Origin of the sequence: Pseudoalteromonas sp. SR41-8, assembly GCF_014163915.1 — a bacterium.
GTDB lineage: Bacteria > Pseudomonadota > Gammaproteobacteria > Enterobacterales > Alteromonadaceae > Pseudoalteromonas > Pseudoalteromonas rhizosphaerae.
Map to the genome: position 1 here is coordinate 1 of NZ_JACJEE010000022.1, position 57,671 is coordinate 57,671.

Genomic DNA, 57,671 nt, shown 5'->3' on the forward strand with positions numbered 1-57,671 from the left:
CTCGCTAAGCGTTGCTGTCTGCCGTCTCAGTGGGGTCGCATTATAGGGCGCGGCGAATTTTACGCAAGCGTTTTTTAAAGAAAACTTGAAATAAAGTGCTGTTCGTTCAATTTACGCGCTAAACAGCTCAAAAGTGCTAGTTTAGTATACAGCACAGATCCTAGCTGGCCATTTTATAGGCTCTACTGCTACACTATTTACCTCTTACTATTGAACTTATTCTTAATTTATTAGGTGTTTTATGGCAATCCGTTCTTATAAAGGAATTACTCCTCGTTTTAACCAGTCTGTTTATATAGATGAGTCGGCTGTTTTAGTTGGTGATATCACATTAGGTGAAGATAGTAGTGTATGGCCATTAGTAGCAGCACGAGGGGACGTTAACTATATACGCATTGGTGAACGTACTAACGTGCAAGACGGCAGCGTGTTACATCTAACACGTGCCAGTAAAAGTAACCCAGATGGTTATCCATTAATTATTGGTGATGATGTTACCGTTGGTCACAAGGTTATGTTGCACGGCTGTTGTTTGGGGAATCGTATTTTAGTCGGCATGGGCGCGATTGTAATGGATAATGCCATTGTTGAAGATGATGTGATAATTGGTGGCGGTTCATTAGTCCCACCAAACAAGCGCTTGGAATCGGGCTTTCTCTATGTGGGTAGTCCAGTAAAGCAGGCGCGCCCTTTAACCGAGCAAGAGCTGAGTTTTTTAAAAATATCAGCAACTAATTATGTTGAGCTTAAAGATGAGTATCTAGCTGAGGATTAACTCAGCACTGAAACAATGATTTGTCCTGCCGAGTTATATTCTTCATTCTCGATTAGTTGCTCGGCTATATCTTCATAGTCAAAACGCGCCTGTTCAAAATATAACTTTGCAGCTTGTTGGTCTGCCAATGCTAGCGTGTGTGTGTCAATGACACATTCAACCATTAAGCCACTTACTTGAGCAAAAAACGTTAACAGCTGGGATTGTACGTTAAATTCAAATCGGTCGATAAATTGGATTGCTTGATTCATGCAAGCTCTCCGGTTTTTAATGCCCGAACAACAGGGAGTATTTCAGGCATATTATTGCGCCACACAAAATAGGCTTGTGCAGCTTGCCCTACTAGCATGCCACTTCCATCAAGTACGTTAATATTAGCCTTATAGCCCTGGGCCCATTGCATAAACAGCGTATTTTGCTGTGAATAAAACATATCATAAACATGTTCACAGCCATCAAGGTGTTTTTTATCAAGCGCAGGCAATTCACCAAGCATACTGCTAGATGTAGAGTTTACAATTAGCGAGTAATCACTTACTGGCAAATCATCAAAACCATAGCCAGTTACATTACCGTATTGGGCAAATAATTCAGCTAGTTCCTTAGCTTTTGCTGCCGTACGATTGACTATAATGATTTCACTCGGCTGTTGTGCCAATAACGGTAAAACCACGCCACGTGCAGCGCCTCCGGCACCTATAAGTAAGACCCGTTTATCTTTAATGGTAACCTGATTCGCAAGCAGATCGTTCACAAAACCAATGCCATCGGTGTTGTCACCTAGCAAGCGCCCATCATCTAATAACTTAATAGTATTTACTGCTCCGACAATGGTTGCCAATTCAGTTCGCTCATCAACTAGCGCAAATGCTTGCTCTTTAAATGGCACTGTAACATTAGCTCCTTTACCGCCTGTGGCAAAAAAATCGGCCACGGCTTTTTTAAAACCATCAATCGGTGCTAATATTGCGCTGTATTCGATTTGTTCGCCCAATGAGGTTGCAAATTGCTGATGTATCGCAGGGGATTTTGAGTGTTTAATAGGATTTCCAAAAACTGCATATTTGTCCATATTTGAGCAACCTCTTTGTGCAGTAACATTACCTCGTAACTTACTGCTAATTAATGATGATAAAACTATGATTAAACGATTCTTTTCAAAATCGAAACCACCAGAACAACAGCAAGCACCAACGCCAGAAAAAACACCTTATCAACTGATGGGTGGAGAAGCTGGTGCTTTAGCACTTGCGAATCGATTCTACGACATTATGGCCAGCGATGAATACGCTAAACCGTTATATGATATGCATCCTCAACCATTGGACCGTATTCGCCAAGTGTTTTTTGAGTTTTTATCAGGGTGGTTAGGCGGCCCAGACTTGTTTGTTGAAAAGCATGGTCACCCTATGCTGCGTAAACGCCATATGCCTTTTCCAATTGATCAAGATTTACGAGATCAATGGATGTATTGCATGAATAAAGCGTTAGACGCGGAAATTGATAATCCCTTATTACGAGAAGGATTACGTAAATCTTTGGCACAACTTGCCAGTCATATGATTAATCAGCACTAGCACTTCTCTTTAACTGCACGTTATTTGCGCTAAGTCAAAACGGCCTTTTTTTAAATATAGATAATACGTGATCAAATATTTAGAAAAAGCGTCGTGCGTGTGAAATCAATCCAACATAAAATTTATGCCCTATTGGCCCTAACAGGCATTATTGTGTTAATTGCCAGTATTCTTAGTAGCTCAAGCCAACAACGAACGCTTGCGCAAGACACTGTTGCAGAAAATATTAAGCTTCTTGCTGATAACTACTTTGACTCTATCAATACTTTGATGATCACAGGCACCATGGCAAATAGAGAGCTATTAAGCCAAAAACTACGCAAGCACCCAAATATTGAAGATGCGCATATTATTCGCTCCCCAATTGTTAATAAACTTTATGGGCCGGGCAATAAAAATCAAGCGCCGAGCAACGATATCGAACGCGAGGCTTTAAAAGGCAAGGAAACATTGCTAATTGATCAGCAAAATAATAGCCGCAGTATGACTTTTCTACGCCCTATGTTTGCCAGTAGCGATTATAAAGGCACTAATTGCCTTGGCTGTCATCAAGCACAAGAAGGTGATGTACTCGGCGTAGTTAAAATTAGTTACTCATTAGCTGATATTGATAATGCGGTGACTTACAACACCCTAGTAAATACCGCATTACTCTCTATTATTTTTATTATTGCCTTTGTATTACTGGGCATTATGTTTAGACAAATTTTTATTGTACGCCTTAAAAAGCTAGGTCATGCTATGCATTTAGCTACAACCAACAAAGATTTAAGCCTGCGAATTGACGATAGCGCTGAAGATGAACTGGGTTGGCTCGCCACCAGCTTTAATAAGATGATCGCTACCTTTAAAGATAATATTGCTCAAGTATCTCATTCATCAAAAGTATTGATCCACTCAGCAGAAAAAATTTATACCTCAGCGGATACTACTGAGCGCGCTATTTTAGAGCAAAAGAAAAATACAGACTCCGTGGCAGCTGCTATAAACGAACTAGAGAGCTCCTCTAATGAAGTAAAAAACACCACTCACTTTGCCTCTGAAAAATCAGAAAACAGTAATGAACTTGCACAACAAAGTATGCATGTTGCTGAACAAACAGAACTCAGTATTAATCAATTGGCAGACGATGTTCGCCAAGCTGCAGCGCAAGTAAGTCAACTACAAGTACAAACACTTGAGGTAGGAAAAGTACTCGAAGTGATTAGCAGTATTGCTGAACAGACCAATTTGTTAGCTCTTAATGCTGCGATTGAAGCCGCACGTGCAGGTGAAGCTGGGCGGGGCTTTGCTGTGGTGGCTGATGAAGTACGTACATTGGCAACTCGTACTCATGCATCCACCGATGAAATTCGTCGCACAATCGACAAACTGCAATCCGAAGCGGCGCAAACGGTTAAAACCATGGGTGAATCGTGTGAGGAGGCTGATGCTAGAGCGCAACAAGTAAAAAATGTTGCTCAAGCTTTAAAAGATATTTCTATGCAGATGAATGAAATAAATCAACTTAATATTCAAATAGCCGACGCGACAGAACAACAAAACTTAGCCGCAGAGGAAATAAATAGGAGTGTTATTGGTATTAGTGATAACGCTGAGCGGTCATTAGTGGATGCTAACGATAACCAAAAAGTAAGTGAGGAGCTGTTAAATCTAGCGCGTTCACTGGATGAGCAAGTAAGAAGCTTTAAATTGATGTAATACTTAAAGTTGCCAGTCAATAAACCAGATATTGACTGGCAGCCTGCTTACTATGCTAGCCCTAACCAGTCTCTTGGTTTTAAAAAGTCAGCGTATAGCTTATTTTCAGCACTGCCTTCTTCGGGTGTATAGTTATATTCCCAACGCGCTAGCGGCGGCATCGACATTAATATTGATTCTGTACGTCCGCCACTTTGCAAGCCAAATAAAGTGCCACGATCCCACACTAAGTTAAACTCAACATAACGGCCACGACGATAAAGTTGGAAGTCTCGTTGCTGCTCAGTAAATGGGGTTGCTTTTCTACGTTCAATAATAGGTAAATAAGCCCCTAAAAAGCCATTGCCTACTGCTTGCATAAAGGCAAAGCTTTGCTCAAACCCGGCTTCATTCAAATCATCAAAGAATAAACCGCCGACACCGCGCGTTTCATCGCGATGTTTTAGGTAAAAATACTCGTCACACCATTTTTTATATTTAGGGTAAACCTCATCTCCAAACGGCGCACATAAATCATGCGCGACTTGATGCCAATGTTGAACATCTTCAAGCTCAGGATAAAATGGCGTTAAGTCAAAACCACCACCAAACCACCAAATAGGCTCCTCACCTTGCTTTTCTGCAATGAAAAAGCGTACGTTAGCGTGGCTCGTTGGAATATGTGGATTGTTTGGGTGGATCACTAGCGAGACACCACAGGCATGGAAGCTACGACCAGCAAGTTCTGGACGATGCGCAGTTGCCGATGCCGGCATCGAAGCACCAAACACATGCGAGTAGTTCACCCCACCTTGCTCGATCACATTGCCACCACGAATAACACGAGTTCGCCCACCACCGCCTTCTTCGCGCTGCCAACTGTCTTCTACAAACTTGGCTTGGCCATCAGCTTGCTCTAAACCTTGGCAAATTGTGTCTTGCAAGGCCATCAGGTAGGTTTTTACTTGTTCGAGTAAATTGCTGTGCATGGTTATCCTCTAAATACTTTGCCGGTCATTACATCTTTAATAGTGCTAGGCTGCGTGTTACCACCAAGTGGTTCATCTACATAAAATGCCACCAGCTCGCCAAACTCACTTTTAGCCATTGCAATACTAGTGACCGTATCATGTCCTGATAAGTTAGCACTAGTAGACACAAGAGGTTTGCCTAATTCTTGGCATAAGCGCTTTACTGTTGGGTGATTAGTTACACGCACAGCAATACTATCAAATTGTCCTGTTAACCATTTAGGCGTACCTTTAGCCGCTGGCATAACCCAAGTAATTGCGCCGGGCCAGCTGGAAAAAATATCAGCGCGTTTATCCATCGGAATTTTTGCATCATCAACATACTTTAATAATTGCCCATAATTATCGGCAATTAAAATTAAGCCTTTTTCAAATGGCCGCTGCTTTATTGCAAGTAAGCGCTCCACAGCTTGCTGATTATCGGGGTCACAGCCTAAGCCATAAACAGCTTCGGTTGGGTAAACAATAACCCCGCCTTGCGACACAGCAGCAAGGGCAGTTAAAGGAACTGAGGTAGTATCAGTCACTGAAAATCTCCAAATACAATAAAATTAAAGCCGGTAATTATTCGCTCACCGTGAATTTATGCGAGCAACTTTTCTGAGGGCATTGTAGCACAACACTATTGGTCATTTGCTTTTGCATCATTACTGGCCATTGGCACGCGGGGCAGATATGGCTAACTGGTTTGTGATTGAGTGTGTATTTACAACTTGGATAGCTATTACATGAATAAAATGTTTTACCAAATTTATTACTACGCGCCACTAACTGGCCTTTTTTACACTTAGGGCAAGCAGGTAAAACTTCTTCATTTGGCTCAGGCTCATCATGAGCAATATAGTGACACTCAGGATAACCCGTACAGCCAATAAACATACCATAGCGGCCATTCTTCACTACTAGCGGATTACCACACTCTGGACAAGGGCTATCATCAAGTACTTTGATTTGTTGAGTATCATGTTGAGCAAGCGAGCGAATAAAATCACATTCGGGATAACTCGCACAACCAAGGAAAGGACCTGATTTACTGTTGCGGATCACAAGCTCTGAACCGCATTTAGGGCACACTTCGTATTCTTTTTCTAAGGCATGTTGATTTGCAGAAAAAAGCGATTGGTCGATTTTACTCATGTGTTCCCTAAGCAGCTGACTAATTTTCGCCTAATATACCCAAACTAATTAAAGATACAAGCGCAGCACTTGCTTAATGTAGTACCTCTGCCGGCTCATCAAAAATAAGTTCTTCCATTTGTGCATAAGCTTGCTCTGAGCCTGGCACATTAAACAACACCATAAGTACCACCCATTTTAAATCATCAAGTGATATATAAGATTTATCTAATGCGAACAAACGATCCATAACCATTTCACGCGTTGCGCTGTTGATCACTCCGACTTGTTCTACAAACATTAAAAAGCCCCGACACTCTACGCTCAGCATGTGGCATTCACTATCGGTGAAAATACGTATCGCATGTTGTGGGAGGCGGTTTAAATAAGGGAATTCATCACTGTGCTGCAAGTCAGCAAGCTGCTCAAGCCAATCAAGTGCTTTGTATATTTCGGGCTTATTAAAGCCGGCACGTAATAATTCGTCAGTGAGTTCATTATGCTCAACAAAGACTTCGGCTTCGCTGTGAATGTAGTTTTCAAACAGATACATGAGGATATCGAACATGTTACTTTCCTCCACACTAAGCTTATCGAACTCTAATATAGCCATCTAATACACGCTCTACTCTATCTTCCAATTCAAGATCAAGTAAACGTGCTTGCACTTTATCTATTGGCCACTGGCTACGCTGAGCAATTAAATCAACAGCTGTTACTTCAAAACCAACACTGTTTAGTATTTCGCAGGCAGGTTCATCAACCGTTGCTTCTTCTATAGTATATAGACTGTTTTCGCAGAAAAAGCTCACTTCGTCTAGAATATCACTGACATTTTCCACCAGCTTTGCACCTTGTTTAATTAAAAAGTGACTGGCTTCAGAGAGTGGATTTTTAATTGAACCAGGCACTGCAAAAACTTCTTTGTTTTGCTCCAGCGCATACCGCACGGTGATAAGCGAACCGCTTTTTATTTCAGCCTCGACAATCAACACACCTAATGACAAACCAGATATTATACGATTACGTCTTGGGAAGTTATTAGCATTAGCGGCTGTACCGGGTAAAAACTCGCTCACCAACATCCCCCGTTCGGATACTTGATCGGTGAGTAACTTATGCCGTTTAGGATAATAAACATCCACTCCAGTACCAAGCACTGCAATGGTTTTACCATTGCCCGCCAGCGCTCCTTTGTGGGCAGCACCATCAATACCAAGCGCCATTCCGGAAGTTACCGTTAATCCTGCCAAAGTGAGTTGATGAGCAAATTCAGCGGCGATCTCTAAACCGATTGGCGTGGCATTGCGGCTTCCAACAATAGCGATTTGCGGGCTGGTCAATAACTCTAAATTGCCTCGGCAAAATAGCAATAAAGGCGCGCTAGCAATTTCTTTTAATAATGGTGGATAGTGAGGATCGAAGTAATCAATTGCGGTTATCTGTGAGTTAACAATTATCTGTTGATAATAGTCAACTTGCTGCCAATCGGTTGCCAGTAAATTAGTGGCGACCTGCGGGCTTAAACCATGACCGGTAAGCTGCTCATGAGTCAGCTCAAACAAATCATCTAATGGCAGTTTTTGTGCCAATGCCAATAAGGTTTTAACACCTAAGCCTTTACATAAATAAAAGGCAAGCCAATGGGTTAGCTTGCCTGATGAATCTTTCATGCTCCCTCCTTAGAGCACTCAAACCTGAATTAATTTATAACTGCAAAATCACCGACTCGGATTGGGTGCTGGTTTTTTACGATTAAGGCATAACTAACGTTTTTATAAACTTTAAACACCATTAGCTGACCGACCTGTTCTTTTGGCATATGCCACACAGTCGTGTCGGCATCTGCCTCTACGCCAAAAAATTCGTTGGCGTTTGTTACTAACTTTTCAAGGCTATTTGAATCTTCTTTGTAGCGTGGGCCATTACGACCATCAAAAACAGTCGGTGATTGACGCTCAATATCTAAAATGTGGCCTTCTTTAATTTGCTGCTCTGACCCTAAGTTTAGCACTACAATATCCATTGTGCTGAATTCTCGTAATCCACTCACTGATGCGATGATTTCACCTTGCACTGGCTGCTCAGGACGGTGAATATTAAAATACGCAGGTAATAGCTGACCTTCTATCGCAGGCATTAAAAAATCACCCGCTTTGATCTCTCTCTTTACCTGTTCAATTTTAACTGAAGCAGGTACACCATTGGCAATATCACCTTTTCTAAATACACGACCCACCGCCACTAATTGTGCTTTATTAGCCAACACTTCGTTTGTTTGCGGATCAACATATGCTTCGCCCTTGCGGTAAATAGCGTATGACTCGTGTAATTTCAGCTCACCTTTAACATAAACTATATGGCCTTCGGTATTCATTTTAGTGTTGACATTGGCTCCTAAAATATAAGGTTTATCGGCAATGTCATCAGCATTTAGTGCTTGCTCATAGATTAGGTAAGGACGCAGCAGCTCAAGAGGTAAAGTAGGGATCGCATTTTTACCTTTTTGTACAATTCGACCATGTGGAGAAAGCTTTTTATAACCCTGATTAATCACCAAACGTGGATTACCGTGCTCATCATAGATTAAAGACAGTGCATCCCCTGGGTAAATTAGGTGTGGATTATTAATTTGTGGATTCATTTGCCAAAGTTCCGGCCACTGCCAAGGCTCTTGCAAATAAACCCCTGAAATATCCCAAAGTGTATCGCCCTTTTTCACAACGTATTGTTTAGGCGCATCTTTTTTTATAGTTAATACATCTGCTAACGATGGGAAAGTAGCACTTAATGCCAACATTGCCGCGAGTAATGGGTATTTCATTGAGCTTCCTTGTGGTGTTTTTTCATTATTATCAACCAAAACCTGTTAAAGGTGAACGCGAATGGCTAAAATAAGAGCATACAATACCCTAAATTAAGCACAAGTGAAAAAGGTTACTATGGCTAGGTTAGAAGTTTTAAGATTTCCAGATGAGCGTTTACGTACAATAGCAAAAGAAGTGGTGCAAGTTGACGACCAAATTCGCCAAATTGTAAAAGACATGCTGGAAACTATGTATGATGAAAACGGCATTGGATTAGCTGCGACTCAAGTCGATATTCATCAACGTATTGTGGTCATTGACGTATCAGAAGAACGTGATAAACCGTTAGTATTGATCAACCCGACAATCACTAAACAAGATGGCACCACGGTAAGTGAAGAAGGCTGTTTATCTGTGCCACACTCTTATGCAAAAGTTGACCGCGCAGAAACTGTAACAGTGACCGCATTAAACGAAAATGGCGAAGAGTTTAGTTTAGATGCTGATGAGCTATTAGCAATTTGCATCCAGCATGAGCTTGACCATTTACAGGGTAAACTATTTATCGATTACTTATCACCGTTAAAGCGCCAACGTATTCGTAAAAAACTTGAAAAAGAAGCTAAGTTAGCAGCGCAATAATACCTTAGTAATAATTAGGAAGTTCAGTGACACAACCATTACGCATTATTTTTGCCGGTACGCCAGACTTTGCTGCGCGCCATTTACAAGCTCTTATCGACTCAGAGCATCAAATTGTTGGCGTGTATAGCCAACCCGACCGTCCAGCAGGGCGCGGTAAAAAACTCAAAGCCAGTGAAGTGAAAGAACTCGCACTGGCCAATGAGTTAGCAGTGTTTCAACCTGCCTCATTAAAAAGTGACGACGCTCTGGCTGAACTAAGCAGCTTAAATGCTGACCTTATGATCGTGGTCGCTTATGGATTACTGTTACCAAAAGCAATTTTAGAGGCGCCACGGCTTGGTTGTTTAAATGTACACGGCTCAATTTTACCGCGCTGGCGTGGTGCCGCGCCGATTCAACGCGCTATCTGGGCGGGCGATGAAGAGACTGGCGTCACCATAATGCAAATGGATGAAGGCCTAGATACCGGCGACATGCTGCATATTAGCCGCTGCCCTATTACCGCCACTGAAACAAGTGCAAGTTTATACGCTAAGCTTGCCGATTTAGGCCCAAGCGCACTAATAGACACCATTACTAAGTTAGCTAATGGCGAAATTACCCCGCAAGTACAAAATGACGAGCTTGCCAATTACGCTAAAAAGCTATCTAAAGACGAAGCAAATATTGATTGGTCGATGGACGCAGCGCAAATAGAGCGTAATATCCGCTCATTCAATCCATGGCCGGTCTGTTTTACCCAAATGGGTGAACACACTGTAAAAGTTTATCAAGCTAATGTTGTTGACCAGCAAGGCACGGCAGGCACGGTATTACAAAGCGATAAACACGGCATTGTGATTGCCTGTGGTACTAACGCACTTAATATCACTCAAGTACAACCACAAGGTAAAAAGCCAATGGCCATTACTGACTTTTTAAATGGTCGAGCAGACTGGGTAACTCCTGGCACACGAATAGGCGAACACAATGAGTAATGTCAGGGCGCTTGCCGCCGAAACTTTATATAACGTGGTTGATAAAGGCGCCTCATTAAATCAAGAGCTGCCTTTTGCCAGCCAAGGTTTACCACCTAAAGATAAAGCGTTATTACAGCAAATTTGTTACGGCGTACTGCGTTATTTACCAAGTTTAGAAAATTATTGTCAACATTTAGTTGAGCAGCCACTTAAAGGTAAGCGCCGTATATTCCAGTTTTTACTGTATGTGGGCATTTACCAACTACAACATATGCGGGTTCCACCGCATGCAGCCATTAGCGAAACGGTTAATGCATTAGAACAACTGCGCGCATTGGGTTTAAAAGGCTTGATCAACGCTATTTTACGCAGCTTTCAGCGCCAGCAAGTAGAGCTGGAAGAAAAAGCCAAGCAAATACCAGTGTGTTTATACAACCACCCAAACTGGTTTATCAAACAAGTAACTGAAGCTTACCCTGACTCTTGGCAAGCTCTACTAGAAGCGAACCAGCAGCAAGCACCAATGTGGTTGCGTGTTAACCAAGCGCAATATAGCACCGCTGAATATAGCGAAATGCTCACTGCTAATGACATTGAACATACACTCAATCCTGATTTCCCTGATGGTATTAAGCTGGATAAACCGCGCGATGTGTTTTCGTTGCCTGAATTCGACACCGGCGCATGTTCAGTACAAGATGCAGCAGCACAGCTTGCGGCACGCTTGTTAGATCCAAAAGCTGACGAGCATATTTTAGATGCCTGCGCAGCACCCGGTGGTAAAACCTGTCACATTCTAGAACTCGCAGATGCTGATGTACTGGCACTTGATAGCGATGCCACCCGCCTTGAACGTGTAAAGCAAAACCTTGAAAGAATTGGCTTAGGCGCTGATTTACAATGTGCCGATGCTTCGCAGCCACACAAATGGTGGGATGAGCAACAGTTTGACCGTATTCTATTAGACGTTCCTTGCTCTGCAACGGGTGTAATTCGTCGTCACCCAGATATCAAATGGCTACGTCGTGCATCAGATATCAATGATCTGGCGACACTCCAAGGCGATATTCTCAATAGCATTTGGCCATTATTGAAACCAGGTGGCACGCTAATTTATGCAACCTGCTCAGTATTACCACAAGAGAACCAACAGCAAGTCGCTAAATTTTTAGCAAATAATAACGATGTTGAACATATCCCGCTACATGATAACGATACCCCAAGCAACCCTGGGCTGCAGTTACTGCCTGGTGAGAGTGACGGATTTTATTATGCCAAGCTTATAAAAACACACTCATAAGAAGCTTTTAGTAAACCATGAAAATAATCATACTCGGTGCAGGACAAGTAGGCGGCACACTCGCTGAAAACCTGGTAGGTGAACAAAACGAAATCACGGTTGTTGATATTGATGGCAACCGATTACGTGAGTTACAAGATAAATACGATCTACAGGGTGTTACAGGTCATAGTGCCCACCCTGATGTATTACGCCGCGCCGGTGCGGAAGACGCCGATATGATCATCGCAGTAACCAGTTCAGATGAAGTGAACATGGTCGCTTGCCAAGTCGCGTATAGTATTTTTAATACGCCGACTAAAATTGCTCGGATCCGTTCTGAGCAATACTTAAAGTACCGCGAAAAGCTCTTTCAAAACGATGATTTACCTGTTGACCACTATATTGCTCCAGAGCAACTAGTGACTAAGTATATTCGTCGCTTGATTGATTATCCTGGTGCGTTACAAGTTTTAGAGTTTGGCGATGGCATGCTCTCGCTGGTTGCGGTAAAGGCTTACTACGGCGGATTGTTAGTCGGTTATGCATTGTCAGCATTAAAAGAGCATATTCCTAATGTTGAAACTCGTGTTGCCGCGATTTACCGCCAAGGTAAAGCAATCAAACCACTGGGTACTACAGTAATTGAAGCGGATGATGAAGTGTTCTTCCTCGCTGCCACCAAACATATTCGTGCAGTAATGAATGAACTACAGAAATTAGAGCGTTCATACAAAAAAATTATGATTGCTGGTGGCGGTAATATTGGTGCTGGGCTTGCTCGCTCTCTGGAAAAGAATCATAGCGTAAAATTGCTTGAACGAAATAAAGAACGTGCTGAGCAGTTATCAGAAATGCTTGATAATACAGTGGTGTTTTGTGGTGATGCGTCAGATCAGGAGTTGTTATCAGAAGAACACATCGAACAAGTTGATGTATTCATCGCGGTAACCAATGATGATGAAGCTAATATTATGTCAGCCATGCTCGCTAAACGCATGGGTGCGCAAAAAACCATGGTGCTTATTCAGCGCGGCGCATATGTTGATTTAGTGCAAGGTGGCGAAATTGATATTGCCATTTCACCACAGCAAGCCACGATTTCCGCCCTGCTTACCCATGTTCGCCGCGGTGATATTGTTAATGTGTATTCATTACGTAAAGGCGCAGCAGAAGCCATTGAGGCGGTGGCCCATGGCGACGAACATACCTCTAAAGTTGTCGGCCGTGCAATTGCTGATATTAAGCTGCCTGCAGGTACCACGATTGGCGCGATTGTCCGTAATGATGATGTACTCATTGCCCACGACGACACGATAATTCACTCAGGCGATCACGTCATTATGTTCTTGATCGATAAAAAGCATATCAACGTAGTTGAAAAACTGTTCCAAGTTAGCGCTATCTTTCTCTAAATTACTCCTCACCTTTCGACACAAAGCAACTGTATCGAAAGGTGAATTTCCACCTCCAATACATGCAAATGAAAATCAATCTCAAAAGCATTTACTTGCGTACCCAAATCCATTACTCTCACGCTGTTTGATAATCAAGCGTTTTCTCTTTCTGTGAGAAGTTAATTTCACATTTTTTAATATAAATGGATTTCTTCAAATGATACACCCAACTTTAAACACCCCTCTTTGTGTTACATATTGCAGTGTTATTGGTATTCTTGTGTGTGGACTCTCGGCTAATGCCAATGCCGAAGCTAAAAACGACATTGAAAAACTAACCATCGTGGGCCAGCAAGATAGCGGCTACAAAGTCAGTGCAATGAACTCAGCAACAGGGCTTGATCTCAGCCACTTGCAAACTCCGCAATCGGTTATCGCTATCACCAGTGAATTTATGGCCGATCAACAATTAAATAGCGCTATTGAAGCCATCACCAGCGTAACCGGCATCAACGCCAGAGAAGCCGACAACGGTAAATATTCAATTTCAGCCCGAGGGATTAGCGTTACCAGTATTTTATATGATGGTATAGCAACTACTTATGATACCCGATTTAATTACGGCGATAACTTAACAGATACTGCTATTTATGAGCGAATTGAAGTTGTCCGTGGTGCCACAGGGTTAATGCTGGGGGCAGGTAATCCATCAGCAGCAATTAACTTAATACGTAAGCGCCCTACTGTGCATAACCAAGTAAATATTTCTGCAACGGTTGGTTCTTGGCAAAACTATCGTGGTGTGGTTGATGCATCGGGTAGTTTAAATAGCAGTGAAACAGTGCGTGCGCGTGCCGTACTCGCCTATCAAGATCAGCAATCATATCAAGACAGGTTCAGCCAAGAAAAAACCACGTTATACGGTATTGTTGAAGCTGATTTAACCGATAACACGCTATTAACGGTGGCTATTGATAACCAAAAAACAACGCCTAAAGGCACGATGTCTGGCGGTTTACCTATTTTTTATAGCGATGGCAGCCGTACTAACTATGACCGAGAAACTTCAACAGCGCCAAATTGGTCATCTTCAACAACTGATGCCCTCAATAGCTTTATGAGTATTGAGCATTACTTCAATGCTAATTGGCAGCTAAGCGCGAGCTACATATATAGTAATAATGACCTACATTACGATGTTTTTTGGGCGACAGGTAACCCTGACTCACAAACGAATATAGGCATGATGCCCGGTTCAGTAAATTATATTGATGCCAAGCGGATTCAGCGCACCTACGAGATAGAGCTTACCGGTAGATTTAACTGGTTAGATCAAAGCCACCAAGTCATGTTTGGTTACAATAGCCAAGAGCAAGACTTTACAACCCCCTACTTCCCGGGGCAAGAAGAGGCAGAAATCATCGGCGATTTTACAGCCCCAAACTATGACTACCCAAAACCAACTTGGCAAGCTACACCCGCCTTTGGCTCTTATGGCACAACAGAGCAAAATGCTTTGTACTTTGCTTCACAACTTAATCTAACAAATTCACTCTCATTGGTTTTAGGAAGCCGATTAAATCAATGGCAAACAAATCAAGATAACTTTGGCAGCCAACATGATTATAAATTAGATAACGAGCTGACCAATTATTTAGGTGCTACTTATAGCTTGGCAGATAATTGGGCACTTTATGCTAACTACACCGATATATTTACCCCGCAAAGCCGCGTCGATAAAAATGGTAATTACCTTGACCCAATTCAAGGTCAAAATTATGAGCTAGGTATCAAGGCCTCATTATTGGACGAGCGTTTAGACATTGCACTATCGGGTTTTGAAATTCAGCAAGACAATGTGGGCGAATACACTGGCGAAACAATTCCAGACACTCTTCAGGCAATTTATCAACCAATTGATGGTACGGTCACCCAAGGGCTTGAGTTTGAACTTAATGGTGCATTTACTGATAGTTGGAATGGCTATTTTGGCTACACTTATAGCGAAGGTGAAACGCCCGAAGGTGACATCCTCAATACCACAAACCCAAAAAATCAATTTAAGTTATTTACCACTTATAAATTAGATCAACTGTTAACAGGGTTGAAAGTCGGTGGCGGTTATCGCTGGCAAAGTCGCAGCTATGATGAAGTAAAAAACCCAGTTCACGGTCAAGTTGAAGTAGAGCAATCAAGTTATGGCATCGCAAGCCTTATGAGTAGTTATCAAATTAACTCACAAATGTCTGTTAGCGTAAATATTGATAACTTATTTGATAAAACTTATTACAACCAAATTGGTTTTTATAACCAATATCGCTACGGCAGCCCGCGAAAATTCTCCCTGCAGTTTGACTACAGCTTATAACCATTCAAGTTAACCAAAAAAAGCAGCTTAACTAAGCTGCTTTTTTTTGTAGGAGTGTTATTTCTATCAGTTTATTGTACTTTGGCAAACTCTTCTTTCGATAGCTCACCGTTTTGATCTGTATCTAAGTCAGCAAAAATTTCAACTAACTGTGCATTCACAGAGGCTTCTTTTTGGCTAATCACGCCGTCTCCATCAGTATCAAATGTGTCAAAACTAACTGCTGCAAACGCAGTTGATGAAGCCGCTAAGGCAAAAATAGCAAGTGCTGTATTAATATGTTTCATAGTGTTATTCCTAATAATTTAAAAGAAAGAAATCCTTTTCAGAGATCCCTGTTTGTGGAAACTGAAATTACGCTTTTGAAAATTCTTCTTTTGATAACTCACCGTTTTGGTCAGTATCAAGCTCAGCAAACTTAGCTGAAATAGTCGCATCAGCAGATGCTTCTTGTTGGCTGATTACACCATTGCCATCAACATCAAGAGTATCGAAGTCAGTTGCTGCAAAAGCAGCTGATGATGATGCCAACGCGATAAGTGCTAAGGTTTTATTTAATGTGTTCATAATTATCTTCCTTCCAAAATTTAGTGTGCTTGCTTAATCAAATGCGCAGGTCCTTTGCAAAGATCCTTGTATGAAAATAAGCGATTACGCTTCAGAAAACTCAGCTTTTGAAAGCTCACCATTACCATCAGTATCTAACTCAGCAAACTGGCTCATTAATTTTGCATCAACTGCCGCTTCGCTTTGGCTGATCGTGCCGCTACCATCAACATCTAAGGTGTCAAAGTCAGTACCTGCAAATGCTGCTGATGAAGAAGCTAATGCGATAAGTGCTAATGTTTTATTTAATGTGTTCATAATAAATATTCCTTCAAAGTTTATGGTTGTGAACTTAAGTGATAATCACCGTTTCGTTCAAGACAACTAGAGTATTACAACTTCGGTGCCAACAATTTATTATCATTAAAAATCATGAAGTTACATTGTATTTTGATGTTTCCGTGGAATTTAGAAGGACTATTCTGTTGCAGTTTAGCAACAAAATTTATGCGTTAACCTATAAAACCATATAAATCAAATGGTTAATAGTTATAAAAATGACACAACTCGATAAACTATGCTGATAATAGTGTTTTTTTCAAAGATGAGTACCCTAACCGCAACTGAACAGCAACTTTAACTGATAAAAATTGAATTTTTTTCATAAATTAACAATCTGAATTGTAAGGGGAAATTAAATTTATTTTGGTAAGTAAAAAATAAAAACGCAGTTAGTTTATGAAAATTCGTGTTTTGTTGCCATTATGCGAAACAATAGCAACGATATTGCAGTTTTAACGCTCTGGGTATTCTTACAATTTAATTAAGCACCAACAATTTCAATCACAATATGTGTTTTCACCGAATTGGCGATAAAACATAACTCATGAGCCTGGTGATGCATTTCTTCTAATTGCTCTGCACTCGGTTGCTCATTTTCGGCAAACTTCACACATGGTTTTAAAGTTACTTGAGTCATCGACATACGCCCATCACTAGCGCGCTGCATCAAACCAACGGCATCATCTTGATAGCTATCAACTATAAACTTATTTTTTGCCGCAATAGATAAGAAAAATAACATATGGCAGCTCGACAATGACGCAATAAATGCCTCTTCGGGGTCGACACTTTCTGCCACAGAATATGGCAGTGGCACGATATGCGGTGAGGAGGATGCAGCAATAGTTGCCCCACCATCAAATTGCCACTGGTGAGCTCGGCTATATTTATTATCAATAAACAACTCTTCTGCTTGGCGAGACCAGACAACACTTGCTACATATTCAGACATTGAAACTCCCATTAAAAATTATTTTACGGTTAAAGCACCAACGAAAATGCACTCAACCACAACAACTGCACACCATAAGCTAATCGTTGATAAGTGCCTACACTGCCTTTTTGCTTAAATGCTTGCGTCAACAAAACTAAAAAGTAACAGGCAATACACACACACAAAATTGAAAAAAGCCGAAATGAAATACTGGTATATGAACTTACAGCAACAAAAATTGGCGCAATCAGCAAAGACAGCAGCATTACCAAGCCAGCCCAAGAATGTATTTGGCAACTCAAAGTAGGGTTTTTAGTATTAGGATCCGCATCCATGGGGAAGTAACCGGCAATCCAGGTACCCACACCATGAATCATGACAAGCCAACCGACCAACATAATTAATATAGCGGTATTTTCCAGCTGTACGACATACCAACCAAATAAACAAAATAGTAACCCAAGAGGATAGTTATTAATAAGCGGGGATAGTTTTTCCGTGGGACTGCCAGCAGCACCGAGCTCGCTGCAAAATTGCTTTGCATGACTATAGTTTGGATAACACCTACCAGCGATATACACCCCAGCAACAATCCATATACTCGCGCTTAGTGCTGAATATAAACTGATAATCTCTAACATTAGCAACTTCCATGTATAAATTAATACCACGATAATAAGCTGATGTATTTATGTTGTAAATAATGCACTTAACCGCACAGGAAGCACACAGGCATAAAAAAAGCAGCCCGGGGGTATTGGCTGCTTTTGAACGTAATCAATGTAAAAGTCCTTTTAAAATTCCTTGTAGGCGGAAGCTATAATTAGGCCTTTGCGAACTCAGTTTTTGAGAGCTCACCGTTACCGTCTGTATCAAGCTCTGCAAATTTACTCATAAGCTCAGCATCAACCGATGCTTCACTTTGGCTGATTGCGCCGTTGCCATCAACATCTAGCGTATCAAAATCGGTAGCAGCAAACGCCGCTGATGAAGATGCCAGTGCAATAAGTGCTAATGTTTTATTTAATGTGTTCATAATTAATATTCCTTCAATGTACTATCAAAGAATTTGTCTCAATACTGGTTTTCAATGCGAGTAAAGTCTTCCTTGTTATCCTTTATCATGGGTTCCCTGCCCACTTAGGTTGTCTTTGGCAGCTCAGGATAAACTCAGTATTAAATTATTAAGCTTTTGAAAACTCTTCTTTTGATAACTCACCGTTTTGGTCAGTATCACGCTCTGCAAATCTATTTAAAAGCTCAGCATCTTCTGCGGCTTCAACTTGACTGATCACACCATTTTCATCAACATCAAGGGTATCGAAGTCTAACGCCTCAAAAGCAAATGCTGCTGATGAAGAGGTTAATGCAATAAGTACTATCGCTTTATTTAGTATGTTCATTGGTTATCTCCTTTCACCTGAGATGATGAATAGTGTGTTACGAAGTCCTTTTCATTTTTCCCTGTCAAAAAGCGACATTAAGCTTTTGAAAACTCTGCTTTTGAAAGTTCGCCGTTACCGTCGGTATCAAGCTCTGCAAATTGGCTCATAAGCTCAGCATCAACTGAAGCTTCACTTTGGCTAATTGCGCCATTACCATCAACATCTAATGTGTCAAAGTCTGTTGCAGCAAATGCGGCTGAAGAAGATGCTAGAGCAATAAGTGCCAACGTTTTATTTAATGTGTTCATAATAAATATTCCTTCAATGTTTATGGTTTCGAACGATGTGCTAATCACATTTTCGTTCTGTACAACTAGACTATTACAACTTCGGTGCCACATTTAAAAAAACGTTTAAAATCAAATCATTAAAAATAAAATTTACTTTTGACTGGCTATTTACGGTGTTTTTTGTTGCTTTTTAGCAACACGTAAACCACCTATAAAATATAGTTTATAAAAATCAATTGATTAGGTTTAATAGAAAAGACACAGATCCGTACTTACAGTGTTCGTATTTATATTTTTATAGGCAAGAAGAGTGACAGGCGCTGAAATTAACCAGCTGAAAATTAGCAACTGAAATAAATAAAAAATCTATGTTGCTGATAATTAATAACAATAAAAATAAATTTAGAGTTCTTTAAGGTGGGTTACGGTATATCCGCTATTTTGTCGCAAAACAGCGAATATGCACAAATTTACACCAGTGGCTCAAGCACTGAAAGGTCGATAAAGTGGTCTTTCATGAAAGTTTTCATCTCGTCTTCACTTGCCGTTAGTTGAATACCAAACTGGGCGCTAGTGGCATGGCTTTTAACACTGCATATTTGTCCGCTAAACTCAGTAACACCTTTATTGTTTTTATCGAGCATAATATGACACTGAGTATTCTTTAATTCACTGAGATCAGCTTTACTTTTTACATCAAACATTACCCCAGTTACTGAGATATCTTTAATAACTCCTTGCATCTCGCGTTCGTCATTAAACTTTATTTTTGCAGCTAATAATGTGGGAATACGAGTTTGTGATCGCAAACTAAATAATTGCACTTCAGTTGGGAAATTTAAATAAATAAGCCGTGCCGGGTGCGACGACACAGACATAACCTGCTGACGAAATGCTATAACTTGCCCGCCACCGGTTTCAAGCACCGCTCTGACGATCACCACAACACCATCTTTTAAATATTCACCCGCGTTACTTAAGCGCTTGGCTGATGGATAATTTAAAATCACAAAACGCTCATGCAATAAACCAACAAATTCAGTTTTAATTCGCTTACTGGCTGTGGGTGTTAATATTTCGACATCAACAATGCTACCAGCACTAATGTAGGCAAGGTTTTCTAAGTTTAATTGTTGTCTTGTTTTTGCCATTTCCTTTCCAACTATAAATAACCTTGTACAAGTGCTCGCTTTTATACAAACTAACCACGCCAGAAGGTCGGTGTAAACAACACTAATAAGGTGAATATCTCTAATCGCCCGAACACCATCGCAATGGTTAATAGCCATTTAGCGCCATCACTAATAGCGCCATAATGCGACGCAACATCCCCCAAACCAGGGCCGAGGTTATTTAAGCAAGCTGCGGTGGCTGAGAACGCCGTTATGTTATCCATACCGGTCCCCATTAACGCTAACATAATAATGACAAATACCAACGCATAAGCAGAGAAAAATCCCCATACGGCTTCAACTACTTTATCTGGTAATGCCTTACGACCAAGTTTAATAGAGTAAATAGCACGAGGATGCACTAACCGATTAAGCTCACGTATTCCTTGCAGATAAAGTAAAAACACTCGGACTACTTTCATACCGCCGCCAGTGGAACCTGCACAACCACCAATAAAGCTCGAAAATATCAGTAAAATAGGCAAGAATAAGGGCCATGCTGAAAAATTATCGGTGGCAAAACCCGCAGTAGTACTAATTGATACCGCTTGAAATAATGCCTGATCGAGCGTTTCGTCACCGTTTGCATATATGTTATTGGACGACAGTACCGTAAAACACACTATCACCAGCGCTAGTTGAATAAACAAAAACACTTTAAACTCAGGGTCGCGGATATACACTCTGAGATTTCGACTCGAAACAGCTGCGTAATGCAAGGTGAAATTAACGGCAGCGATGATTAGAAATATCACGCAAATAAAGTTGATTAATGGACTGTCAAAATGTCCCATAGAAGCATCGTAAGTAGAGAATCCGCCTATTGCAACAGTAGAAAATGAATGACAAATAGCATCAAACCAATTCATTCCGGCAGCCCAGTACGCTAAAGTACACGCGATAGTTAACGACACATAAATATACCAAAGATGTTTTGCGGTATCGGCAATACGTGGCGTCATTTTGGAATCTTTTACAGGCCCTGGAGTTTCAGCTCGATACAACTGCATACCACCAACGCCAAGCATGGGTAGCACTGCAACCGCTAATACGATTATCCCCATACCGCCTAACCATTGCAGTTGTTGGCGATAAAACAATACCGATTTAGGGAGATATTCAATGCCTGTTAACACTGTAGCACCGGTTGTAGTTAGCCCTGAAAACGCTTCGAATACCGCATCCGCTAATGATAAATTAGGTTCTTGTAAAAAAATCAGCGGTAAAGATGCGAATGCCCCTAGAACTAACCAAAATAGCACCACAATTAAAAAACCTTCGCGAGCTTTTAAATCTCCCTGCTCGCGTCTATTTGGATAGTATGCAAGTAAACCAATAATGACACTGAATATAAATGCGAGAACAAATGGCACGCCACCACCATCTTTATAAATGAGCGATACAATTGCCGGCGGCACCATAGTGATACTGAACAGTACAACCAGTTGGCCGAGAATTTTTATGATGGTACGAAATTGCATTGAGCTATCGCTTTTTTATTAAGTAATGATTAGTGCGTGAATGCTATTGTCTTACTCTTTAATACTTAACTCAACCGCGCCATGGCTCAAATCATAAATATCTTTTATGGCTTGTGTGGCTTGGCGGCTATCTATAGTAATAACCCATTCTATATTAGCAGTAAATTGCTTTTCTATGTTAAGTACTTGAAATTGCGTTTTTAGTAACTGCTCTATCGCTCCTTGCGCGCTGTAATCACTACAGCCCACCAGCTCAACACTAGGAACTTTTAATGTAGTTGTTAAATGTGCCAAGGCATTATTTAGCGAGCCGCCATATGCTCTGACTAACCCGCCAGTACCCAGCTTTATACCGCCAAAATAACGAGTAACTACCGCGGTGACTTCTCCAAGCCCAGATCCCATTAATACATTAAGCATAGGTTTGCCTGCAGTACCATTTGGTTCACCATCATCAGAGAAACCATAAACATGACTACCACCAGGATTACCTGCAACATGCGCCCAACAGTTATGACGAGCATCGCTATATTTACTTTCAATCTCACGGATAAACGCTTTTGCCGAGGCTAAATCTGGCGTATGAGCAATATGCACAATAAAGGTGCTTTTTTTTATTTCTTCTTGATGAAAAACGGTTGCTGCTGGGTACTTATATTCTGACATTCTTTGATAAACCCAAATAATGAAGCAAAAAATGGGGCCATATGGCCCCAACTTTTAACACCGGATGATTAATCTAATGCTAAATCACGGGTCATATTTTCTAAGCTATCTTCATGAACAATAATGTTGTCCTCGATGCGAATACCGCCAAATGGTTTAAACGCTTCAACCTTTTCCCAGTTAATAAACTGCTTGTTGTCTGTTTGCGTTAAATCACCAAGTAATGAATCGATAAAGTACAAACCAGGTTCAATCGTGAATACTTGGTTTTTCTCAATCAAGCGCGTACAACGCAAGAATGGATGACCTTCTGGTGGCGCTTGATGTGTACCCTTTTCATCAGCCATAAAACCACCCATATCGTGCACTTGTAAACCAAGATGATGGCCAAGCCCATGCGGAAAGAAAGTCGACGTAATACCGCGCTCAACGATCTCAGTGGCTGGTAACTTAACAATATTAAAATCACTAAGCACCTGAGCAATACGTTGATGGCAATCTAAGTGCAGTTCACCGTATAACAAACCTGGTTTCAGTGCTTTACCCAATGCAATTTGATGCTGTGTCATTGCGGCAATTAATTCGGCAAACTCGCCCGACTTTTTAAAATCATAAGTACGAGTTATATCTGCAGCATAGCCATTAAAATTAGCGCCAGCATCAATTAAGAACGAATGATGTGCTTTTGGGGCTTGAGGCTCAAAATGAGTGTAGTGCAAAATAGCGCAATTTTCGTTAAGCGCAACAATATTGCCATACGGCATTTCGTTTTCGCTTTGGCGAGTGGCCATTAAATACGCTTGCTGAATATCAAATTCAGAGCCACCGTTAAAAAAGGTATCACGCGCAGCTTTGTGGCCATCAACCGCAATACGATTAGCTTGGCGTAAGCATTCAAGTTCGTATTGAGTTTTATAAGCACGGTGGTAATTAAAGTAATTGAGCACCGGCTCTGGGTTCATAATGCTAAAGCCTAGCGCTTGAGCTACTTCTAGGTATTCACCGATATAAGCGTACTTCGCCTTATCGTATGGTAATAGTTTTTCAACTTGATCAGGCTGTAATAATAGCTCGATATCAAAGTAATCAGCCCAAAAATCTCGTGGCTCATCTGGTACTTTGTGCCAAAAATCGACAGGGCGATAAAAAATCAGTTTTGGTTTATCACTGCCATTCACAACAATCCAACAGTGTGGATTATCGATGACCGGTAACCAAGCTTTGAAATGCGGGTTGACTTTAAACGGATAATACATATCGTCTAAAAACTGACGTTTAGCTTGTCCTGAATGGATCACTAAACCTTCTAATCCTTCACGCTCAATAATAGTACGAGTACGCTGCTGCAGTGTTGCAATATGTTCGGCGTATAAAACGGCTAATTTATCCATAGAAAACCCATCTGTTAAATTTAACTTATTTTAAGTCTAACATAGACCCTGTTTAACCCCAATGCAGATGCGCTAAAGCACTTGTGCCTTAGCCACCCATCTTCATATCCAATATTGGTGCCAGTATGTTTCCTTCGCGCCCTAAACGCGTGTGATAAACCTGACGATAAGCAAACACATTTTTTACGTACTCCCGAGTTTCACGGTACGGGATAAGCTCAATCCATAATTCAGCAGGCATAGCTTCATTTGGTAACCACTTTTTGATTCTATGGTAACCAGCGTTATACGAGGCAGTTGCTAGTATTTCGTTGCCATGGTTTTTGTTTTTTAAATATTCTAAATATTCTGTGCCTAAACGTATATTTGTTTTCGGCTGATTTAAGCGACTTCCTGAAACAGTACTTTTATTGACATACTTCGCTGTACTTGGTAATAACTGCATTAAACCACGCGCATTGGCGTGAGAACGCGCATCAGGTGCAAAAGAGCTTTCACGGCGCGAAATAGCAATGCTCCAAGTAACATCTATATGATTACGTTTACTATAACGCTCAAATAAATCTTGAAAAGCAAATGGGAAACGTAACTCTACATAATCCCATGCCTTAATTTGCGCTAAAGTATAAATAGTACTGTCGTACCAATCTAATTCTGCTGCGAGTTTTGAAGCCGCGAGCTTTTCTCCATCGCTAGAAGTGCTTGTTAAATAATTCCATTCGCGACGAGCCGAAGTAAACCGCTCAAGTTCATACATCGCTTTAGCACGTTTAAAACCTGGGGCATTAGCGACCTCATGCATTAATTTATCGCTCACTAACAATGGTTGATTATTGAGTTCAATAGGTAACCCCAACCGCGCGGCAGCCAAAAAGCCATAATAGTCACGCTCTTTTGCGACTATTTGCCAAATAGCTTTAGCACGCTGTGTATCACCTCGTTGAGCTAAACTGTAGGCTAACCAATATTGCTGACCCAGACTGAGATTTTCTTTACCTGTAAAAAACGCAACGATGCCCGACCAATCCTGAGTTTTCAGCATATTGCCTAACTGCCATTGCATTAATTTACGATCTTGACGATCTTTGGGCACTTTACTCAACCAGAAACGTGCCTCAGGATGACCTCTTGATGCCAACGCTAAAGCAAAACTATAATACACATCAGCCTTTTGCTCGTCAGAATAGTTAAACATTTTGTCTAACTTTTCCCACGCCTTGAGCGCTAAGGTTTTATCTCGCCAAATTAAGCGTTTAATTCCATAGTGTGCAATTTCGCTTTCCTTAACTGTTTTATGCTTGTAACGATACATTCCTGCAACTGCACTGGGATCGCTGCGAACTTTTCGATAAAAGTCAGCCAAGTATTGCTCATTTTTTGGTAATAAAGTTTTTAAGTATGGCAATAAACTTTGCGAACCACCTTGTGCTGATAACGTAATACGTTGCCATATTTGCTCTTGGCTCATATAACCTTTTTTACGCCAAGTACTAAATAATAGGTCACATTCTTCAGGCTGTGATTTCCCAACAGTCCATAAATTTGTTACTTGTCTCATTATCGCTTGTTCTGGTGCCCCTAAATCAAGCTGATACTGCAGGTAAGTGCAAGTCAGTTCAGTATTTGTAGTCTCACGATAATTATTAATAAAAGCGGCTTTGCGGTTTTGCTTTTGCAAATTCTGCAGCCATGCTTTGCGCACTGGCCACTCTAAAGGCGTACTTTGGTAAATAGTTAAATAACGCTCTATTTCAGATTGGTGCTCAATATCGGGATGGCGCTGCCAATAGACTTGTTCCACATAAGGCTTTAATGGATGGTCTAGCTGTGCTGTTATTTCTTTAAACTCCTGATAACTAGCATATTTAACTTTTCTTTCAGCATCTAAAAATGCGTCATGTTCAGTATTAGCGTAGGCAGAAAATAAAGGAAATAATAATGCTGCTGCCGTTACACTTAAAAATTGTTTTTTCATGATGACCTTAAATATTCAAAGGTAAATAAAAGACAAACACTTCGCCTACACCTTAGCACCAAACAAGCTATATTTTAACCAGTAGTAAGGCACCACAGTAAATTTTTCGTTGCATTTTTAATTTAAAGCAAGCACACTGATTGAAATGCAAACTCATCGTACCAGTCTTAGTTCACTAACTAGGGAGAATAATAATGTTATATAAAAGCGATTCCTTTGAAGTTGCTTTCATCAAGGATAATATCGCCGAGTTCAAATTTTGTGTTGCAGGTTCTGTAAACACTTTGTCTCAGCAAACCTTGAAAGATTGCGCCTCTGCATTAAAAGAATTAGCCGCAAACAGTGATATCAAAGGCATGATTTTTACCAGTGATAAAGAACACTTTATTATTGGCGCCGATATTTTCGAATTTTTACCTACCTTTACTAAACCAGAAGCTGAATTAGTAACGTGGATCAAAGATGCCACTGATGTTTTTGACGCGCTAGAAGATTTACCATTCCCAACTTTAAGCGCTATCAATGGCTTAGCACTTGGTGGTGGTTGTGAGTGGGTACTTGCTACCGATTATCGTGTTGCTAGCACTGATGCTAAAATTGGCCTACCAGAAGTAAAACTTGGCATCATGCCTGGATTTGGCGGCACAGTTCGCTTACCACGCATTGTTGGTGCTGATAATGCGATGCTTTGGATCACCTCTGGTGCCGAAAACCGCGCAGCTGATGCTTTAAAAGTAGGTGCAGTTGATGCGGTAGTTAGTACTGACAAACTTATAGAGTCAGGAATTTCAACGCTTGAATTAGCAATCTCTGGAAAACTAGATTGGCAAGCTAAGCGACAAGTAAAATTACAACCACTTAAATTGAACCGTGTTGAGCAAGGTATGAGCTTTGCAATGGCAGAAGGTATGGTAATGGGTAAAACCAAAGGCCACTATCCTGCTCCTATTATGGCAGTTCGTACTATTAAAGCAGCAGCAAACTGTACTCGTGATGAAGCAATGGCGATTGAAAATGCCAACTTTGCTAAATTAGCACGCACTCCAGAAGCCGCAGCCCAAACGGGTATTTTCTTAGCAGATCAATACATCAAGGGGAAAGCGCGCAAACAAGCTAAAACCAGTGATGTAGTAATTAAACAAGCTGCAGTACTTGGTGCTGGTATTATGGGTGGCGGTATCGCTTACCAGTCAGCTTATAAAGGAACACCTATTATAATGAAAGACATCCAACAGGATGCGCTTGATTTAGGTATGGGTGAAGCATCTAAGCTATTAGGTCAAAAAGTTCAACGCGGCCATATGGCGATGGACAAAATGGTAGCAACGTTAGGTAAAATCAAACCAACTCTTAATGATAGCGATTTACAAAGCGCTGATATCATTGTTGAAGCAGTTGTTGAAAACCCTAAAGTTAAACAAGCCGTTTTAGCAGGTCTTGAAAAAGACATGCCTGCAGGCACTATCTTAACGTCTAACACATCAACTATTCGTATTGATGAATTAGCCACAGCTCTTGAAAAACCTGAAAATTTCTGTGGTATGCACTTCTTTAACCCAGTGCCAAAAATGCCACTGGTAGAAATTATTCGCGGTGAGAAAACTTCAGAGCAAACGATTAACGCCGTTGTTGATTACGCCTTAAAGTTAGGTAAATCACCTATCGTTGTTAACGATTGCCCAGGATTCTTTGTAAACCGTGTATTATTCCCATACTTTGCCGGCTTTAGTAAGTTAGTTGTTGAAGGCGCTGATTTTGCCAAAGTAGATAAAGTAATGGAAAACGTATTTGGCTGGCCTATGGGTCCTGCATACTTACTTGATGTTGTCGGTATTGATACGGCTTACCACTGTACTGGCGTGATGGCAGATGGTTTCCCTGAGCGCATGTCACGTGCCGAAAAAGATCCGGTAACAATATTCGCTAACGAAAAGCGTTTTGGTCAAAAGAACAAAGCGGGTTTCTACCAGTATGCTCCGGATCGTCGCGGTCGCTTGAAAAAAGCTCAAGATCCACAAGCAGTTGAGCTACTTAGTGCAATCACTGATGTACCGAAAGAGTTTGATAAACAAGAAATTATCGACCGTTGTATGATACCTATGATCAACGAAGTGCTACTGTGTTTACAAGAAAACATTGTTGCTTCTCCACAAGAAGCTGATATGGCACTTATTTACGGTATTGGTTTCCCTCCATTTAGAGGCGGCGCGTTCCGTTACTTAGATCAAACTGGACTAGCTAACTTTGTTGCAACAGCTGACAAATACGCTCATCTAGGTGCGATTTACCAAGTATCTGAACAAACTCGCAAATGGGCTGAAGAAGGCCGTATTTTCTATAAGGTGGAAGGATAAGACCATGAATACTCCAGTAATTGTAGATTGTATCCGCACGCCAATGGGCCGTTCAAAAAACGGTGTATTTAAACATAAGCGTGCCGAAGATTTAAGCGCCCACCTAATGAAGGGCTTACTTGATCGCAACCCAGCCGTTGATCCAGCATCGATTGACGATATCTATTGGGGTTGTGTACAACAAACTTTAGAGCAAGGTTTTAACGTTGCTCGTAATGCCGCATTACTTGCCGGCATTCCTCACACAGTGCCAGCGGTAACAGTAAACCGCTTATGTGGATCATCAATGCAAGCATTACACGATGCTGCTCGCGCAATCATGACTGGCGCTGGTGATACCTACATCATTGGTGGTGTTGAGCACATGGGTCATGTGCCAATGACCCACGGTAACGACTTTCACCCAGGCTTAGCAACTTCAATTGCACAAGCATCTGGCTCAATGGGCTTAACCGCAGAGTACCTTGCAACTATTCACGGTATTACCCGTGAGCAGCAAGACCAATTTGCATACCGCTCACATCAACGAGCTCATGCAGCAACGGTTGAAGGACGTTTCCGCCGCGAAATCCTCGCAATGGAAGGTCATGACGCAGATGGTTCACTGATTTTAGTTGAAGATGACGAAGTAATTCGTCCAGAAACAACGGTAGAAGGCTTATCACAGCTTCGCCCAGTATTTAACCCTGCATCAGGCTCAGTCACTGCCGGTACGTCTTCAGCTCTTTCTGACGGCGCATCTGCTATGTTAGTAATGAGCGAAGAAAAAGCCAAAGCTTTAGGCTTACCAATTCGTGCACGTGTTAAAGCCATGGCGGTTGCAGGTTGCGATCCATCAATCATGGGTTACGGCCCAGTACCAGCAAGTAAAAAAGCATTAGCACAAGCCGGTATCACTATTGATGATATCGATGTTGCAGAACTTAACGAAGCATTCGCAGCACAGTCACTACCAGTATTAAAAGACCTAGGTCTTGCTGATGTAGTTGATGAAAAAGTGAATTTAAACGGCGGTGCTATTGCTCTGGGTCATCCTTTGGGTTGTTCTGGTTCACGTATCAGCACCTCACTTATTCACTTAATGGAAGATAAAAACGCAAAATATGGTTTAGCAACTATGTGTATTGGTTTAGGCCAAGGCATCGCAACTGTATTTGAACGTGTGCAAGATTAATAAAATGTATTAAGTAATACCTTGGTGATAAAAAGCCGCGTTGATTAAATCAACGCGGCTTTTTTATAATTAATTTTTGCAGCTAAGTTATGTCGCTTTATAAGCACAAGTGAAGTGACTTTATTTATCAGGCTGAGGTCGTTAAACTAGCAGCCTTAAATTAATCGTTAAGCGCTAAATAAACAGTAAAGGTTATGCAATGAGTTTTGAGAATCCCGATCACCAATTAGATGCCATTGGCCTACGCTGTCCGGAGCCTGTAATGATGATCAGAAGCGCGGTACGTAAAATGGAAAATGGCGAAACTTTATTAATTATTGCCGACGATCCATCAACCACCCGTGATATCCCCAGCTTTTGTATGTTTATGGATCATACACTGTTAAAAAAAGAAGTAGATGCCATACCGTATCGATATTTAGTTAAAAAAGGGCTATAAATCAATAATTAACCCTAATTAAAACATTCATTAATCCCAGTAAAAGTTTAATTTCAACTGCCACTGAAACTCTGTTGCATGTTTATAACCAAATCGTATGTCGAAATCTTGATTGATAGGCACTGATAGCTCGATGTTCGTTGCAATACCGCTTAACTGTTGGTGATAAAACTTCTCAATTGATGTTCTTAGTTTTAAATTAGAAGTTACAGTCGTTAAAAATCCTAGCTCTATTGAAGTATCCAGCCATTGTTGGGTGCTTTGTAATTCACCAGCATAACCATTAATCATACCGTACACTAGCGACTGATTAGCATTTAATAACCATGACTTTCCAACTCCTGCCATGGCAAATGTACTTGAGCAACTAAAGCACTGACTGCGATTTCTTTCATAACCTACATTTATCTGCCATGCCCAACCGCCTTCATTTGGCCACTGACTATAGGCTGGGTTAAATGATTCTAGATCTAAAAGATGTAATTTTTCTAGATATAACTGCGAATCAAATAAAGCAACCTCAACATCCAACATCTCTAAATTAGAGTAAGGAACTCTGGCAATATCAGAAGCTAATGAATCAAAATAACTCAATCTGAAACCTAAATTTAGGCTTTGTTCATTTTTATACACAGTCGAAGAAATAGATATATTTGAGGGTTTCTGAGCTGAATGCGGTGCATATTTATCATAATTAATAAAAGAGGTTTCTTTACCTGGAGGTAGGACTAAACGAGCTTTAATAAGAGCTTTTTTTAACTTTTCAATGTGTTCAACATCATATTTTTTTATTTGCTGCAACTGAACAAACTCAAAAAGAGTTTCAATAATTCGTTTTTTAGTTACCACATCTAGATTTGTAAATGTCGGCTCAAAAAGTATATTTTGCGAATGATAAATAGCTAAAGCCAGCTTAGAGTCTTTTACTGAAAGATTGTTTTCATATTGATGAAAAACACTACTTCTTGAAGGAGTAAACTCAATCTGCTTTACTAGCTTTTCGTTATTATATTGAGCACTATTTAAGCGAGAAAAAATAGTCGCAGGAATAACCCAAGGCGAAAGCTCATTCGTTAACTGCTCACCTATAATTAATTCAACAACCCTTGCGATATGAAATGCACAGTTTTCATCCGCAAAATAGTAAGAATACTTAGCCCCCATAATTTCCCATAAATGATTAGTTAAAAAGAGGACGTCTTCTTGGCTAAAGTTAAGCTTATATTCCCATATATCTCTCAGCTCTATTTCACCATAGTTATGTTGATGACGGTAAAATAGTTGATCAGAAAAACCAGCCTCGTAACCGCCAAATAACCCTTTCGTAATATAGACCAAACCGTTTTCATTATCAGGAACTAGTGCCCCATAATTTAAGCTGTAATCTAGTAACTTATTGTGCTCTGGCGTTGATCTATTTAGCTTTAAAAGCATATGACCATAAAGCGAAGCCGGATTACTCATATACCCTGAAGCAAAGACTAAACTTACAGAGTGAATCGGTTGTTTATCTCTCCACTCTATAAGTTCGGTGCATTCAACCTTTGGCTCTGAGAATTCAAGCCCTTGTGATAGTAACCACTGATATCTAGCAGGATACTTGCATTGCATTTGTGCGTCTTTATTAAATGCATCAATCGTTGCTTTTAACTCGGATGAAGGGTTATTTTTGCCATTTTTTGAGATAAAAAATGAATCACTCTCAATATAACTTTGAGGAGATGATGCGTTTTTATAATGCCCTAATTTCAACCAGGTTGGATGCTCGGAAAGTGAGCTAGATGAATAAGATGAAAACGTAGCAAACAGTGCTAGTGCTGGTAAGTATTTGATTGTAGTCATAAGTATGAGTAGGTGCTGACACCTACTCTATTAACAGTTAAATAACTGGGCAAGTAGCTGCAAACTGTGTAGTCACTTTGCTTTCAACAATTGCATATAATGCTTGAGGATTTTGAGCAGGTTTAGTCGCAAAATCGTTACGGATAGCATTTACAATTTGACCATGAGAACTAGCGTCACAACCACGTACATTTAGCATTGCAGTAACATACTCACCTTCACCTTCAGCAATTTCTTGCTCAAGTACAGGGAATGTTTGTTGAATAAATAGAGCTGTTTTTGCACCTGCGCCTTCACAGCTACCAACAGATGATATATTTGAAGATACTGCTGTAGTACCTAAATCCCAAATAATATTTGAAATTGCTGCTGCGGTTCCATTCTCTGGAAATACCATTGCGCCGATACCACAATCCTGCCAAGGGTTAAGACCCTCTTTAGCCTGTAATGGAGCGGCTATAAAAGCCCCCGCTAAAACAACTGCTGTTACTGTAGTTTTTAACATCTGTAATCCTATTTTAATTTTTTTTATTCATATTAACGATCCAAGTATATTATGATTATATTTGGCGCTTTAGAGGTTTTAAATTATTTTTGATATAGTACTCAAAAATAATTGACTTCGATTATTACAAAAAATCTGTACCAATTTTAACAGGGTGTTATTACTTCTGTAAATATAATCAGACATTATAATGGCAATATTTACCCTGTAGCTCTATTTTTTAGTTATTGTTACTTTTGGCTGATCGTTATTATGATAATCGATGCTAACGATGTAGCTGCCTTTAATTGCAGGAGTGAAGCTAAAATAATTATAAGTAGTGTCACAATCGGCAACAACGCTTTGCCCTAACGTCAGAGATTGACCGGTTGGATCTTGTTCACTGAACCCACAGTTATAACCTGCGCTCCACTCCATATCAGCGATTTTAAACTCATACACTTTACCCGGTGTTGAAAACTTTACTTGTGCTTGATAAAGCGCAGGCGCGACTTGAGTAAATTCATATTGCGTTTCTGCATCCCATAAATTGAAGTCGCCGCGTAGGTACATTGTACGGTCAAGTTCTTGGCCTGGCAGTACATCGCTAAGATCTGGCATTTGTATTTGGCTCGAACAAGCACTCAGTAAAGCAACTAGAGCCACTGTTAATATACGTTTCATAGGTATTCCCTCTAATACTAAAAAGCCAGCATAGCTGCTGGCTTTTTAAGCGAAGCTGAATTTATTTCTGTAATACAGAAATATCAGCAATATCTAAAAATAGACCACTCAGTTGACTTAGTAATGCTAAACGGTTTTGCTTAACGGCTTCATCGTCTGCCATTACCATCACGTTGTCGAAGAAGTTATCAACACTTTCACGAATACCCGCAAGTTGGGCAAGCGCTTCTTGATAGTCGCCAGCCGCGTATAACGGCGCTAATTCAGTGGCAAACTTAGCAACTTGTGCCGCTAATGCCTTTTCGGCATCATCGCTTAATAAGCTCTCATCAACAGTGCCTTGCGTTGTAATGTCATTTTTAGCCAGAATATTACTTACCCGTTTATTAGCTGCTGCAAGCGCTTCTGCGGCGTCTAATGTACGGAAGTGACTTACCGCTTTAACACGACGGTCAAAATCAACTGGCTTAGTTGGGCGACGTACTAGTACAGCTTGAATAACGTCTACTTCAATACCTTCATCTTGATACCATGCACGAAAACGCCCTAGCATAAATTCAAACACATCGGCTGATACATTTAAGTTAGTTAGCTTGTCGCCAAACAGGGTTTGTGATTTTGCGACTAGATCTAAAATATCAAGTGGTAGTTCTTTTTCTACCATGATACGCAGCGCACCAATGGCTGCACGACGAAGCGCAAACGGATCTTTATCACCTTTTGGTGCTTGGCCAATACCAAAAATACCTACCAGTGTATCGAACTTATCGGCAATCGCTACCGCGCAGCTAATTAAGTTTGTAGGTAAATTATCACCGGCAAAACGCGGCATGTATTGCTCGTTTTGGGCAATGGCAACATCTTCGGCTTCACCGTCATGGCGTGCATAGTGCATCCCCATCACACCTTGTACGTCAGTAAACTCCATCACCATTTCGGTCATTAGATCGGTTTTACTTAATAAACCAGCACGCTTAGCAAGTGTTTTATCGGCACCTAATTGCTCAGCAATGTAACCAGCAAGTTCACTAATACGCTCTGACTTATCTTTAAGCGTACCCAATTGCTGTTGGAACAATACGCTATTAAGTGATTCTAAACGGCTTTCAAGAGTTTTCTTTTTATCTGTTTCAAAGAAGAACTGCGCATCAGCTAAACGCGGGCGCACTACTTTCTCGTTACCAGCAATAACTACGCTTGGGTTTTTACTTTCGATGTTTGAAACAAACAAAAACTTATTAAGTAGCTTGCCGTCTTGATCAAGTAATGGGAAGTATTTTTGATCGTCTTTCATAGTGTAGATCAGCGCTTCGGCTGGTACATCTAAAAACGCTTCTTCAAATGTTGCAGTAAGAGTTACTGGCCATTCAACCAATGAAGTTACTTCTTCAAGTAAATCTTCATCCATAGCTACTACTGCATTAACGACTGTTGCTGCAGCTTCGATTTGGCTACGAATTTGTGCTTTACGCTGCTGGTAATCAGCAACAACATGTGCAGACTTAAGCACCTCAAAAACATCATCAGCGTGTTTGATTGTGATTTTTTCTGGATGATGAAAACGATGGCCTTGCAGTTGGTTACCCACTGCTTTACCAAGGACTTCGCCTTCAATTAGCTGATCGCCAAACAAAATAGTTGCGGTATGAACAGGACGAATAAATTGTGTTTTATTCGCCCCCCAACGCATTGGTTTAGGAATAGGAAGTTTAGCTAACGCTTTATTTACCGCATCAGCCATCAAGGCTGTGGTTTCTTTGCCTGCTACTTTAGCAATGTGTAACAACCATGCACCTTTATCGGTCTCGAGTGTTTGCGCTTCACTTACTTCAATACCACAACCACGAGCCCAACCCATTGCAGCTTTGGTCGGCTTGCCATCGGCATCAAATGCAGCCTTCGTTGCTGGACCACGTTTTTCTACTTCTTTGTCTTGTTGCTGAGCTTCAAGTGCTGTTACTTGTAAACCTAAGCGACGAGGAGATGCATACCAGCTTACGCCTTGGTGATTAAGCTCTAGACTCTCAAGCTCTGCAGTCAGATTTGCAGCAAATGCTTCGGCAAGTTTACGCAATGATTTTGGTGGCAACTCTTCGGTGCCAATTTCTACTAATAAATTTTGTACTGACATGCTTACTTATCCTTACACAACGGGAAACCAAGCGCTTCGCGTTTGTCATAATAACTTTGTGCACACGCTTTAGATAATGCACGAACGCGCAAGATATAACGCTGGCGCTCTGTTACCGAAATAGCGTGACGTGCATCCAATAAGTTAAATGCGTGTGATGCTTTCATTACTTGCTCATAAGCAGGTAATGGTAAGCTTGCTTCAATTAGCTTTTGGCTCTCAGCTTCGCATTTATCAAACTGGGCAAATAAATCGTCAACATTTGCATGCTCAAAGTTATAAGTTGATTGCTCAACTTCGTTCTGATGGAATACATCACCGTAAGTAACACGGCCCATTGGGCCATCAGCCCATACTAGATCGTAGATGCTATCTACGCCTTGAATGTACATAGCTAAACGCTCAAGACCATAAGTGATCTCACCAGTAACAGGAGAGCACTCTAAGCCCCCTACTTGTTGGAAGTAGGTAAACTGGGTTACTTCCATACCGTTTAACCAGATCTCCCAACCAAGACCCCATGCGCCTAGCGTAGGTGATTCCCAGTTGTCTTCAACGAAGCGTACTTCGTCAGTAAGGGTATCAATGCCAACAGCCGCTAATGAGCCTAAATATAGCTCCTGGATGTTATCTGGTGATGGTTTTAATACGACTTGGAACTGGTAGTAATGTTGCAGGCGATTTGGATTCTCACCATAACGGCCATCGGTAGGACGACGACATGGTTGCACATACGCGCTCGACATTGGTTCAGGACCAATAGACTTTAAAAATGTTTGCGGATGAAATGTGCCTGCACCAACTTCCATATCAAGTGGCTGAATAATGACACAGCCTTGCTGTGCCCAGTAATCCTGTAAAGCCAGGATCAAACCTTGAAAGGTTTTAACGTCATATTTTTGCATATTTGGCTTTTAGTATCTGCTGTGATGTAGCGTGAAAATTACCTTCAGTATACCTTGTGCGTAGTCATGTTTTAAGCAGTTTGTGCAATTGAGAAAATAAAAAAGGAGCCTAAGGCTCCTTTTTTGTAATTACTATAATTTAATTATACGTCTAAGTTAACTACACGTAGTGCATTCGTTTCTATGAACTCACGACGCGGCTCAACTTGGTCACCCATCAAGGTTGCGAATAATTGGTCGGCACCAACAGCATCTTCAATGGTTACTTGTAACATGCGACGCGCTGAAGGATCCATGGTAGTTTCCCACAGCTGACTTGGATTCATCTCACCTAGTCCTTTATAGCGCTGGATATATAGCCCACGCTTAGATTCTGCGATCAACCATTCCAATGCATCCACAAAGTTATCAACAGCTAGTGTTTTCTCTCCACGTTGAATATAAGCACCTTCACTTAAGATATTGGCAATGTTAGTACCAGTTACTGCGATGCGTTTATAATCACGTGAAGAGATAAAATCATGGCTCAGTACGTGTGCCTTATCAACACCGTGTTGGCGAATATTGATAACTGGGTAATATAAGTTACGCTCAGTATCATGCTCTGTTGCAGCAGCGAAGATAGTTGCATCTTCATCACGTGCGACTAAGTCATCGACTAACGTTTTGGTCCACTCGATTACTTTAGCTTCATCGGCTAAATCAGTTTCGTTTAGCTCTGTTTGATAGATCAAACGTTCCATAACCGTATTCGGGTATTTACGTTTTAAGCGCTCAATAACTTTAACGGTGTTTTGATAATCATGAACGATAGCCTCTAAAGCTTCACCTTCAAGTGCAGATGCATCAGCACCGGTATAAAGTGAGGCACCATTTAATGCTAATGAAGTTAGGTATTCGACAAGTGCTGGATCATCTTTAATATAGCGCTCTTGTTTACCTTTTTTCACTTTATAAAGTGGTGGTTGAGCAATATAGATATAACCACGTTCAACGATTTCTGGCATTTGACGGTAGAAAAAGGTCAACAGTAACGTACGAATGTGCGAACCATCGACGTCAGCATCGGTCATGATAATGATGCGGTGATAGCGTAATTTTTCAGGGTTATACTCATCGCGGCCAATACCACAACCAAGGGCTGTAATTAACGTGGCAACTTCTTGTGAAGATAACATCTTATCAAAACGCGCTTTCTCTACGTTTAGTATTTTACCTTTAAGCGGAAGAATCGCTTGATTCTTACGGTTACGACCCTGCTTGGCTGATCCGCCAGCAGAGTCCCCTTCCACTATATATAGTTCAGACAGGGCTGGATCTTTTTCTTGGCAATCCGCTAACTTACCAGGTAAACCTGCTAAGTCCATTGCGCCTTTACGACGAGTCATTTCACGGGCTTTACGCGCCGCTTCACGAGCACGAGAAGCATCAATGATTTTACCAACAACTATTTTTGCGTCTACTGGATTTTCTAATAAGAATTCAGTGAATTTCTCAGCCATTGCCTGTTCTACAGCTGATTTAACTTCGCTAGAAACTAGCTTATCTTTGGTTTGTGATGAGAACTTAGGATCAGGAACTTTAACACTAACAACTGCAGTTAAGCCTTCACGGGCATCATCGCCTGTTGCATTACTGGTTGTTTTAGCTTTTTTGTTAAAGCCTTCTTTTTCCATATAGTTGTTAAGTGTACGAGTTAGCGCAGATCTAAAACCGGCTAAGTGAGTACCACCATCACGTTGTGGAATGTTGTTTGTAAAACAGTAAATGTTTTCTTGGTAAGCATCATTCCACTGCATTGATACTTCAACGCTAATACCATCTTCTTCACGTTCATGAGTAAAGTGGAATACACCTTTATGAATAGGTGTCTTGTTACGGTTTAAATACTCAACGAAGGCACGAATACCCCCTTCATATTTAAAGTGGTCTGTTTTATTTTCTTCGCGTTCATCATTTAAAATAATACTCACACCTGAATTCAGGAATGATAACTCGCGTAAGCGCTTAGCTAAAATATCGTAATGGAAATCTAAATTTGTGAAAGTCTCACCACTTGGCCAAAAACGAAGTTCAGTACCTGTGGTTTCTGATTCGCCAATTACAGCTAGTGGCGCATCAGGAACACCCATAGTGTAAAATTGCTCATGTAACTTGCCTTCACGACGAACTGTTAGCTTTAATTTTTCTGAAAGCGCATTTACTACTGAAACACCAACACCGTGTAAGCCGCCTGATACTTTATATGAGTTATCATCAAACTTACCACCAGCATGTAGTACTGTCATAATTACTTCAGCAGCTGACACGCCTTCTTCTTCATGAATTGAAGTTGGAATACCACGGCCGTTATCTCGAACAGAGACTGAACCATCTAAATGAATTGAGACAAAGATGTCATCACAATGACCTGCTAAGGCTTCATCGATAGAGTTATCAACGACTTCAAACACCATGTGGTGTAAGCCTGTGCCATCATCGGTGTCCCCTATATACATTCCAGGACGCTTTCTTACTGCGTCTAATCCTTTTAGTACTTTAATACTCGACGAATCGTAATTCTCAGACATGGTTAATCCCACTTATCTTGTTATTAGGTTGCCATGTTTCACGTGGAACATTTGTAGTTCTCGTTGCATGGGTTCCACCACAGCAGAAATACTTTCAGATTGAATTGTAGAGATAAATATTTGAGAGCTACAGTGCGACAATAACTGTCCTACTTTCTCTTTCGTATCTTCCCCTAACTCTGAAGGTAGATCATCTATTAGCAATATTGATTGCTTTTCTGTCTCTGACTCAATCAAACTATTTTGCGTTACTTTTAACGCATAAAGCAATAGTTTCAATTGACCGCGTGAAAAGGTGTTTTCCACACTATTGCCAGCGACACTAAAACTGAAATCAGCTTTATGCGGCCCTTTATTTGTAAAACCTTGGCGACTATCACGCTCAAAGCTTTGTTCGAGAGCGTCGGCTAGAGATTCATTTTCTTTCCAACCAGCATAAAAACTTATTTCTAAATCGCGTATAAGCGTTAATTCTGCACACATTTTATCAAAAAATTGCTGCTTAAACCTACTTATATACGCAATTCGTAAATTATTTATTTGGTCTGCCAGTCTAACAAATTCTTTATCCCAAAACTTGATTTGATCAAAATAATTCTTAGGCTTACTTTTCAATAATGCATTACGTTGCTTTAATACTTTATTGAAAGATTGCCACAAATAAAAAAAGTCTTGTTCCACGTGGAACAATCCTAAATCTAAAAATTTTCGGCGTTCTTTTGGACCTCCAAAAAACAACGAATAGCTTTCAGGGGTGATCACTTGTACTGGCATTAACTGGGCAAGTTCAGACACTCGACGACTAGACTTACCCTGTATTTTTAATTCGGTCTCACCACTTAAAGTCTTACTAATACCGATTGGAATTGATAAGTTATAAAGTGATTTACGACCATGAATGGTGAATTTTTCTTTATGGTGCGTAATGATACTTTTGTGTTTTGGGGTGCGGAAAGACTTGCCATGAGAAAGGTAATAAATAGCCTCAAGAAGGCTGGTTTTGCCACTGCCATTTTCACCATAAATTATGTTAATACCATTCACTGGCTCTACAGTGAGTGCCTCAATATTCCGAAAATTATTGAGGCTCAAATGACTTAAACTCATAGTGCCTTATAAGCGCATTGGCATAACAACGTACATGGCTTCTTCATCGCCAGCACCTTCTATCAATGCACTACTATTTGAATCAGCAAGCGTAAATAAAACGTCTTCTGTTTTTAATGTATTTAATACATCTAAAACATACGATACGTTAAAGCCAATTTCTAAGTCATCACCTTGATAGCTCACTTCAACCACTTCCTCAGCTTGCTCTTGCTCTGGGTTGTTGGCGGTAATTTTTAATAGTCCGTTCGATAAGTTTAACCGTACACCTCTAAACTTCTCGTTCGATAAAATAGATACCCGTTGAAACGCACTGCGTAACCATTCACGATTTGCGGTAATCACTTTATCACCACCACGTGGCAATACTCGGCGGTAATCAGGAAAACGCCCATCAACTAATTTACTAGTAAAAGTAAACTCTGTATCTAAAATACGAATATGATTTGCACCAAATTGAATTGTCACCAACTCATCATCAGCAACCATTAGCCGCATAATTTCTTGTACGCCTTTACGCGGAATTATTAGCTGACGTTGAGTGTTTAACGATTGCGTTAATTGTTTTTGCGCAATTGCTAAACGGTGACCATCAGTAGCCACTGTTTTTATATCAGTATTATCTACTTCAAACGACATACCATTTAAGTAATAGCGTACGTCTTGATTGGCCATCGAAAAGTGAGTGCTTTCAAGTAACTTTCGCAGTTCTAAGCGCGTTAGTTGAAATTCAACTTCACCGTCCCACTGCTCAAGATTAGGAAAGTCTTCCGCAGCGAGTGTAGTTAATGAAAAGCGACTTTTTCCACTGGTCAGTAATAGTTGGTGATCTTGACTGCTCAACGTTAAATCTGAACCGTCTGGCAGACTTTTACAAATATCGAGTAATTTTTTAGCTGGCAAAGTCAATTTAGTATCAGCGGTATCATCGCCAACAAAAACCTTTGCAACAAGTTCAATCTCAAGGTCTGTACCTGTCATTGAAAGCTCGCCATTTTCAACCTCTAACAAAACGTTAGATAAAATTGGCAAGGTATGCTTGCGTTCAATTGCGCCGGATACTTGCACCAAAGGTTTTAAAAATTGTTCTCTTGATATAGTTATTTGCATAATAAAGTCAGCCCTAAGATGACAATGTTCTTATTAGGTTTTGGTAATCTTCTTTCACTTCGTGGCTTTCATCACGTAGTGATTTAATCTTTCTGCAAGCATGCAATACTGTAGTGTGGTCGCGGCCACCAAAGGCATCACCAATCTCAGGTAAGCTGTGATTGGTAAGTTCTTTAGACAGTGCCATAGCAACTTGACGAGGTCTTGCGATAGAGCGGCTGCGGCGCTTAGATAGCAGGTCTGAGACACGAATACGATAATATTCAGCAACCGTACGTTGAATATTGTCTATCGTGACCAGTTTGTCCTGCAAAGCGAGCAAGTCACGTAATGCTTCTTTTACAAAGTCGATCGAAATTGGTCGACCAGTAAAGTTTGCATTAGCAATCACACGATTAAGCGCGCCCTCTAACTCACGCACATTTGAACGTAATTTTTTAGCGATAAAAAAGGCCACTTCGTGAGGTAAATTTATTTTACTCTGCTGGGCTTTTTTCATCAAAATAGCCACTCGCGTTTCAAGCTCTGGCGGCTCAATCGCGATGGTTAAACCCCAACCAAAACGTGATTTAAGGCGATCTTCAACCCCTTCAATCTCTTTTGGATAACGATCTGAGGTTAAAATAATTTGTTGGTTACCTTCAAGTAATGCATTGAAAGTATGAAAGAATTCTTCTTGAGAGCGTTCTTTGTTAGCAAAAAACTGAATATCATCGATCATTAAAGCATCAACACTGCGGTAATAACGCTTAAATTCTTCAATAGCATTATTTTGCAGGGCTTTAACCATATCTTGCACAAAGCGTTCTGAGTGCATATAAACAATTTTTGCATCTGGCTTATTTGCCATAATACCATTGCCAACCGCATGTAATAAATGCGTTTTACCTAAACCCGTTCCACCATATATAAATACCGGGTTAAAGGCAGCACCAGGATTATCCGCAACTTGCGTCGCAGCAGCTTTTGCTAACTGGTTAGATTTACCTTCAACAAAACTATCAAAGGTGTAGTTTTCTTTTATGTTTGATTTATAACCAGACTTAGGTGCAGGCTCAACCACAGCTTTAGCTGCTTTTGGTTGCTGCTTTGCTGCTGGCTGATTCATCGGGGTCGCAGAGCCAGTTGTTGCAGGCGCGATCACTTGCGCATTGTGGATTGGCTTGCTACCTACATCAAAGCGTAACTCTGGCGCTTCATCCTTACAAATCTCAACAAGTAATTCATTAATTCGGTTTAAGTACTTTTCTCTTACCCAATCAAGCACAAAGCGATTAGGTGCATAAATCGTCAGGGTATCTTCGGTACTTTCTGCTTGTAGTGGTCTTACCCACATACTGAACTGCTGCGAAGGCAGTTCATCTTGCAATACATATAAACAACTTTGCCAAACCGACAGATACACAGTTAAACTCCCAAAGACTTAGTATTTATTCCCGGTCATCTTTAGTGGCCGGAAATCATACATTTATTACTATTATTTAGGCAATTTATTAACCCAAGACCGAGTATTATGAATGCACTTTATCCACAAGTACAAGATTGATTTTTTTGAAAAATATGATCTGGCTAAAAAAAACAAGCAAGACGTTGATTTTTAATAGCAATTATTTTTAACTTCAAAGTATGATCATAGCAAAAAAGGGCTTGGATCGCGATCAAATTATGTGATCTATTTTACTTACCCCAAGCTTTTATGCACTTTTTATACAGAGCCTGTGGAAAACTTCTTTAATATAAGGATCCTAGCAGATCCTGCCAACAGATCTATTATCGCCCCTCTATTATAAATGCGATTATGGTTGACTTTAAGGCACTTCATCGATAATATCTCGCGCTCGCAATGGCACCTGTGCCAGGATCGCGACCTGCATAGGATGTTTTAACCTTTAACCGATCGGATGGAATTGTTATGAAAAGAACTTTTCAACCTAGCGTTTTAAAACGCAAACGTGCACACGGTTTCCGTGCTCGCATGGCAACTGTAAATGGCCGTAAAGTATTAGCTCGTCGCCGCGCTAAAGGCCGCAAAGTTCTTTCTGCTTAATATATAAGTGGAAGACTTTAACTTTGGCAGGGAGTTACGTCTGTTAACTCCCTCGCATTACTCTCGCATCTTTAATGAACCCGCTCGGGCCGCAACTCCTTTCTTTACCTTATTAGCAAAACCCAATGACCAAGCAAAACCTCGCTTAGGACTCACTGTAGCTAAAAAACGGGTTAAAAAAGCTTGCCAACGAAACCGTATTAAACGTCTTGCTCGCGAAAGTTTTCGTTTAAACCAACACACTATTGATAATGTCGATATTGTGCTGATGGTTAAAAGTGGTATTGATGAACAGTCAAATGAAGAGCTAACTAAACAACTCACTAAATTATGGCGCAAGATTAACGAACGCTGTAAACCTGGTGCACCAAAACCACCGCCGTTTAAAAAACGCCCCAACAAATCGGCTAAATCCAATAAACAGAGCCAATAGCAATAGAATTACATGGTTAATTAAGGTATCTTTAGCTCACCTTTTAATCATGCATTTAAAATTCCATTTTGGGCGTTTAAATTCATGGTATCCATTCACTAAATATTACGCAGAGGCTTGAACATCATGAGGTTACTAAAACCACTTGTTGCTTTTCCTAAGCGCTGTTTAGTGTTATTAATTCGTGGTTATCAAAAGTGGATTAGTCCGCTGTTAGGTCCGCATTGTCGCTTTAATCCAACCTGCTCTAGTTATGCTATTCAAGCAATTAATTTGCATGGATCTGTAAAAGGGAGTTGGTTAGCGGTTAAACGCATATTAAAATGTCATCCTTTACATTCAGGTGGGGATGATCCCGTACCTGAAAAATTAACCCATATTAACCACCAACACGAGAAATAAGAGCTGTTATGGAATCGCAACGCACGTTTTTATTCATCGGCCTGATGCTTGTATCGTTTTTATTGTTCCAAGAGTGGAATAAAGACTACAACGCACCAAAAGTCGATCCTAGTGCCAACACACAAACACTACAAACTAATTCCCCTGACTCTGATGATTATGTTCCATCATCAACCGATGGTGAATTACCTACTGCAGCAACAACCGCGAAACGTTCAGTTATTGAAATTACGACTGACGTATTCAAAGTTAAAATTGACACCCGTGGTGGTGATATTGTTGAAGCTGACTTACTGCAATACGAAGAAACAAAAGGCAGCGAAACGCCTTATATGTTACTTGGTGAGTTTGATGGTAAACAATATTTCTCTCAAAGTGGTTTAATAGGCTTAAATGGCCCAGATGCATCTGCAGAAGGTCGCCCGGTTTATCACTCTGAGCAAAAAACATTTGCTTTAACAGGTGACGAACTTCGCGTACCACTTACATTTACTGATAGCAAAGGTGTTAGTTTTACTAAAACGTATGTATTCAAAAAAGGTCAATACGATGTTGCTTTAGAATACTCAGTAAATAACACCACCGCAGAGCCAATTCAAGTACAGCTGTATACGCAAGTAAAACGCACAGTACAAGATAAAGGCAGCTTAGTTGACCAAAACTACTTAGGTGCTGCCTATGGTTCTGCTGAGGAAAAGTACGAGAAATATAGCTTTTCTGATATGGCCGACAAAAACCTTAGCATTAATACGCAAGGTGGTTATATTGCTTTTATTCAGCACTACTTTGTAAGTGCGTGGGTTCCTTCGCAAGAACAGCAAAATACCCTTTACAGCTTAATTGCTAAAGGCAACGCAGCAATTATTGGTGCTAAAGGTGAGCCGATAAATGTACAAGCGAACCAACAAGCAACTCTTGGTGCAACTTACTATATGGGCCCTAAAGAGTCGGATATACTTGAAGCTATTCATCCGAACTTAGATTTAACTGTCGATTACGGTTGGTTATGGTTTATCTCACAGCCGTTATTTATACTATTAAAATGGCTACATAGCATACTAGGTAACTGGGGTGTGGCAATTATCGCCATTACTGTGATTGTTAAATCAGCAATGTACCCACTTACCAAAGCACAATATACGTCAATGGCGAAGATGCGTGCCCTACAGCCTAAAATGGCTGCATTAAAAGAAAAGTTTGGTGATGACCGTCAAAAATTCGGCCAAGCAACCATGGAAATGTACCGCAAAGAGAAAGTAAACCCTATGGGTGGCTGTTTCCCTATTTTGCTGCAAATGCCAATTTTCTTAGCGCTATTTTATGTATTCTTAGAATCAACAGAACTGCGTCATGCTGAATTTATTTTTTGGTTAACTGACTTATCTGCGAAAGACCCATACTACGTACTACCAATCTTATTTGGTGCCAGTATGTTTATTACTCAGAAGCTACAACCAATGACGGTAACTGATCCGATGCAACAAAAGATGATGACCTTTATGCCGGTTATCTTCTCAGTGTTCTTCCTTTGGTTCCCATCTGGTCTAGTACTTTACTGGTTAGTATCAAACCTTATCTCTATCGCACAGATGCTGATCATCTATCGCGGTATGGAAAAGCAAGGAATAAAAGTCAGGGGCTAATTTGCTCAGTTACTTAAATTAAGGCGACCATTGGTCGCCTTTTTTATTGCCCGCTATTCGCCAGTCATAACTGCATAGGTTACAATACGCCCATACCATTACTCTTTAAGTTGGCAAACTATTAGCATGATCAATCAAGACACAATTGCAGCACAAGCAACCGCACCTGGTCGTGGTGGCGTTGGTATTATTCGCGTTTCTGGCAGTTTAGTAAAAACCGTCGCCGAACAGATTATTGGTCGTTGCCCTAAGGTGCGTTACGCCGATTACGTGCCATTTAACAGTCTTGCTGGCGAGCAACTTGATCAAGGTATTGCTATTTATTTTGCCGGGCCAAACTCTTTCACTGGCGAAGATGTACTTGAACTACAAGGCCATGGAGGTCCTGTAGTACTGGATATGCTACTTAAAGAAATTAGCCAAATTGAAGGTGTGCGATTAGCAAAGCCAGGCGAGTTTTCTGAGCGCGCCTTTATGAACGACAAAATGGACTTAACCCAAGCAGAAGCAATTGCTGACTTAATTAATGCCACTTCAGAACAAGCAGCCAAAAGCGCCTTACAATCACTCCAGGGCGAGTTCTCTAAGCACATTGATACCTTAGTTGAAAAAGTCATTCACTTGCGTATGTACGTTGAAGCGGCCATTGATTTTCCCGATGAGGAAATAGACTTTTTATCTGACGGTAAAGTCTCTGGTGATCTAAATGCCATTATCACTCAGCTAAGCAATGTGACCAATCAAGCAAAACAAGGCAGCATTATGCGTGAAGGTATGCGCGTGGTGATTGCTGGGCGCCCTAACGCAGGCAAATCTAGTTTACTAAATGCACTTGCAGGACGTGAAGCTGCTATTGTTACTGAAATTGCCGGCACCACCCGTGACGTACTACGAGAACACATTCACATTGATGGCATGCCGCTACATATTATAGATACTGCAGGCCTGCGCGAAAGCCCAGACCGCGTTGAGCAGATAGGCATTGAACGCGCATGGGATGAAATAAAACAAGCCGACCGCGTGTTGTTTATGCTTGATGGCACTGATACCAAAGACACTGACCCACATACTATTTGGCCAGAGTTTATGGCAAAACTACCTGCCGGTATGGGCGTAACCGTGATCCGAAATAAAGCCGATTTATCGGGTGACGAAGTCGGTATGAGTGAAAACCAGCAATATCCAGTGATCAGCTTAAGTGCTAAAAATGCTGATGGTATAGAGTTAGTTCGTACTCACTTAAAAGCATGTATAGGTTTTCAGGGAGCTACCGAAGGCGGCTTTATGGCCCGTCGTCGTCACTTGGATGCACTCGATAGCGCAGCTCATCATTTACAAACTGGCAAAGACCAATTAGAGATGCATATTGCCGGTGAGATCCTAGCTGAAGAACTACGTTTAACACAAAACTACTTAAACGAGATCACCGGTGAATTTACCTCTGACGATCTACTTGGCAAAATTTTCAGCTCATTTTGTATCGGTAAATAATTAAAAACTAAGGGTGCTTATATAAGCACTCTTAATCCCCTTCAAAAACCAGTATATTATTATACCAATCGACTTAGATATTTAACCATTCTAGCGAGCTACATAAAGCGCTAACTGCGTTATAATTTTTTCAATTAGAACAACTACATGTCAAAATTTACGCCTTGTTATCACTGTATTTATCTGTCGCTATAAATGGTCAGTAACTTTACACGATTGGTATTAACTGTATTCAATAAAAAATACAAGTCGTTATTTAACCAACCGCTCTAAATTATCCGTCGCTATCACTGCCTTTTAGGTTTTTACAACGAGCTTAAAATTTACGTTCAGTGCCGAATTTGGCCAGCGTAGTCACCGTAATCTTTTTATAGTCATAATGAAATTCACTTTTGAGATCATTATGAATAAATACCAAACCTTTCATCAATTACATAAACAAGATCAATTATTTTTATTACCAAATGCGTGGGATCCATTAAGCGCTCGCATATTAGCTGATACTGGTTTTGCTGCTATCGCCACAACAAGTTGGGGGATGGCACAATCTCGAGGTCAAGAAGATGGCGAACAATGCTCATTTGAGGAGTTTATAAGTCAGCTAAAACCAATAATCGATGCTGTTAATATTGCTGTTTCTGTGGATATTGAATCAGGTTACAGTAATGACGTAAACACTATTTGTCAGCATGTTTTGGCCGTAGCCAAATTAGGTGCTGTCGGTATTAATATTGAGGATTCAGATAAAAAAACAGCTCAGTTACGCTCCCTAGAACACCAAGTAGAAATCCTTAAAGCGATTAAAAATACACTTAAAAAGTATGGTTTTTCACAGCTATTTATCAATGCTAGAACTGATTGCTACAGCCAAAATATGGCTTCTCTTGAACATGTAATAACTCGATCTTTGGCTTATCAAGACGCTGGCGTTGATGGTATTTTTATCCCTGGATTATCCGATTTAACAGCAATAAAGCAAATAACAACGACACTTAAGGTGCCACTTAACGTGATGGCACAGCCATTAAAAAGTGATTTTCTTTGCGATAATAGTAGTAATAGCAGCTCATTATTTGCACATGGCGTGCAAAGATATACGCTTGGTAATGCACTATTTGATGCCACAAAAGCCTATATTTTTACCGCTAGCAGTACTTTTAATAGCACAAAAAGTAGCGATCATTTATTCTAATCGGAGTTTTAAAAGCTATTTATACAAAATTAAAATCATAATTAGTGATAAAAATAGCAACTAATTTAGAAATTGATCAGCACAAGCTCAAATTGTTATCCACAATTTGGGCTTTTTTGATCATTTTTAACTTAGAGGCATATAAAAAGTACTCAATTTATTAGCTCAAACAGTATAAATCGAGCAATAAACCCACTAAATCAACTTTAATTGCCATTAATTACTTATTTAGCACCCTACTTGAAATATTTTTTGGCATTTCATAAATTAATTTATAGCCAAAACGATCGTTATCAACAGGCGATCTATCCACATTCTGATCACTCGTTTTAAAACTCTTAATGAAACGAAAATTCACCACTCATAAAACGTAAAATCAATAGCTTAGTAAAATAAAAATAAGATCTTATGTTTTTACTACTCAGCTTTCCCACTTTTTATCAACAGCTTGATCAGAAGATTACACATTGGAATACTTTATTTTATCTATATATATCAAACAATTACGAATTAAAAATAAAAACAATCAAAAATTGTACCTTAAATACTTATACAAACTTTCATTCAAGGCTTTACTGCTGAGTAAACTCAGTTATCATAAGCCTATAAGTAAGCAGTTGTGTGATCAAATAGAATTATGAACTCCGTTAATATCATTATAGGCAGCCAAATGGGATCTGCTGAGTATGTAGGTGAGCAACTAGCAGAGCAGTTAGTTACTCAAGGGATCACTACAGAAGTTCATGATCAACCTAACTTTTCACAGATAAACCAAGAAAATACTATCTGGTTATTGTGTACTTCTACTTATGGTGCTGGTGATTATCCTGAGAACCTTTTATCCTTTGTTGAAGATATTAATCAAGTTAATGATTTAAAAGGATTAAATTTTAGTGTTATTGGTTTAGGTGACACCAGTTATGATACCTATAACCTCGCAGGCCGTAATCTAGAACAACTTTTAGTAAGTAAAGGCGCGCACTGTATAGCAGAGCGCTTAGAGTTGAATATTCTTGATGAAGAACTACCAGAAGACACCGCATTAGCTTGGTTACCAAGCTGGATCGAGCAAATAAACCGTATTTAATTAAGATCACAGTTTAGATCCAAATTTAAAGTTACCCACAATTTACTGAGTATTTAGATCAGATTGTGGATAAGCTATGATCTAACTGCGTTTTAAGACTATGTTATCCATTGGATAAGATCTGATCCAATACCCCCTGTGCATAAAGAGCCTTTTTGATCAGAGCTTATAATCAGTTAGATCCGATCATATTAACACCTTTAGATCCGATCTAACTTTATGTTTTAATAAGTAAACTAAACCTTATCAACAGAAATCATGCTCAGTAGTAGTAACAGTAATAAAAGATCTCTTTAAAAGATCCTTTATATTATTAGAGATCATTTACTTAGATCTTGGCCACAGTTTAATCATTTATCTTCTGTAAATTTATAGGTAGAATACGCTCCCCCTTGAAAGTTTGCTGGTTGATTAAGTAGGATCCCGAAATGATTTTTCACGAAAATTTTGATGTTATTGTTGTTGGTGGTGGACATGCAGGTACAGAAGCTGCGTTAGCTGCTGCACGTATGGGTATGAATACCCTGCTGCTGACTCACAATATGGATACCCTTGGTCAGATGTCATGTAATCCAGCAATTGGTGGTATTGGCAAAGGTCATTTGGTTAAAGAAATTGATGCACTAGGTGGTGCAATGGCCCAAGCAATTGATAAAGGCGGTATTCAATTCCGTACTTTAAATTCTTCAAAGGGACCTGCAGTAAGAGCTACTCGTGCACAAGCAGATCGCGCTTTATACAAAGCTGCTATTCAAGATATTTTACAACACCAAGATAACCTGAAGATCTTTCAGCAATCATGTGATGATCTGATTGTTGAAAATAATAAAGTAACTGGTGTTGTTACTCAAATGGGACTGCGTTTTAGCGCACCTTCTGTGGTATTAACCGTAGGCACTTTCCTTGGTGGCCAAATTCACATTGGCTTAGAAAACTTCAAAGGTGGTCGCGCTGGTGATCCACCTTCAATTGCATTAGCAAATCGTTTACGTGAATTACCATTTCGTGTTGATCGCTTAAAAACTGGAACGCCACCACGTATTGATGCCCGTACAGTTGATTTTAGTAAAATGGAACAACAACCTGGTGATGCTATAACACCGGTGTTTTCATTTATGGGTAAGCAGTTAGATCATCCACAACAAATTTCTTGCTTCATCACATACACCAATGAAAAAACTCATGATGTGATCCGCAATAATTTACATCGTTCACCTATGTACTCAGGTGTTATTGAAGGGATTGGTCCACGTTACTGTCCTTCTATTGAAGATAAAATTGTTCGTTTTGCAGATAAAGACAAACATCAAATTTTTGTTGAGCCTGAAGGCCTAACATCTTATGAGCTTTATCCAAATGGTATTTCAACTAGTTTGCCATTTGATGTGCAATTAGAGATTGTGCAATCAATCACTGGCTTTGAAAATGCACATATTTGCCGTCCAGGCTATGCTATCGAGTACGACTTTTTTGATCCACGCGATTTAAAGAAATCATTAGAGACCAAATTTATTGATGGTTTGTTCTTTGCTGGACAGATCAATGGCACTACAGGCTATGAAGAAGCCGGTGCACAAGGCTTAATTGCCGGTATGAATGCAGCATTGCAAGTGCAAGGTAAAGAGCCTTGGACACCACGCCGTGATGAAGCTTATGTCGGTGTATTAATCGACGATTTAACTACACTAGGTACCAAAGAACCGTACCGTATGTTTACTAGTCGTGCTGAATACCGTTTGTTACTACGTGAAGACAACGCTGATATTCGTTTAACAGCAAAAGGTCGTGAACTTGGTTTAGTTAACGATGAACGCTGGCAAGCATTTAATGAAAAAATGGATATCATTGCAAAAGAATCTCAACGGATCAAAGAAACTTGGATCCATAAAGATCACGCTGTAATTGATCAAGTTAATGGCTTACTTAAAACACCATTAACCCGAGAAGCAAGTTTAGAAGAATTATTACGTCGCCCTGAGATCCGTTATAACGATCTAATGGCGATCGAAGGATTAGGATCTGAGTTTGATCATGCAACAGCGTTAGAGCAAGTTGAGATCCACACTAAGTACGCAGGTTATATTGCTCGTCAGCAAGAAGAGATCAATAAGCAACTTCGTCATGAGTTAACTATTTTGCCTAAAGATTATGATTACTCGATCGTATCGGGTCTATCAAATGAAGTGGTTGCTAAATTAACTGAGGCGCGTCCTGATACAATCGGTCAAGCATCACGTATTTCAGGTATCACGCCTGCTGCTATTTCGCTATTATTAGTTTATCTGAAGAAGCAAGGCTTACTACGTAAAATTGCGTAGTCATTAAGGAATACTGTGTTACAGCAACAATTAACTACTTTGTTAGCGCAAACTGATATTGCGCTAACTGAAAAACAACAGCAACAATTGGTTCAATATGTTGAGTTACTCAACAAATGGAACAAAGCTTATAATTTAACCTCAGTGCGTTTACCTGAGGATATGATGATTAAGCATATTATGGATAGCTTAGTTGTTGCACCTCACCTACCCGGTCATCATTATATTGATGTTGGTACGGGTCCTGGCCTTCCGGGTATCGTATTAGCTATTGCATTACCTAATACACAATTTATTTTATTAGATAGTTTAGGTAAACGCGTGCGTTTTTTAATGCAGGTAAAACATGAGCTAGGTCTGAAAAATGTAACCCCAGTGCAGTCTAGAGTTGAAGATTATCAACCAAGTGTTAAATTAGATGGTGTATTGAGTCGTGCTTTTGCATCTTTACAAGATATGGTTGACTGGTGTTCGCACTTGATTGATCATTCAGGTAAGTTTATTGCCTTAAAAGGCGTATTTCCAAGTGAAGAGCTAGAATCTTTACCAGCAGGTGTTAAGTTCGAGCAAAAAATCACCTTGGAAGTACCAAAATTAGATGCGCAAAGACATTTAATTATTCTTTCTAAAGACTAGGGATCAGAGATACTGTGGCAAAAGTCATCGCAATAGCAAACCAAAAAGGTGGTGTGGGTAAAACCACCACAGCAGTTAATCTCGCGGCATCAATGGCTGCAACTAAACGTAAAGTGTTGCTTATTGATCTCGATCCGCAAGGCAATGCAACCATGGGTAGCGGCGTAGACAAATACGGCGATGTGGCAACAATTTATGATTTATTAATCGAAGATAAACCAATTGAAGAAGTTGTTACTAAAGAAACCTCTGGTGAATATCATTTAATTGCTGCCAATGGTGATGTTACCGCCGCCGAAGTTAAACTGATGGAGCTTTATGCTCGAGAAGTACGACTACGCAATGCCCTTGAAAAAATATCTGATCAATATGAATTTATTTTTATCGACTGCCCACCATCGCTGAACATGCTTACGGTGAATGCAATGGCGGCCGCGGATTCAATTTTAGTGCCTATGCAATGTGAATATTATGCGCTTGAAGGCTTAACCGCATTAATGGACACAATTACGCAATTAGCCAAGTTAGTTAATCCAAAACTACAGATTGAAGGGATTTTACGTACTATGTACGATCCGCGTAATCGTTTGGCCAATGATGTATCTGAGCAGCTTAAACAACATTTTGGCGATAAAGTATACCGCACCGTGATCCCACGTAATGTACGTTTAGCTGAAGCGCCGAGTTTTGGTGCACCCGCAATGTATTATGACCGGGCATCAAGTGGCGCTAAAGCGTATTTAGCACTTGCCGGTGAAATGTTACGCAGAAAAGAAAAAATATCCCCAATCGTCGCCTAACTTGAGGTAAAAAGAACATGTCTGCTAAAAAACGCGGTTTAGGCCGAGGACTCGATGCTTTATTAAGCTCGTCAAAACCAGCACCGAGTGCCCGCACTGAACAACCCAACGTGAGTGAGCAGGATGTAATTGTTCAGCCAACCAGTAGTGAACTGCAAAAGCTACCGATTGAGTTTTTACACTCAGGTAAATATCAGCCACGTAAAGACATGTCCGAAGAAGCGCTTGAAGAGCTAGCAAGCTCAATTCGATCGCAAGGGATTATTCAGCCAATTGTAGTTCGTCCAGTAGCAGAAAACAGTTATGAGATAATTGCTGGTGAACGTCGCTGGCGTGCTGCACAAATAGCTAAGCTAGACGTAGTACCATGTATCATTAAAGATGTGCCTGATGAAGCTGCGGTGGCCATCGCATTGATTGAAAATATTCAACGCGAAGATCTAAATGCCATGGAAGAAGCGGTTGCATTGCACCGTTTGTTAACTGAGTTTGAATTAACTCACCAACAAGTGGCAGATGCCGTAGGCAAATCACGCACGACGGTAACTAATTTATTACGACTAAATAATCTTAATGATGATGTTAAAATATTGTTGGAACATGGCGATATTGAAATGGGGCATGCGCGTTGTTTATTAGCCCTTGAAGGTGAAGCACAATCTGATGCTGCTCGACTGGCTGTAGCAAAGGCTTTAACTGTACGCGAAACAGAAAAATTAGTTCGTTCAATTATTGAACCTGCCCCTAAAAAAGAAACTTTCGAAAAAGATCCAGATGTCAAACAGTTAGAACAACAATTAGCCGAAAACTTGGGTGCTAAAGTTGAAATTAACTACAACAAAAAAGGCAAAGGAAACTTAGTTATTTCGTATACTAACTTAGAAGAGTTAGATGGAATTTTAAGCCGTATAAATGCAGAGAATTCCGAGCATTAATAAATATCATGTCCAAAAAGAGACATTCGTCGCAAATTTGCACCACAATACACCGACTCAAGTTGCAAAACTGGTAGGAATCAGTATAATTTCGCCAGTTTTCATGCCCTGACAATTAGATTGCCACTAAGGTTAACTAAACGTGACAAATAAGTTAGCGAGGCCATATCGGCTTGCCGCATTAAAATTAATATGTCTTCAGGGTGTTGTAGCATTAGTTGCTGCTGTAATCATTTTTGTTGGTTGGGGAGTAGATGCCGGCCTTTCAGCTATCGCTGGAGGCACTGTAGCGGTGCTCCCTAATTTTGTATTTGTTATCTATGCATTCCGTTATATGGGTGCTAGTAAAGCAAAACAAGTGTTTGCCTCGTTTAAACGCGGCAACGGATTAAAATTTTTGCTAACAATCTTTTTGTTTGCGCTGATATTTAAACTGTATCCGGTAATCTTTTTGCCATTTTTTTGTAGTTTTATATTAGTGATGTTCGTTGGATTGTTCGCGCCAGTTTTTTTTAATCATTAACTTTTGGGATATAACATGGCTGCAGGTGAAGAGCTAACTCTAACGGGTTACATCAAGCACCACCTAACCAACGGTCAGGTGCGTCTATCCGACGACCCTAACAATTGGTGGATGGTACTTAATGTCGATACCCTAGCATGGTCTATCGGTTTAGGATTGATCTTTCTATGGATCTTCAAGCGCGCTGCGAATAAAGCAACGCTTGGTGTTCCTGGTAAATTTCAGTGCTTTATCGAGATGGTCGTAGAATTCGTTGACTCTAACGTGAAAGATACCTTTCACGGTAAAAGTAAACTAATTGCCCCTCTTGCTCTGACAATTTTTGTCTGGGTATTCTTGATGAACTTAATGGATTTAATACCTGTTGACTTCCTACCAACTGCTGCGGCATTGATTAGTGGTGAGTCTTGGGATGTTATTTCAAGCGGTCAATCGCATACTTATATGAAAGTGGTACCTACAACCGATCTTAACTTAACGTTAGCAATGGGTTTAGGTGTATTCGCACTTATCATCTTTTATTCGATTCGCGTTAAAGGCGTTATGGGTTTTGTTAAAGAACTTACATTACAACCGTTTAACGTTAAGAACCCAGTGGTTCAAGCACTATTTATTCCAGTAAACTTGTTACTAGAGCTAGTAACCTTGTTTGCTAAGCCAATCTCATTGGCACTACGTTTATTTGGTAACTTATACGCAGGTGAATTGATCTTCATTCTGATTGCAGCGATTGGCTTATTCCAATTACCACTGCACTTCGTATGGGCTGTGTTCCACATTCTCGTAATCGTATTGCAAGCATTCATCTTCATGATGCTAACAATTGTATACCTGAGCATGGCGTCAACTGATCATTAATCAGACGTCAGTTCAATAAAGATTTTTTTACTTAAACTTTAAACTTTGAAAATTAATCGGAGAAAACAATGGAAATCGTACTAGGTCTTAAATATATCGCTGTAGCGTTACTTATCGGTTTTGGTGCTTTAGGTACTGCTATCGGTTTTGGTAACTTAGGTGGTAAATTCCTTGAGTCTGCTGCTCGTCAACCTGAGCTTGCACCACAACTACAAGTTAAAATGTTCATCGTAGCGGGTCTTATCGATGCTATCGCGATGATCGGTGTAGGTATTGGTCTATACATGTTGTTCGCACTTTAATATTGAAAAAATACTTTATCCGCGATCAACTATTGACTAAGGAGGAGTGGTTGTGAGTTTAAACCTTACTCTACTCGGCGAATTAATAGCATTTATCGTTTTTGTTTGGTTCTGCATGAAGTTTGTGTGGCCACCACTTAACGGTGCTATTGAAGCTCGCCAGAAAAAAATTGAAGATGGTTTAGCGGCCTCTGATAAAGCTGAAAAAGATCTTGAACTTGCTCGTAAAAAAGCAACTGCAGAACTTAAAGAAGCTAAATCACAAGCTGCTGAAATCATCGAGCAAGCTAAGAAGCGTGCAACGCAAATCGTAGACGAAGAGACATCTCGTGGTCACGACGAGCGCGAAAACATCATTGCTCAAGGTCATTCTGAAATTGAAGCCGAGCGTAACCGTGTTAAAGAAGAACTGCGTAAGCAAGTTGCTACTTTAGCGGTTATCGGCGCACAGAAGATTCTAGAGCGCGAAATCAATGAAGCCGCGCACAGCGACATTGTTGAAAAACTTGTAGCTGAGCTTTAATAGGAGGGTCTGAGCATGTCTGAATTGACTACAATCGCTCGCCCATACGCTAAAGCGGCCTTTGAATTTGCCGTTGAAAAAGGCGTAGTTGAGAGTTGGAATGATATGTTGTTTTTTGCTTCAGAAGTGGCGAAAAATGAACAAGTCGCTCAATTCCTAACTGGAAGCGCCTCTGCTGATAAGCAATCAGAAATTGTTATTTCTGTTTGTGCAGAGCAACTCAACGAATACGGTCAAAACCTTGTAAAGGTTATGGCTGAAAATGGACGTTTGACCGCCCTACCAGCTGTTGCACAATTGTTCTCTGCTTTTAAAGCAGATTACGATAAAGAGATTGATGTTGACATCACCTCTGCAACAACCCTTGCTGCAACGCAGCAAGAAACACTGGTAGCGGCACTTGAAAAACGTTTCGCACGCAAAGTTAAGCTGAATTGTAGTGTTGACGAATCACTTGTTGGTGGCCTTATGATTAAGGCTGGAGACACAGTAATCGACGGCACTGTTCGCGGTAAATTAAACCGTTTAGCCACTACACTACAATCGTAATTGGGAAGAAGAGCATGCAACTTAATTCCACTGAAATTTCTGATCTGATCAAACAACGTATTGAGAAGTTCGAAGTTGTAAGTGAAGCTCGTAACGAAGGTACAATTGTATCTGTTACTGACGGTATCATTCGCATCCACGGTCTTGCTGACTGTATGCAAGGTGAAATGATTGAGCTTCCAGGCAACCGTTATGCTATCGCACTAAACCTTGAGCGTGACTCAATTGGTGCAGTAGTAATGGGTCCATACGCTGACCTTACAGAAGGCGTAAAAGTATACACAACTGGTCGTATCTTAGAAGTTCCTGTTGGTGCTGGTTTACTTGGTCGTGTTGTAAACACACTAGGTGCACCTATCGACGGTAAAGGCGCTTTAGATAACGACGGTTTTGAACCTGTAGAAAAAATTGCACCGGGTGTAATCGAACGTAAATCAGTAGATGAGCCAGTACAAACTGGTTATAAATCTATCGATGCGATGATCCCAGTGGGTCGTGGTCAACGTGAACTTGTGATCGGTGACCGCCAAACAGGTAAAACTGCACTAGCAATCGATGCAATCATCAATCAAAAAGACACAGGCGTTAAGTGTGTGTACGTAGCGATTGGTCAAAAAGCATCTACTATTGCTAACGTAGTACGTAAATTAGAAGAGCACGGTGCATTAGCAAATACTATCGTAGTTGTTGCATCTGCTTCTGAGTCTGCGGCACTTCAGTACTTAGCACCGTTCGCGGGCTGTACTATGGGTGAATACTTCCGTGACCGTGGTGAAAACGCATTAATCGTATATGATGATTTATCTAAGCAAGCAGTTGCTTACCGTCAAATCTCATTGCTACTTAAGCGTCCACCAGGTCGTGAAGCATACCCAGGTGACGTATTCTATCTTCACTCTCGTCTTCTTGAGCGTGCATCGCGTGTAAACGCTGAGTACGTTGAAAAGTTCACCAATGGTGAAGTGAAAGGTAAAACAGGTTCATTGACGGCATTGCCAATCATTGAAACTCAAGGCGGCGACGTTTCTGCGTTCGTACCGACTAACGTTATCTCTATCACCGATGGTCAGATCTTCTTAGAAACTGACTTATTCAACTCAGGTATCCGTCCGGCAGTAAATGCTGGTATCTCGGTATCGCGTGTTGGTGGTGCTGCACAAACTAAAATCGTTAAGAAACTAGGTGGCGGTATTCGTCTAGCCCTAGCTCAGTATCGTGAATTAGCTGCGTTCTCGCAGTTCGCGTCTGACCTTGATGATGCAACTCGTGCTCAACTTGAGCATGGTGAGCGTGTAACAGAGCTAATGAAGCAGAAA

General features: G+C 40.5%; 58 protein-coding genes (1 of these 58 running past the window's edge). 28 read left to right on the forward strand and 30 right to left on the reverse strand.

Annotated elements, in window-relative coordinates; genetic code table 11:
- The first annotated feature begins 241 nt into the window (after window positions 1-241).
- The gene (locus H5162_RS14475) at window positions 242-775 is read left to right on the forward strand and encodes a gamma carbonic anhydrase family protein (protein ID WP_149983193.1); all 534 of its coding nucleotides are present in this window, start codon (window positions 242-244) and stop codon (window positions 773-775) included.
- Here the strand turns inward: H5162_RS14475 and H5162_RS14480 are convergent.
- Together H5162_RS14480 and aroE are read right to left on the reverse strand one after the other, a co-directional pair.
- Window positions 772-1,026 (reverse strand): DUF1488 domain-containing protein, encoded by a 255-nt coding sequence (locus H5162_RS14480; protein WP_182778850.1) that lies wholly within the window; start codon window positions 1,024-1,026, stop codon window positions 772-774. The genes H5162_RS14475 and H5162_RS14480 overlap by 4 nt on opposite strands.
- Window positions 1,023-1,847, reverse strand: a complete 825-nt coding sequence (gene aroE, locus H5162_RS14485) for a shikimate dehydrogenase (RefSeq protein ID WP_145241784.1) — start codon at window positions 1,845-1,847, stop codon at window positions 1,023-1,025. The genes H5162_RS14480 and aroE overlap by 4 nt, the downstream gene beginning before the upstream one ends.
- A gap of 67 nt (window positions 1,848-1,914) precedes the next feature.
- On the opposite strand from aroE, the gene H5162_RS14490 reads away from it, so the two are divergent.
- A complete protein-coding gene (locus tag H5162_RS14490) occupies window positions 1,915-2,352 on the forward strand; it encodes a group II truncated hemoglobin (protein ID WP_145241782.1) in 438 nt (145 codons plus the stop codon).
- 99 nt (window positions 2,353-2,451) lie between these two features.
- Entirely contained in the window at window positions 2,452-4,053 is a 1,602-nt protein-coding gene (locus tag H5162_RS14495; protein WP_149983191.1) for a methyl-accepting chemotaxis protein, read from the forward strand.
- Between the two features lie 50 nt (window positions 4,054-4,103).
- Here the strand turns inward: H5162_RS14495 and hemF are convergent, their stop codons facing one another.
- From hemF to H5162_RS14525, 6 genes are all read right to left on the reverse strand, one after another.
- Window positions 4,104-5,021, reverse strand: coding sequence for an oxygen-dependent coproporphyrinogen oxidase (gene hemF, locus H5162_RS14500; RefSeq protein ID WP_149983190.1), 918 nt, complete (start codon window positions 5,019-5,021; stop codon window positions 4,104-4,106).
- A gap of 2 nt (window positions 5,022-5,023) precedes the next feature.
- Entirely contained in the window at window positions 5,024-5,590 is a 567-nt protein-coding gene (locus tag H5162_RS14505) for an L-threonylcarbamoyladenylate synthase (protein WP_182731936.1), read from the reverse strand.
- A 37-nt stretch (window positions 5,591-5,627) separates the two neighbouring features.
- A complete protein-coding gene (locus H5162_RS14510; protein WP_182718494.1) occupies window positions 5,628-6,200 on the reverse strand; it encodes a type I DNA topoisomerase in 573 nt (190 codons plus the stop codon).
- A gap of 73 nt (window positions 6,201-6,273) precedes the next feature.
- Window positions 6,274-6,747: a DUF494 family protein gene (locus H5162_RS14515; RefSeq protein WP_145241772.1), complete on the reverse strand. Its 474-nt coding sequence runs from the start codon at window positions 6,745-6,747 to the stop codon at window positions 6,274-6,276.
- A 22-nt stretch (window positions 6,748-6,769) separates the two neighbouring features.
- Entirely contained in the window at window positions 6,770-7,852 is a 1,083-nt protein-coding gene (dprA, locus tag H5162_RS14520; RefSeq protein WP_145241770.1) for a DNA-processing protein DprA, read from the reverse strand.
- A gap of 29 nt (window positions 7,853-7,881) precedes the next feature.
- Window positions 7,882-9,003, reverse strand: coding sequence for a LysM peptidoglycan-binding domain-containing protein (locus H5162_RS14525; RefSeq protein ID WP_145241768.1), 1,122 nt, complete (start codon window positions 9,001-9,003; stop codon window positions 7,882-7,884).
- A gap of 118 nt (window positions 9,004-9,121) precedes the next feature.
- On the opposite strand from H5162_RS14525, the gene def reads away from it, so the two are divergent.
- The 5 genes from def to H5162_RS14550 all read left to right on the forward strand — a co-directional run bounded on the left by def (window position 9,122) and on the right by H5162_RS14550 (window position 15,634).
- Window positions 9,122-9,628 (forward strand): peptide deformylase, encoded by a 507-nt coding sequence (def, locus tag H5162_RS14530; RefSeq protein ID WP_182735374.1) that lies wholly within the window; start codon window positions 9,122-9,124, stop codon window positions 9,626-9,628.
- Between the two features lie 26 nt (window positions 9,629-9,654).
- A complete protein-coding gene (gene fmt, locus H5162_RS14535; protein ID WP_145241764.1) occupies window positions 9,655-10,608 on the forward strand; it encodes a methionyl-tRNA formyltransferase in 954 nt (317 codons plus the stop codon).
- Window positions 10,601-11,890: a 16S rRNA (cytosine(967)-C(5))-methyltransferase RsmB gene (gene rsmB / locus H5162_RS14540; RefSeq protein WP_145241763.1), complete on the forward strand. Its 1,290-nt coding sequence runs from the start codon at window positions 10,601-10,603 to the stop codon at window positions 11,888-11,890. The genes fmt and rsmB overlap by 8 nt, the downstream gene beginning before the upstream one ends.
- A gap of 17 nt (window positions 11,891-11,907) precedes the next feature.
- Window positions 11,908-13,284, forward strand: coding sequence for a Trk system potassium transporter TrkA (trkA, locus tag H5162_RS14545; RefSeq protein WP_064668279.1), 1,377 nt, complete (start codon window positions 11,908-11,910; stop codon window positions 13,282-13,284).
- Between the two features lie 199 nt (window positions 13,285-13,483).
- Window positions 13,484-15,634 (forward strand): TonB-dependent siderophore receptor, encoded by a 2,151-nt coding sequence (locus tag H5162_RS14550; RefSeq protein ID WP_259398254.1) that lies wholly within the window; start codon window positions 13,484-13,486, stop codon window positions 15,632-15,634.
- Between the two features lie 71 nt (window positions 15,635-15,705).
- Here the strand turns inward: H5162_RS14550 and H5162_RS14555 are convergent, their stop codons facing one another.
- From H5162_RS14555 to H5162_RS14615, 13 genes are all read right to left on the reverse strand, one after another.
- Window positions 15,706-15,921 (reverse strand): EF-hand domain-containing protein, encoded by a 216-nt coding sequence (locus H5162_RS14555; protein ID WP_145241762.1) that lies wholly within the window; start codon window positions 15,919-15,921, stop codon window positions 15,706-15,708.
- A gap of 67 nt (window positions 15,922-15,988) precedes the next feature.
- Entirely contained in the window at window positions 15,989-16,201 is a 213-nt protein-coding gene (locus H5162_RS14560; protein WP_145241760.1) for a calmodulin, read from the reverse strand.
- A gap of 84 nt (window positions 16,202-16,285) precedes the next feature.
- Window positions 16,286-16,498 carry a calmodulin gene (locus H5162_RS14565; RefSeq protein ID WP_145241758.1) on the reverse strand — a complete coding sequence of 71 codons (213 nt, stop codon included), beginning with the start codon at window positions 16,496-16,498 and terminating at the stop codon, window positions 16,286-16,288.
- A gap of 505 nt (window positions 16,499-17,003) precedes the next feature.
- Window positions 17,004-17,474 carry an OsmC family protein gene (locus H5162_RS14570; RefSeq protein ID WP_182778852.1) on the reverse strand — a complete coding sequence of 157 codons (471 nt, stop codon included), beginning with the start codon at window positions 17,472-17,474 and terminating at the stop codon, window positions 17,004-17,006.
- Window positions 17,475-17,503: 29 nt separating this feature from the next.
- Window positions 17,504-18,097 (reverse strand): DUF998 domain-containing protein, encoded by a 594-nt coding sequence (locus tag H5162_RS14575; protein ID WP_182731933.1) that lies wholly within the window; start codon window positions 18,095-18,097, stop codon window positions 17,504-17,506.
- Window positions 18,098-18,279: 182 nt separating this feature from the next.
- Complete coding sequence (locus tag H5162_RS14580; RefSeq protein ID WP_182735377.1) at window positions 18,280-18,492, reverse strand: calmodulin; 213 nt, start codon at window positions 18,490-18,492, stop codon at window positions 18,280-18,282.
- Between the two features lie 148 nt (window positions 18,493-18,640).
- Window positions 18,641-18,859: a calmodulin gene (locus H5162_RS14585; protein ID WP_145241750.1), complete on the reverse strand. Its 219-nt coding sequence runs from the start codon at window positions 18,857-18,859 to the stop codon at window positions 18,641-18,643.
- Window positions 18,860-18,936: 77 nt separating this feature from the next.
- Window positions 18,937-19,149 (reverse strand): calmodulin, encoded by a 213-nt coding sequence (locus H5162_RS14590; RefSeq protein WP_145241748.1) that lies wholly within the window; start codon window positions 19,147-19,149, stop codon window positions 18,937-18,939.
- 452 nt (window positions 19,150-19,601) lie between these two features.
- Window positions 19,602-20,282, reverse strand: a complete 681-nt coding sequence (locus tag H5162_RS14595) for a flagellar brake protein (protein ID WP_149983181.1) — start codon at window positions 20,280-20,282, stop codon at window positions 19,602-19,604.
- Window positions 20,283-20,332: 50 nt separating this feature from the next.
- On the reverse strand, window positions 20,333-21,784 hold the full coding sequence (locus H5162_RS14600) for a TrkH family potassium uptake protein (RefSeq protein ID WP_145241744.1): 1,452 nt from the start codon (window positions 21,782-21,784) through the stop codon (window positions 20,333-20,335).
- 51 nt (window positions 21,785-21,835) lie between these two features.
- Window positions 21,836-22,450 carry a YigZ family protein gene (locus tag H5162_RS14605; protein WP_149983180.1) on the reverse strand — a complete coding sequence of 205 codons (615 nt, stop codon included), beginning with the start codon at window positions 22,448-22,450 and terminating at the stop codon, window positions 21,836-21,838.
- A 68-nt stretch (window positions 22,451-22,518) separates the two neighbouring features.
- Window positions 22,519-23,841 (reverse strand): Xaa-Pro dipeptidase, encoded by a 1,323-nt coding sequence (gene pepQ, locus H5162_RS14610; RefSeq protein WP_145241740.1) that lies wholly within the window; start codon window positions 23,839-23,841, stop codon window positions 22,519-22,521.
- An 88-nt stretch (window positions 23,842-23,929) separates the two neighbouring features.
- Window positions 23,930-25,816 (reverse strand): transglycosylase SLT domain-containing protein, encoded by a 1,887-nt coding sequence (locus tag H5162_RS14615; protein ID WP_182735378.1) that lies wholly within the window; start codon window positions 25,814-25,816, stop codon window positions 23,930-23,932.
- A 194-nt stretch (window positions 25,817-26,010) separates the two neighbouring features.
- On the opposite strand from H5162_RS14615, the gene fadB reads away from it, so the two are divergent.
- The 3 genes from fadB (at window position 26,011) to tusA (ending at window position 29,783) form a co-directional block, all read left to right on the forward strand.
- Complete coding sequence (gene fadB / locus H5162_RS14620; RefSeq protein WP_182735379.1) at window positions 26,011-28,170, forward strand: fatty acid oxidation complex subunit alpha FadB; 2,160 nt, start codon at window positions 26,011-26,013, stop codon at window positions 28,168-28,170.
- A gap of 4 nt (window positions 28,171-28,174) precedes the next feature.
- On the forward strand, window positions 28,175-29,344 hold the full coding sequence (gene fadA, locus H5162_RS14625; protein ID WP_145241734.1) for an acetyl-CoA C-acyltransferase FadA: 1,170 nt from the start codon (window positions 28,175-28,177) through the stop codon (window positions 29,342-29,344).
- A 199-nt stretch (window positions 29,345-29,543) separates the two neighbouring features.
- On the forward strand, window positions 29,544-29,783 hold the full coding sequence (gene tusA, locus H5162_RS14630) for a sulfurtransferase TusA (RefSeq protein ID WP_182735380.1): 240 nt from the start codon (window positions 29,544-29,546) through the stop codon (window positions 29,781-29,783).
- A 30-nt stretch (window positions 29,784-29,813) separates the two neighbouring features.
- Here tusA and H5162_RS14635 read toward each other — a convergent pair whose 3' ends face one another.
- The 9 genes from H5162_RS14635 to dnaA all read right to left on the reverse strand — a co-directional run bounded on the left by H5162_RS14635 (window position 29,814) and on the right by dnaA (window position 42,021).
- The gene (locus tag H5162_RS14635; protein ID WP_182731930.1) at window positions 29,814-31,625 is read right to left on the reverse strand and encodes a DUF4105 domain-containing protein; all 1,812 of its coding nucleotides are present in this window, start codon (window positions 31,623-31,625) and stop codon (window positions 29,814-29,816) included.
- Between the two features lie 37 nt (window positions 31,626-31,662).
- Window positions 31,663-32,130 carry a DUF3015 family protein gene (locus H5162_RS14640; protein ID WP_182731929.1) on the reverse strand — a complete coding sequence of 156 codons (468 nt, stop codon included), beginning with the start codon at window positions 32,128-32,130 and terminating at the stop codon, window positions 31,663-31,665.
- 213 nt (window positions 32,131-32,343) lie between these two features.
- Window positions 32,344-32,793 carry a hypothetical protein gene (locus H5162_RS14645; protein ID WP_182735381.1) on the reverse strand — a complete coding sequence of 150 codons (450 nt, stop codon included), beginning with the start codon at window positions 32,791-32,793 and terminating at the stop codon, window positions 32,344-32,346.
- A gap of 61 nt (window positions 32,794-32,854) precedes the next feature.
- The gene (gene glyS, locus H5162_RS14650) at window positions 32,855-34,924 is read right to left on the reverse strand and encodes a glycine--tRNA ligase subunit beta (RefSeq protein ID WP_182778855.1); all 2,070 of its coding nucleotides are present in this window, start codon (window positions 34,922-34,924) and stop codon (window positions 32,855-32,857) included.
- A gap of 2 nt (window positions 34,925-34,926) precedes the next feature.
- On the reverse strand, window positions 34,927-35,829 hold the full coding sequence (gene glyQ / locus H5162_RS14655; protein ID WP_145241722.1) for a glycine--tRNA ligase subunit alpha: 903 nt from the start codon (window positions 35,827-35,829) through the stop codon (window positions 34,927-34,929).
- Between the two features lie 143 nt (window positions 35,830-35,972).
- Window positions 35,973-38,399, reverse strand: coding sequence for a DNA topoisomerase (ATP-hydrolyzing) subunit B (gene gyrB, locus H5162_RS14660; protein WP_182735383.1), 2,427 nt, complete (start codon window positions 38,397-38,399; stop codon window positions 35,973-35,975).
- Window positions 38,400-38,411: 12 nt separating this feature from the next.
- Entirely contained in the window at window positions 38,412-39,506 is a 1,095-nt protein-coding gene (gene recF / locus H5162_RS14665; RefSeq protein ID WP_145241717.1) for a DNA replication/repair protein RecF, read from the reverse strand.
- Window positions 39,507-39,512: 6 nt separating this feature from the next.
- The gene (gene dnaN / locus H5162_RS14670; RefSeq protein WP_145241715.1) at window positions 39,513-40,616 is read right to left on the reverse strand and encodes a DNA polymerase III subunit beta; all 1,104 of its coding nucleotides are present in this window, start codon (window positions 40,614-40,616) and stop codon (window positions 39,513-39,515) included.
- Between the two features lie 13 nt (window positions 40,617-40,629).
- Complete coding sequence (gene dnaA, locus H5162_RS14675; protein WP_145241713.1) at window positions 40,630-42,021, reverse strand: chromosomal replication initiator protein DnaA; 1,392 nt, start codon at window positions 42,019-42,021, stop codon at window positions 40,630-40,632.
- Window positions 42,022-42,528: 507 nt separating this feature from the next.
- Here dnaA and rpmH point away from each other — a divergent pair.
- The 17 genes from rpmH to atpA form a co-directional block, all read left to right on the forward strand.
- On the forward strand, window positions 42,529-42,663 hold the full coding sequence (gene rpmH / locus H5162_RS14680; RefSeq protein WP_004335215.1) for a 50S ribosomal protein L34: 135 nt from the start codon (window positions 42,529-42,531) through the stop codon (window positions 42,661-42,663).
- A gap of 7 nt (window positions 42,664-42,670) precedes the next feature.
- Window positions 42,671-43,096, forward strand: a complete 426-nt coding sequence (gene rnpA, locus H5162_RS14685) for a ribonuclease P protein component (RefSeq protein ID WP_145241711.1) — start codon at window positions 42,671-42,673, stop codon at window positions 43,094-43,096.
- Between the two features lie 126 nt (window positions 43,097-43,222).
- Window positions 43,223-43,498 (forward strand): membrane protein insertion efficiency factor YidD, encoded by a 276-nt coding sequence (gene yidD / locus H5162_RS14690; RefSeq protein WP_064668255.1) that lies wholly within the window; start codon window positions 43,223-43,225, stop codon window positions 43,496-43,498.
- An 8-nt stretch (window positions 43,499-43,506) separates the two neighbouring features.
- Entirely contained in the window at window positions 43,507-45,141 is a 1,635-nt protein-coding gene (gene yidC, locus H5162_RS14695; protein ID WP_145241709.1) for a membrane protein insertase YidC, read from the forward strand.
- Between the two features lie 126 nt (window positions 45,142-45,267).
- On the forward strand, window positions 45,268-46,632 hold the full coding sequence (mnmE, locus tag H5162_RS14700; RefSeq protein WP_182778857.1) for a tRNA uridine-5-carboxymethylaminomethyl(34) synthesis GTPase MnmE: 1,365 nt from the start codon (window positions 45,268-45,270) through the stop codon (window positions 46,630-46,632).
- Window positions 46,633-47,035: 403 nt separating this feature from the next.
- On the forward strand, window positions 47,036-47,824 hold the full coding sequence (locus H5162_RS14705; RefSeq protein ID WP_182759106.1) for an isocitrate lyase/phosphoenolpyruvate mutase family protein: 789 nt from the start codon (window positions 47,036-47,038) through the stop codon (window positions 47,822-47,824).
- A 637-nt stretch (window positions 47,825-48,461) separates the two neighbouring features.
- Complete coding sequence (locus H5162_RS14710; protein ID WP_182778859.1) at window positions 48,462-48,911, forward strand: flavodoxin domain-containing protein; 450 nt, start codon at window positions 48,462-48,464, stop codon at window positions 48,909-48,911.
- A 428-nt stretch (window positions 48,912-49,339) separates the two neighbouring features.
- Complete coding sequence (gene mnmG / locus H5162_RS14715; protein ID WP_145241701.1) at window positions 49,340-51,229, forward strand: tRNA uridine-5-carboxymethylaminomethyl(34) synthesis enzyme MnmG; 1,890 nt, start codon at window positions 49,340-49,342, stop codon at window positions 51,227-51,229.
- 15 nt (window positions 51,230-51,244) lie between these two features.
- Entirely contained in the window at window positions 51,245-51,865 is a 621-nt protein-coding gene (rsmG, locus tag H5162_RS14720) for a 16S rRNA (guanine(527)-N(7))-methyltransferase RsmG (protein WP_145241699.1), read from the forward strand.
- Between the two features lie 14 nt (window positions 51,866-51,879).
- The gene (locus tag H5162_RS14725) at window positions 51,880-52,665 is read left to right on the forward strand and encodes a ParA family protein (protein ID WP_145241697.1); all 786 of its coding nucleotides are present in this window, start codon (window positions 51,880-51,882) and stop codon (window positions 52,663-52,665) included.
- A 17-nt stretch (window positions 52,666-52,682) separates the two neighbouring features.
- Entirely contained in the window at window positions 52,683-53,600 is a 918-nt protein-coding gene (locus H5162_RS14730) for a ParB/RepB/Spo0J family partition protein (protein ID WP_145241695.1), read from the forward strand.
- 142 nt (window positions 53,601-53,742) lie between these two features.
- Window positions 53,743-54,123 (forward strand): ATP synthase subunit I, encoded by a 381-nt coding sequence (locus H5162_RS14735; RefSeq protein ID WP_145241693.1) that lies wholly within the window; start codon window positions 53,743-53,745, stop codon window positions 54,121-54,123.
- A 15-nt stretch (window positions 54,124-54,138) separates the two neighbouring features.
- Entirely contained in the window at window positions 54,139-54,981 is an 843-nt protein-coding gene (gene atpB, locus H5162_RS14740) for a F0F1 ATP synthase subunit A (protein WP_145241691.1), read from the forward strand.
- A 68-nt stretch (window positions 54,982-55,049) separates the two neighbouring features.
- Window positions 55,050-55,283, forward strand: coding sequence for a F0F1 ATP synthase subunit C (gene atpE / locus H5162_RS14745; RefSeq protein WP_009838908.1), 234 nt, complete (start codon window positions 55,050-55,052; stop codon window positions 55,281-55,283).
- 52 nt (window positions 55,284-55,335) lie between these two features.
- The gene (atpF, locus tag H5162_RS14750) at window positions 55,336-55,806 is read left to right on the forward strand and encodes a F0F1 ATP synthase subunit B (protein WP_145241689.1); all 471 of its coding nucleotides are present in this window, start codon (window positions 55,336-55,338) and stop codon (window positions 55,804-55,806) included.
- 15 nt (window positions 55,807-55,821) lie between these two features.
- Window positions 55,822-56,355, forward strand: coding sequence for a F0F1 ATP synthase subunit delta (gene atpH / locus H5162_RS14755; protein ID WP_145241687.1), 534 nt, complete (start codon window positions 55,822-55,824; stop codon window positions 56,353-56,355).
- A gap of 14 nt (window positions 56,356-56,369) precedes the next feature.
- Window positions 56,370-57,671: the 5' portion of a F0F1 ATP synthase subunit alpha gene (gene atpA / locus H5162_RS14760; RefSeq protein WP_145241685.1), read on the forward strand. It continues 240 nt past the right edge of the window; the window shows 1,302 of its 1,542 coding nt (coding positions 1-1,302); the start codon lies at window positions 56,370-56,372; its stop codon lies beyond the right edge, outside the window.

Coding starts and splice junctions, on each gene's coding strand:
- H5162_RS14605 (WP_149983180.1), bottom strand. CDS start 22,450: ATGTCAGAATATAAGTACCCAGCAGCAACCGTTTTTCATCAAGAAGAA.
- recF (WP_145241717.1), bottom strand. CDS start 39,506: ATGAGTTTAAGTCATTTGAGCCTCAATAATTTTCGGAATATTGAGGCA.
- H5162_RS14645 (WP_182735381.1), bottom strand. CDS start 32,793: ATGAAACGTATATTAACAGTGGCTCTAGTTGCTTTACTGAGTGCTTGT.
- H5162_RS14705 (WP_182759106.1), top strand. CDS start 47,036: ATGAATAAATACCAAACCTTTCATCAATTACATAAACAAGATCAATTA.
- tusA (WP_182735380.1), top strand. CDS start 29,544: ATGAGTTTTGAGAATCCCGATCACCAATTAGATGCCATTGGCCTACGC.
- H5162_RS14560 (WP_145241760.1), bottom strand. CDS start 16,201: ATGAACACATTAAATAAAACCTTAGCACTTATCGCGTTGGCATCATCA.
- H5162_RS14475 (WP_149983193.1), top strand. CDS start 242: ATGGCAATCCGTTCTTATAAAGGAATTACTCCTCGTTTTAACCAGTCT.
- H5162_RS14515 (WP_145241772.1), bottom strand. CDS start 6,747: ATGTTCGATATCCTCATGTATCTGTTTGAAAACTACATTCACAGCGAA.
- H5162_RS14490 (WP_145241782.1), top strand. CDS start 1,915: ATGATTAAACGATTCTTTTCAAAATCGAAACCACCAGAACAACAGCAA.
- H5162_RS14555 (WP_145241762.1), bottom strand. CDS start 15,921: ATGAAACATATTAATACAGCACTTGCTATTTTTGCCTTAGCGGCTTCA.
- pepQ (WP_145241740.1), bottom strand. CDS start 23,841: ATGGATAAATTAGCCGTTTTATACGCCGAACATATTGCAACACTGCAG.
- H5162_RS14550 (WP_259398254.1), top strand. CDS start 13,484: ATGATACACCCAACTTTAAACACCCCTCTTTGTGTTACATATTGCAGT.
- H5162_RS14480 (WP_182778850.1), bottom strand. CDS start 1,026: ATGAATCAAGCAATCCAATTTATCGACCGATTTGAATTTAACGTACAA.
- rsmB (WP_145241763.1), top strand. CDS start 10,601: ATGAGTAATGTCAGGGCGCTTGCCGCCGAAACTTTATATAACGTGGTT.
- atpB (WP_145241691.1), top strand. CDS start 54,139: ATGGCTGCAGGTGAAGAGCTAACTCTAACGGGTTACATCAAGCACCAC.
- H5162_RS14595 (WP_149983181.1), bottom strand. CDS start 20,282: ATGGCAAAAACAAGACAACAATTAAACTTAGAAAACCTTGCCTACATT.
- H5162_RS14570 (WP_182778852.1), bottom strand. CDS start 17,474: ATGTCTGAATATGTAGCAAGTGTTGTCTGGTCTCGCCAAGCAGAAGAG.
- rpmH (WP_004335215.1), top strand. CDS start 42,529: ATGAAAAGAACTTTTCAACCTAGCGTTTTAAAACGCAAACGTGCACAC.
- H5162_RS14635 (WP_182731930.1), bottom strand. CDS start 31,625: ATGACTACAATCAAATACTTACCAGCACTAGCACTGTTTGCTACGTTT.
- H5162_RS14615 (WP_182735378.1), bottom strand. CDS start 25,816: ATGAAAAAACAATTTTTAAGTGTAACGGCAGCAGCATTATTATTTCCT.
- glyS (WP_182778855.1), bottom strand. CDS start 34,924: ATGTCAGTACAAAATTTATTAGTAGAAATTGGCACCGAAGAGTTGCCA.
- mnmE (WP_182778857.1), top strand. CDS start 45,268: ATGATCAATCAAGACACAATTGCAGCACAAGCAACCGCACCTGGTCGT.
- H5162_RS14730 (WP_145241695.1), top strand. CDS start 52,683: ATGTCTGCTAAAAAACGCGGTTTAGGCCGAGGACTCGATGCTTTATTA.
- dnaN (WP_145241715.1), bottom strand. CDS start 40,616: ATGCAAATAACTATATCAAGAGAACAATTTTTAAAACCTTTGGTGCAA.
- hemF (WP_149983190.1), bottom strand. CDS start 5,021: ATGCACAGCAATTTACTCGAACAAGTAAAAACCTACCTGATGGCCTTG.
- mnmG (WP_145241701.1), top strand. CDS start 49,340: ATGATTTTTCACGAAAATTTTGATGTTATTGTTGTTGGTGGTGGACAT.
- atpE (WP_009838908.1), top strand. CDS start 55,050: ATGGAAATCGTACTAGGTCTTAAATATATCGCTGTAGCGTTACTTATC.
- dprA (WP_145241770.1), bottom strand. CDS start 7,852: ATGAAAGATTCATCAGGCAAGCTAACCCATTGGCTTGCCTTTTATTTA.
- fadB (WP_182735379.1), top strand. CDS start 26,011: ATGTTATATAAAAGCGATTCCTTTGAAGTTGCTTTCATCAAGGATAAT.
- trkA (WP_064668279.1), top strand. CDS start 11,908: ATGAAAATAATCATACTCGGTGCAGGACAAGTAGGCGGCACACTCGCT.
- H5162_RS14600 (WP_145241744.1), bottom strand. CDS start 21,784: ATGCAATTTCGTACCATCATAAAAATTCTCGGCCAACTGGTTGTACTG.
- aroE (WP_145241784.1), bottom strand. CDS start 1,847: ATGGACAAATATGCAGTTTTTGGAAATCCTATTAAACACTCAAAATCC.
- atpH (WP_145241687.1), top strand. CDS start 55,822: ATGTCTGAATTGACTACAATCGCTCGCCCATACGCTAAAGCGGCCTTT.
- fadA (WP_145241734.1), top strand. CDS start 28,175: ATGAATACTCCAGTAATTGTAGATTGTATCCGCACGCCAATGGGCCGT.
- yidC (WP_145241709.1), top strand. CDS start 43,507: ATGGAATCGCAACGCACGTTTTTATTCATCGGCCTGATGCTTGTATCG.
- H5162_RS14525 (WP_145241768.1), bottom strand. CDS start 9,003: ATGAAATACCCATTACTCGCGGCAATGTTGGCATTAAGTGCTACTTTC.
- H5162_RS14640 (WP_182731929.1), bottom strand. CDS start 32,130: ATGTTAAAAACTACAGTAACAGCAGTTGTTTTAGCGGGGGCTTTTATA.
- H5162_RS14585 (WP_145241750.1), bottom strand. CDS start 18,859: ATGAACATACTAAATAAAGCGATAGTACTTATTGCATTAACCTCTTCA.
- H5162_RS14565 (WP_145241758.1), bottom strand. CDS start 16,498: ATGAACACATTAAATAAAACATTAGCACTTATCGCATTAGCTTCTTCA.
- glyQ (WP_145241722.1), bottom strand. CDS start 35,829: ATGCAAAAATATGACGTTAAAACCTTTCAAGGTTTGATCCTGGCTTTA.
- H5162_RS14710 (WP_182778859.1), top strand. CDS start 48,462: ATGAACTCCGTTAATATCATTATAGGCAGCCAAATGGGATCTGCTGAG.
- yidD (WP_064668255.1), top strand. CDS start 43,223: ATGAGGTTACTAAAACCACTTGTTGCTTTTCCTAAGCGCTGTTTAGTG.
- H5162_RS14575 (WP_182731933.1), bottom strand. CDS start 18,097: ATGTTAGAGATTATCAGTTTATATTCAGCACTAAGCGCGAGTATATGG.
- H5162_RS14590 (WP_145241748.1), bottom strand. CDS start 19,149: ATGAACACATTAAATAAAACGTTGGCACTTATTGCTCTAGCATCTTCT.
- gyrB (WP_182735383.1), bottom strand. CDS start 38,399: ATGTCTGAGAATTACGATTCGTCGAGTATTAAAGTACTAAAAGGATTA.
- H5162_RS14580 (WP_182735377.1), bottom strand. CDS start 18,492: ATGAACACATTAAATAAAACATTAGCACTTATTGCACTGGCATCTTCA.
- def (WP_182735374.1), top strand. CDS start 9,122: ATGGCTAGGTTAGAAGTTTTAAGATTTCCAGATGAGCGTTTACGTACA.
- H5162_RS14510 (WP_182718494.1), bottom strand. CDS start 6,200: ATGAGTAAAATCGACCAATCGCTTTTTTCTGCAAATCAACATGCCTTA.